Raw genomic sequence first — 57,671 nt, forward strand, 5'->3', positions numbered from 1 at the left:
CTGGGGGCCCGGGGGCTTGGGGGGGGCGGGGAACCTGGAGGGGGCGGGAGACCGGAAGGTCCCAGTGGTTGGGGAAACCCCCCCGGACCACGCGAGGGGGCGGGCGCCCGCTCGCCTCCCCCCCCCTTCGCACTCGTTCCTGCCCGGCCTACTGCCGAGGGGCCTGGAGCAGGTCCTCCAGCTGGCCCTCGCGGGCCTGGGCGGCCACGAACAGCAGCTCGTCGCCCGGCTCCAGGGTCTCCTCCGCGTGCGGGGTCAGGACCCGGTTGCCGCGGATGATCGTGACCAGCGAGGTGTCCTCGGGCCAGCTGATCTCGCTGATCTGGGTGCCGGCGACCGGGGACTCCGCGGGCAGGGTCAGCTCGACCAGGTTGGCGTCGCCGTGGCTGAAGCGGAGCAGCCGCACCAGGTCGCCGACGCTGACGGCCTCCTCGACCAGGGCCGACATCAGACGCGGCGTGGAGACGGCCACGTCGACGCCCCAGGCCTCGTTGAACAGCCACTCGTTCTTCGGGTTGTTCACGCGCGCCACGACGCGCGGCACCCCGTACTCGGTCTTGGCCAGCAGGGAGACGACCAGGTTGACCTTGTCGTCGCCGGTCGCCGCGATGACCACGTTGCAGCGCTGGAGCGCCGCCTCGTCCAGCGAGGTGATCTCGCAGGCGTCGGCCAGCAGCCACTCGGCCTGCGGCACCCGCTCCACCGAGATGGCGGTCGGGGCCTTGTCGACGAGGAGCACCTCGTGCCCGTTCTCCAGCAGCTCGCCCGCGATGGAACGGCCCACCGCGCCGGCTCCGGCGATCGCGACCCTCATGCGTGTGCCTCCTCGGGGCCCTCGGCGAAGGCCGCCTCGACCTTGTCGATCTCGTCCGTGCGCATCATCACGTGGACGAGGTCGCCCTCCTGCAGGACCGTCTGCGACGTCGGGAGCATGGCCTCGCCCAGGCGGGTGAGAAATGCCACGCGCACCCCCGTCTCCTCCTGCAGCTTGCTCACCTTGTGCCCGATCCAGGCCGAGGCGGTGTGCACCTCCGCGAGCTGCACCCCGCCGCTCGGGTCGCGCCACAGCGGCTCCGCGCCGGAAGGCAGGAGGCGGCGCAGCATCTGGTCGGCGGTCCACCGCACGGTGGCCACGGTGGGGATGCCGAGGCGCTGGTAGACCTCGGCGCGCCGGGGGTCGTAGATGCGGGCGGCGACGTTCTCGACGCCGAACATCTCGCGGGCCACGCGGGCGGCGATGATGTTGGAATTGTCACCACTGCTGACCGCGGCGAAGGCGCCCGCGTCCTCGATTCCGGCCTCGCGCAGCGTGTCCTGGTCGAAGCCGACCCCGGTGACCCGGCGGCCGCCGAACCCGGCTCCCAGCCGACGGAATGCGGTGGGGTCCTGGTCGATCACCGCGACCGTATGCCCCTGCTGTTCCAAGGTCTGCGCGAGGGCGGAGCCCACCCTTCCGCATCCCATAATGACGATGTGCACGGCCGTCCTTCCGGCTGTCAGCGCTCGCTGGTTTGCAGCCTCTTTACATGCTCTGGCTTAACAGGGTCTCAGACCACCGCCCAAGCTACACACGGGTGGTCGCCCGTCGCAGCGCATCGCAGCTGCTTCCCGGGCGCATCACCGGCGCATCCGAGGTTCATTGCACCGGAATACCGGCGGGGGGTTCGTCACCCCGATTTCGAACGCTTACGATCCTCTCCGTGTCCAAACTGACCGACCTGCCCAAACGGATCCTGATCGGCCGGGCGCTGCGAAGCGACCGCCTCGGGGAAACACTCCTCCCGAAGCGGATCGCCCTCCCCGTCTTCGCGTCCGACCCGCTCTCCTCGGTGGCATATGCCCCCGGCGAGGTCCTGCTCGTTCTGTCCATCGCGGGCGTGTCGGCGTACCAGTTCAGCCCCTGGATCGCCGCCGCGGTCGTCGTGCTGATGTTCACCGTGGTCGCCTCGTACCGGCAGAACGTCCACGCCTACCCCAGCGGCGGCGGCGACTACGAGGTCGCCAACACCAACCTCGGCCCGAAGGCCGGCCTCACCGTCGCGAGCGCCCTGCTCGTCGACTACGTGCTGACCGTGGCCGTGTCGATCTCCTCCGGTGTGGAGAATCTCGGCTCCGCCGTGGATTTCGTGATCGAGCACAAGGTGCTCTCGGCGATCGTCATGATTCTTCTGCTCACGCTGATGAATCTGCGCGGTGTGAAGGAATCCGGGAAGCTCTTCGCCATCCCGACGTATGTGTTCGTCGGCGCCGTCTTCGCAATGATCATCTGGGGTGCCTGGCGCGGTCTCGTCGTCGGCGACACCATGGAGGCCCCCACCGCCCACCTGGAGATCAAACCCGAGCACCAGGGACTGGCCGGATTCGCCCTGGTCTTCCTGCTCCTGCGGGCCTTCTCCTCCGGCTGTGCCGCCCTGACCGGTGTCGAGGCGATCAGCAACGGCGTGCCCGCCTTCCGCAAGCCCAAGAGCAAGAACGCCGCCTCCACGCTGGCCCTCATGGGCCTCCTCGCGGTCACCATGTTCTGCGGGATCATCGGGCTGGCCATGGCCACCGACGTGCGCATGGCCGAGTCGCCCGCCACCAACCTGCTCGACAACGGCGTCCCCGTCGGCCCCGGCTTCGTCCAGCACCCGGTGATCTCCCAGGTGGCCGAGGCCGTCTTCGGCAACGGCAGCCTCGCGTTCGTCATCCTGGCGACCGCCACCGCGCTCGTGCTGTTCCTGGCCGCCAACACCGCGTACAACGGCTTCCCGCTGCTCGGCTCGATCCTCGCCCAGGACCGCTACCTGCCGCGCCAGCTGCACACCCGCGGCGACCGGCTCGCGTTCTCCAACGGCATCGTGCTGCTGGCCGGTGCCGCCATGCTGCTCGTGTGGATCTACGACGCCGACTCCACCAAGCTGATCCAGCTCTACATCGTCGGCGTGTTCGTCTCCTTCACGCTCAGCCAGATCGGCATGGTCCGGCACTGGAACCGGCACCTGAGGGCCGAACGCGACAGGTCCGCGCGCAACCGCATGATCCGCTCCCGCGCGATCAACACCTTCGGCGCGATCTTCACCGGCCTGGTCCTGGTCGTCGTCCTCGCCACGAAGTTCACGCACGGCGCATGGGTCGCCCTGCTCGGCATGCTGATCTTCTACGGCACGATGACCGCGATCCGGAAGCACTACGACCGGGTCTCCGACGAGATCGCCGCGGCCGAGGGGCCGAGCGAGGACAGCGTCCGCCCCTCCCGCGTCCACTCGATCGTCCTGGTCTCCAAGGTCCACAAGCCCACGCTGCGCGCCCTGGCCTTCGCCAAGCTGACCCGCTCCGACACCCTCGAGGCGCTCAGCATCAGCGTCGACCCGGCCGAGACCAAGGCCCTGCGGGCCGAGTGGGAGCGGCGGGGGATCAACGTCCCGCTCAAGATCCTGGACTCCCCGTACCGCGAGATCACCCGCCCGGTGGTCGAGTACGTGAAGGGCCTGCGCAGCGAGAACCCGCGCGACGCCGTCAGCGTGTACATCCCGGAGTACGTCGTCGGACGCTGGTACGAGCACCTGCTGCACAACCAGAGCGCGCTCCGGCTCAAGGGCCGCCTGCTGTTCACGCCGGGCGTCATGGTCACGTCCGTCCCGTACCAGCTGCAGTCCTCCGAGGTCGCGAAGCGGCGGGCGAAGAAGCGCCAGGAGTGGAACGCCCCGGGTGCGGTGCGCCGCGGACCGGTGGACACGCCGCGCACGACGAAGACCGCGGCGAAGCAGTAGCAGTCCGTGGCGAACGGCCGGACGGGATCCACGTAGACTGGTGGGTCGGCCGTCCGGCCGTTCGCGTTGACAGCGGCACACGGGCATCCGAACCCGGTCCGAACCCGATCCGATCCGAACCCGAAACCTGGAGCACCCCCCGCCATGACCCAGCAGAACGAGAAGCAGTCACTGGTCGGGGAGGAGTACGAGGTCGAGGTCGGCCCCGTCGCGCACGGCGGACACTGCATCGCCCGGACCGACGACGGCCGCGTCCTGTTCGTCCGCCACGCCCTCCCGGGCGAGAAGGTCGTCGCCAAGGTCACCGAGGGCGAGACGGACTCCCGCTTCCTGCGCGCCGACGCGGTCACGGTCCTGTCGGCCTCCAAGGACCGCGTCGAGGCCCCCTGCCCGTACGCCGGCCCCGGCAAGTGCGGCGGCTGCGACTGGCAGCACGCCAAGCCGGGCGCCCAGCGCCGGCTCAAGGGCGAGGTCGTCGCCGAGCAGCTGCGCCGGCTCGCCGGCCTCACCCCGGAGGAGGCCGGCTGGGACGGCACGGTGGCCCCGGCCGAGGGCGACAAGCTGCCGGCCGGCCAGGTACCGCAGTGGCGCACCCGCGTCCAGTACGCCGTGGACGAGGACGGCCGCGCCGGCCTGCGCAAGCACCGCTCGCACGACATCGAGCCCGTCGACCACTGCATGATCGCGGCCCCCGGCGTCTCGGAACTCGGCATCGAGAAGCGCGAGTGGCCGCAGATGGCCTCGGTGGAGGCCATCGCCGCGACCGGCTCGAACGACCGCCAGGTCGTCCTGACCCCCCGCCCCGGCGGCCGCCTCCCCCTGGTCGAGCTCGACAAGCCGGTCTCCGTCCTCCGCGTGGAGGAGAAGGACGGCGGCGTCCACCGCGTCCACGGCCGCCCCTTCGTCCGCGAGCGCGCCGACGGCCGCACCTACCGCGTCGGCATGGGCGGCTTCTGGCAGGTCCACCCGCAGGCCGCCGACACCCTGATCCGCGCCGTCATGCAGGGCCTGATGCCGCGCAAGGGCGAGATGGCCCTGGACCTGTACTGCGGCGTCGGCATCTTCGCCGGAGCCCTCGCCGAACGCCTCGGTGAGACCGGCGCCGTCCTCGGCATCGAGTCGACGAAGCGCGCGGTGGAGGACGCCCGCCACAACCTGGCCGACTTCCCCCGGGTCCGCATCGAGCAGGGCAAGGTCGAGTCGGTCCTCCCCCGCACCGGCATCACGGAGTGCGACCTGGTCGTCCTGGACCCGCCCCGCGCCGGCGCCGGCAAGCAGACGGTCCGCCACGTGGCGTCCCTGTCGGCCCGCCGCATCGCGTACGTGGCCTGCGACCCGGCGGCCCTGGCCCGCGACCTGTCGTACTTCGCGGAGGCGGGCTACAAGCCCCGCACCCTCCGCGTCTTCGACCTCTTCCCCATGACCCACCACGTGGAGTGCGTCGCGATCCTGGAGCCGGTCGCGAAGGTCCGCTGACCTGCGGTTTCTTGTCGTTCGCCGTGTGCTCGACCTGTTTCCAGTCGAGCAACGGGTGAAGGCGTCTGGCGTCTGCCAAATGCCGTGACCTGCGGATTCGACAGGGTACGCCGTCGCCTTCGCTAGCGGCACCCGTGCACTCTTCGGGATCTTGACGCTCAAATGACGCTCGCCCTGAAGCCGCGTCACATCGGCCCGACTGCATTCCACGATGCGACCTGGCCGATGGCTTTGGGTGAGATCCGTAAGCGCGTAGCTCTTTAGTGTTCCGATTGCCAACCTGGCCCATGGCTGGCGACGCTGACTTTTGGTGTGGCGGCGCCTTTGCCGCGGTGCTGGTCGAGGTGATCCATCCGAGGATCAACGACGCGGCCTTCAAGTGGACCTGGTCCCGCCTCCACGTGGAGCCAGTCGCCCCAGCGAGCGCCAAGTCATCCTTTGGTCTGCGCGTACGACTGGCCTTTACGGTCACAAGTACGTCATCGACGCCATGCCGTGCGCGACAGCCCTGGCTCACCCGCGACGGGTGACGATCCTTACCTCAGATGTGGAGGACAACGAGCTGCTCACCGCGGATCACCCGCTGGCGGTGGCCCAGTAGGTCTGACAGATACACCAGCACGGGTAGTCCCGGCTTGGGTGACGGCGGCGCAGCCGAGGGACCAGTGGTCGCGTTGCGATCGGCGTTCGTCGAGCGCTGGAGCCTGCCTGTTCCGAGGTCGGAGCGCTCCGTGAGGCTCGCCACGGGCGCTGGGGGAGCCCTCGATACCTTGGCTGGTCATGACGACCACTGGTCTTCGCCGACGTCGATTGCCGGAATGTCGGCTCGACCCGGCGATCGATCTCCGCGTGCGTGCCGGCAGCCACGATCACACCGCCCTGGGTGAACACGGCGCCGTCGAGGATTACCTCCTACCGGGGGCGGAGACCGTTCGTCCTGCCAATATCGCGGCCTTCATCAAGTCCCTTGCACGCAGGCCCGCAGTTCGTCCGAGAGCACGACCAGCTGCCTCACGTCGTCGCGGCGGTGGATTGGGATGTCATCCCGTCAGGGAGTGGACGGCTCAACAGAGGCCGGGACGGCACTCTTACGCTGCGGCCGAGTCCGAAGGCGGTCCGTCATTCGCCAGCAGGTCGACGGCGTTCTCTGCCGCCTTGGCTGCGTGTTCCGGCAGGAACCGGCTTGCCCGGCCGTTCCAAGTAACCACCAGCTCATCTCGGGCACGTGTGGCTGCCACGAAGAGCAGCGAGCGAGCGCGCTGCTCTTCGTGCCGGTAACGGTCCGGATTGGTCAGTCGATGGGCCTCGATCCGTTGGTGTGGCACCAGGCCCTCGCTGACACCGGCCAGGAAAACGCGCTGGAATTCCAATCCTTTGAACCGGTGCATCGTGCCGATGCACACGCTGTCGGTATCGCGCGGACCGTCCTTGCCGATCTCACGCGCCGGGACGTGGAACGGAGCGCAGGTAAGGGTGTAGGCCAGCTGGGTCACCGCATCCCGGTCGGGCACGCTGACGGCCATAGCCGCGTACGGCGTCCCGTAACGGTCGTGGCGCTCCTTGAGCATGGCGGCGATGGCGCGCATCTCCGTCTGCCAGTCCGGTGCCCGCCAGTACTGGGGAGCCAAGCCGGTCAGTACGGAGCGGTAGCCGTCCAGGTTGTCCGGGCCGTCGTCGAGGTCGTCGAAGGACTCACCTCTGACCAGACCTTGTGCACTGCCCAGAATCTGACGTGTGGTCCGGTAGTTGAGGGTCAGGCGGCGCGATGCCCGGCCCGGGGTACTGATGCCGAGCCTGCCCAGGACCACCTGATGCGAGTAGATGCGCTGGTGGGCGTCGCCCACCAGGAAGATGTCGTCCGGCCCGGGGGCCGTCATCGCGCGGAGCATGCGCCAGTGCGAGGCCGACAGATCCTGCGCCTCGTCCACGACGACGTGCCGGTAGCGGGGCTTGAGCCACATGCCGCTGCCCGCCTCCCGGTGGATGAGGTCGACTCCGCCGTGCTCGGCCTTGTAGCGGGCCTGCTCGGTGACCCTGGCCATACGGCGTTCCTCGATGCGGGCCGCTTCGTCCGCGATCAGGGCGTAGGTGGTCCGATGGTGCCGCGCCAGATGCGCACGGTACGCCTGGACCAGCTCCCACACCTGGCGGCGCTCGGCGCGTTGCAGCTTGCCGCGACCCTTGCGCTCGGCGCGGAAGTACATGCGGTCGGTGCCACAACCCTGAGCGAGAATGACGTGCTTGAACTCCGAGTCCAGGAAGTCGGCGTCGAAGTCGAAGACTCCTGCCTCCGTGGACACGGTGTGCCAGAGGTTCAGGGCCTCCTCGTCTCCGATGGGAGAGCCGAGCACGGTGCCCGGATGTTCCTGGACCACTTCTCGGGCGAGCTGGTCCACCGATTTGATGTCGACCCGGCGAACCAGGTCGTCGCCTCCGAGTAGGTGCAGCCGGTTCCGGAGGTCGACGGCGAGGTTGGTGTTGTACGTCGTCAGTAGCACAGGCCGGGTGTGCCCGGGAGGCAGTTGTGCCACCAGGTGCCGGACGCGGTGTAGGGCCACCACCGTCTTGCCGGTGCCGGGACCACCCGTGACCTTGGCTGAACCCTTGAAGGAGGTGGTGGCGAGCCGCTGCTGCTCCGGGTGGAGGAACAGCCGCCAGGCGTCGAAGCTCTCGCCGAGAGCATCCAGTACCGCGGAGTCCTCCGTGCTGACCTGCGAGACCGGCCGACGGGCGGCCCGCGCCCAGTCATGGGGGTCGACGGCCTCGCCGGCCTGCCACTGACTGGTGATGTGCCGGCGTACGTCGTCCGGCTCCATGCCGTCGCGCAGGGCCAGCAGCACGTCCCGGGTCAGCGCGGGCAGATTGTGGCCGAGCAGCGCATTCAGCTGCTTGCCGTCCGTGACCCGGCGCAGGGTGGGCAGCAGGGAGGCGATGACCCCGAGGCCGACGAGCTCCTTGTCCTCGAACCTGGCGAAGAGGGGGACGGGCAACGAGAGCGCGGCGCGCACTTCAGCCGGGGCAGCATGCTCCATCGAACCGTTCGACCCGGCCCCGCAGGCGCCGGGATCCTCAGCCTCTGCGCGTGCGGGCAGGGCCACGACATTGGCGCTGACCTCGCTCTGGTCGACGAGCTCGACACCCCCGGAGACTTCGTTGATCTCCACGGTCAGCCGGGCGAGTTCGTCCCGGGCCGCCGGGCCGACCCGGATGGCCAGCAGGTTGAAGCGGTTTTCCTCGGTCTCCAGCAGCAGTCCCATCCGGCGGCCGTCGAGCGTGGCGAGGAAGAGCCTGCCGTTGTCCCCGGCCGCGCGCAGCGGCGTGAGCCGCAGGGCGCGGTTGGACCGGTCGGCCCGCAGCCGCTGGACGAAGTCGCCGACCGCGTACTTGGTGCCCGCGTCCAGGCGTCGGATGTCCTCGTTGGCCTGCGGTGAGACGGTGACCTGTGTCCTGACCCTGCTGCTCATCCCCGGTTCCCTCCCTGTGCCGCCGCACCCGGCCCGGCCTGCTGCAGCAGTGCCGCGAGTTCGGCCTCGTCCCAGGCTCCAGCCTCCCTGACCTGCCACCCTGCCGCCAAGCACTCGGACATGTAGCCGCTGTCCTCGGCGTCCTCGGTGAGGACCACGGCCACCTTCCGGGCGGGCCAGGCGAGTTCAAGGGGCCGCGAAATGCCGTCGGCGTCCCAGCCGACCTCGGCCGATTGGACATCACCCCGTGACGCCAGCGTCCGTGCGAGGTTCTCCACAGCCGGCTCGCCCATGTAGGAAAGCTCGCGCAGTACGAGGTCCCACGCGGCCCGCTCCAACGCGGTCGGGGCATCCGCTGCCGCGACCATCTCCTCCTGTGGCGCGGCAGGTCGAGGTGAGGGCGCCCCTGCCGCGGGTTCCCGTTCCGGTCCGGCGGGCGGAACGGGGGCAGGCGTGAGCAGTCCGGTCCCCGCTACGTCCTCTCGCAGTGCGGTCAGCAGGCCGTCGGCCCGGCCGGTCGTGGCGGCCAGCAGTCCCGCGTCGAAGGAGTCCAGCTCGCTGCGGGCGAGCAGCAGCCCGTCGGCCCGTCCGGTTCCCGTCGGATCCAGGAACTGCAGGATGTTGCCCCAGCACAGCCATGCTTTCCAGCGCCGCTTGTGCTCGGAACTGTCGCCCTCGACGGCCTCGGCCCTGTCGTCCAACACCGCCAGAGCGCTGAGTCCCTGCGGTTTCACCCGGGCGTCCCCGATCAGCAGCAGCGGCAGCCCGGAAGCATCGCGTACCGGGTAGAGCCGAAGCCCCGCCCCCGTGACCGAAGGCCGCTCCTCCCCGCGCAGGGTCGCCTCGATCCACGGCACGGCGGCCTCGGGACCTGCGTCGGCCACCTCCTCGCGCCGCGCCAGGCTCATCAAGCCCGCGGTGCACAGCCGGGCCATCGCTTCCCAGCGGGCGAGGTCCGGATCGGCCAGGAACCCGAGCAGTGCAGGGATGGCCCCGGCGAACAGCCGGTCGATCTCGGCAGGGTTCTGACGCTTGTTCGACCAGGAGGCACGTGCCTTGCCCCCCGGGGTGCCCTCCCCATCCACGGGATACGGCGGCCAGGCCATCCGGGCCGCAGGCCCGGCCAGGGCGCCCTTCAGGGCCTTGGCCGCCTCGTCGCCGTGCGCCGCGACACCGCGGCCGGCCTGCTCACGCAGCTCCTGCTCCCAGGCCATGACGTCGTCCCAGGTGATCTGCCAGACCAGTATCCCGTCGGCGCGCAGCCGGGCCCGCTTCGCCGCGTCTCCGGCGATCCGGTTGGTCGCGGCCGACGCGTGCCAGCGGTACCCGTCGAGATAGACCGCCACCGGCATCGGCGGGGCCCCGTCCCGGGTGGTCTCTCCCGCGACCGGCCGCAGCAGCAGATCCGGCACCGTGCCCTGCTCGTACAGCGGCTTCTGCGCCACCGTCTCCCAGCGGATCGGCGATCCGTCCCGCCGCCGCAGGGTGAACTGCTTGCCGTGGCGGCCGGTCGGCGTCTCCTCGTACCCGACGTCGGCCTGGTTGGCCGGGTCGGCGAGCCAGCGGTCGAGGCAGTCGATGAACCGCCGCTCCAGGTCGCTCTGCGCCTGCGCGGCGAACTGCTGCCGGTCTTCCTCGTCCGCCGCCTGGGTGCCGACCCGATCCTTGCGGACCGTGCGCACCGCCCACCGGCTGCGCCCGTCCTCTCCGAGGACGTCGTTGAGCATCCACAGCGCTTCCTGCCGGTCCAGCAGCGGATACTCCCGCTCCGGGGCATAGCCGAGCAGGCACAGGTGGCAGGCCCGGCGCGGACCGTGCTGGCAGGCGCAGCCCCGCAGATACGTCTGCGCCGCCGCCAGCACCGCCCGGAACTCCTCGCCCTCGCCCTCGACGAGCCGCTGGAGATAGCCGGTACCGCCGGGCAGCGAGTCGTACAGCACCAGGTAGTTGCGCGTCAGCCCGCTGCCCCGGTCCGGCTCGCTGCTCGGGGTGGAGCGGATGTGCGCCGGGTCGCCGCCGTAGCGCAGCGCCAAACCCAGGTGCAGCGCGGCCGAGAACGAGGCCAGCCGCTCGGGGACGTGCAGGGTCGCGGCCGGCAGCAGGATGCGCAGCGCCTCCGTGCGGTGCTCGGTGGCGGTGATCACCCGCTCGTCCCGGGCGTGTACGGTCCGGTCTCGGCGGCGGGTGACACACCAAGGCCGGTGGTGCGCGAGCTCGGGCCGTGAGGCCAGCGACTCGCTCAGTTCCTCCTGCACGGGCGCGTGGCCCGGCTCCCAGTCGGTGGCGCCGCCGCACAGCGGGCATACGACGAAGGGGCTGACCGTGACCTCGGTCCCGGCGAAGAACGCGTCGGGGCGCCGGTTCGGCTTCGCGGGCCCCAGGTTGAAGCGGCGGATGACCGCCTCGCGTACGTGGTCGACGCCGAAGACCGCCCCCTCGTGCCGCCAGGTCTCCTTCACGGCGGCCGGTTCGATGTCCACGGCCGTCGCCGTCGAGTAGTACCGCTTGCTCCGCGAGTCCTGGTCGTCGATGATCCGGGCGTCGTCCCGCTTGTCCCGGGAGGTCACCTTGTGGGGGACGATCACGCGGTACACCGCGGACCGCCCGCCGATGCCGCGACCGCCGCAGCGCGGGCAGGCGGAGGTGTCCGTCTCCGCGTTCGGCGTCGTGCGGACGTACCCGCACTCCTGGCACACCCGCCAGATGGCGATCGGCGACCGGCTGTAGTCCTCGGAGTCCTTCGGCGCTCCCTTCTTCGGGCGGGCGCCGAGATCGAAGCCGTCGATCTTGTGCCGGTAGCCGCGTACGTAGTACGAGTTCCCGGGCGCGAGCTCGGTCAGCGCCGCCTCCGACGGGCGGTCGTAGATACGGGACTCGGTGCGCCACTGGGACTTCGGCGCCCCGTCGGCTTCGGCGGCCCGGCTGCGGCGGGCCGGCTCCTTGCGGTTCAGCGCCGCCTCCAGCCGCACTCCGTCCTCCACCAGGGTGTAGTTCGGCAGCAGCCCCCGCTCCACCAGGAACGTCTGGGCGCCGGTCTGTCCCAGCGCGCGCACCTGGTCTCGGACGGCGGCTGCCTCGCGGACCAGGTTCCGCTTCTCCCGGGCCTCGTCCTCCACGTTCTCGTGCAGGGCCTGGGCGGCCTCGTCGATCATCGCCAGGCGGTCCACCAGCTCGGCCCGCTCCGCTTCCCAGGCTTCCTCGGCGTCCCGGGCGCGCTGGGCCAGGCCGCCCTCCGCGTACCGCCGCAGCGCCTTGCGGGCATCGCGCGAGGCCCCGGAGTCGGGCACCCCCTCGATCTCGGGGAACAGCCGCAGGAACTCCTCGACCAGGTCGGTCCGCCCGGTCACGGCCTGCGCGAACAGGCGCAGCCAGCCGACCCGTCCGAACAGCGCCGTCACCCGGTCGGGAAGCGGCAGCACCCCCTCCAGCCGGCCCCGCGCCGCCAGGTCGATCAAATGTGCCGTGTACTGGCGGCGCAGCAGTTCGGACGCGGACAGGAAGCAGCCCGGTGGCAGAATGCGCCCCGCGATCAGCTGCCGCGGCTCGGACAGGTGGTACAGGGCGCGCGGGCTGGTGTCGGCGAGCGAGACCATCAGCGCGTTTCCGGTGGCCCGGCCGGCCCGGCCGACCCGCTGCACGTACCCGGCGGTGGTCGACGGCAGCGAGGCCAGCAGCACGGCCTCCAACTGGCCGATGTCGATACCCAGTTCCAGGGTCGGAGTGCAGGAGAGCACATTCGCGTCGGTGTGCCGGACACCCTCGCGGAAGCCCTTCTCGACCTCCTCGCGCTCCTTGCGGCTCAGCACGCCCGTGTGCTCCGCAGCGACCACGCTGTAGGGGCTGGCCTCCCGGTACAGGCGCCGGTAGTAGTCCAGCCGGTAGTCGCGCGCTGCCCGCCCCGCGGCCTGTACCGAGGGCCTGGCCAGCTCACCCGCGCACCCCTTGAGCGGGCACGGCAGCCCCTGCCAGACCTCGGTCCGCTGGGGAGGCACGGTCTGGGTCCAGCCGCACTCGGGACACACCAGCGCCGCGTGCCCGGTCTGCTCGTCGCCGAGCGGCCGCACCCGGATGTGCCCCGGCGTGAGTCCGTACACCCCGTGCCCCCGGTTGTTGCCCCCCGCCTTGTTCTCCCCGGTGCGCCGGTACGCGAGCGCACCGATCTCCCGGTCGGCCAGGCGCGGCAGCAGCTCGGCCAGGTATCCGCCCGCCAGCGCCCGGTCCATGCCCAGGCAGCGCGCCGCGAAGTCCGTGTACCAACTCTCCCGGGTGTCCACCCGGTCGAAGTCCGTGCGACCCGACCGGGCGCCGACGAGGACGAAAGCGGGCGCCTCCGAACCCCGCCCGAACGCCTGCATGCCCTCGGGGCGCCCGGTCCAGATGGTGTACCGGTTGCGCCCTTCCTCCTCGATGAAGGTGTCCAGCCAGGCGTGCTGGATACCGCCGCTCACCCGGACGTGCTCCAGCAGCCCGCGCACGAACCCCTCGAACCGCCGCTGCCGCTCCGGCCCGGCCGGCGGCAGCACGGCCTTCGCCTCCGCGGCCCCCTGCTGTGCGCCGCCGTCGTCGCCCTGGCCGTCTTGACCCTCCAGGGCATCCTGCTCCGGGTCCTCCGGCAGCTGCCGCCGCAGATGTTCCTCGTACAGCCCCTCCGCGGTCTTCGCCGCCAGCTCCGGATCCGGCAGGTGGACCTCGGCGGCCACCGTCCGGGTGAGCTCCAGCGTCCGGCCCAGCCGCGAGTTCATCCCGAACTCCAGCAGCGTGTTGAACGCCAGCCGCTCGCCGACCAGGTCCCAGGTGCCCTTGGGCAGCCGCTTCTTCCCGTCCAGCAGCCGCTTCACCCGGTCCACATCGTGCAGGTCCGGCGGCACGACGGAGGCCAGCAGCTTCTCCTGGTCCACCGAGGCCCGCCGCACCAGCGCGGCGATCAGGTCGTTGAGCGGTACGCCGTCCGCGGCGAAGCCGGGCACCTGCGCCGACTGCTCGGTCAGCTGCTCGTGCACCAGTGAGCGCAGCGAGAACTTCCACGCCCGGCTGGCCACGAACCCGGCCAGATGCGCAGCGTCCTGCACCGAGTCGTTGAACACCAGCGTCTTGCGCCGGTCGTTGCCCTCGGCGTCCTTCGCGGGCAGCTCGCCGCCCGTGAACAGCTGGGTGACGGCGACCGAGGCAAGCGGTGCCACGCCCGCACCGAGGAAGCGGATGCCCTGGGCCTGCCCGCAGGCGGGGCAGCGGTCCTGCTTCGCGAACTCGTCGGCGTCCCGGTTGTCGTACCAGAGCTTGACGAACACCCCGTTCTCCGGGGCTTCGGCGATCCGGCCGTCCGGGAGCAGGACCTCGTCCGGGTCGATGCGCCGGAGTGTCTCGCCGCTGTCCTCCAGGACGAGCACGCTGGCCTCACGGGTCGCGGAGCGGCTGCTGCGCCGCAGACTGCGGGCCAGCGCCTGGCGGGCCTGCTCGGCCGCCTCGGCGGGGGTGGCCGCGATCATGGCTCGGACCCGCGCCTTACCGGCGCCGCCGCCCGCACTGAGGCGGTAGATGTCGTCCGGTGCGGTCACCAGGGCGGCCGGATTGCGCTCCGGGCATACGGCGGCCCAACCGGAGCGCCCGCAGTGGCGGCAGTACGCCGACGGCAGCCGCCCGGCCCGTGACGCTGCACGCCGACGCTCCTCCTGGGCGGCCGAGGCCACGGCGGCGGCAGCGGCCTGGTCGGCGTCCGACCAAGAGAACACCGGCCGCGGTGAGACGAACCGCAGCACGCGGGAGAGCGACCGCACCCACAGATGGGTCTCCACCAGCAGCAGCGGCCGCTCCTGACCCGCCGGAGCCTCCGGCTCACGGGCCACCGAGATCAGCGCGACGAAGCGGGCCAGCGCCTCGGCGGCGGTCTGCGGATCCTGCGCGGCCGCGACCCGCCAGGCAGAGCTGGCGGGGAAGGTCCGCAGCACCTCCTCCGCCGTGAGCGGCTGGTCCAGGTCGGTGGCCAGCAGGTCGTGGGTCAGGGGGTGTGCGAGCAGCCGCCGCCCCAGCTCACGGGGATCGGAGGTGTCACAACCGAGGGCGGCTCGCGCCAGCAGGTCCATGCCGTCGGCCGTGGCGACAGGATCCGGCAGGTCGGCGAGTTCGGCGGGGGACGGCAGCGGACGCGTCAGGTCGACGGGACGGAGGAACTCCTCCAACGGCCGCCGGTCCTCCCCGACCACGGCGTCGACGGGGAACCTGGTGCCGAACACCTGGGAGGCCACGTCCAGCATCGCCCGCGGCCCGCCGCCGCCCTGGGCCTGCGGGTCGTCGGCCGCGGGCCCGGACTCACCCAGGGTCGCGGAGGTCGCCACCGGGCAGATGGACCCGAGCGGCCGCCCCTCCTCGGCGGCTCCGACGACCGCGCCGAGGCGGCGTAGCAGCATGGCCACGTCGGTTCCCTGGGCGCCGTCGAAGGTGTGGAACTCGTCGATCACGATGTACGCGAGGTCCGCGTCGGCCCACAGCGGGGCGTCCTGCTGCCGCTGGAGCAGCAGGTCGAGCATCTTGTAGTTGGTGATCAGGATGTCCGGCGGATTGCGCCGGATCTCCGCCCGCTCGACCATGACCCGCCCGTACGGCGAGCCGTTCTTCGTGGAGCTCGCCTCACCGATGTAGAGGCCCGCGGTGACCTCCGCCAGCCGCGGGTCCTCCAGCAGCTTGCCGATACGGTCGGCCTGGTCGCCGGCGAGGGCGTTCATCGGATAGAGGAGGACCGCCTTGATCCCGGGCTTCCCGGCGGCCTTGGCCCGGCGGCAGTGGTCGATCACCGGGACGAGGAAGGACTCTGTCTTGCCTGAGCCGGTACCGGTGGTGACCAGCGTCGGCTGCGGGACGTGCCCGTCCTTGCTGGTGAGCCGCGCGAAGGACTCCGCCTGGTGGGCGTACGGCCAGAAATCGTCCTTGTACCAGTCCAGGTGCCGCTGCCAGCCGTCCCCGGCGGCCCGGAAGGGCCGCCGGATGCGCAGGTAGGGGCCGCGGAAGAGCCCGTCGGCGGGGTCGGTGAGGAAATCGGTCAGCGCGTGCTGAGTGGCCGGCTCGGCGAGGGCGAAGGTCGTGGTCAGGTATTCGACCGCCGTGTCGCGCAGCGCCTGCGCGGCGAGTGTGGGTCTCATGGCGGCGGTCGCCCCTCCCTTGGATCCTGCTTGCTCTCCGGACTCGCGTCACCGGCCGCGTGACGTGGCCCGATACACGATCTCGTCCACTTTACGTGCGCCCTCTGACACCCCGGCCGGATTCGGCCGGAACCGGCTGGTGGGGCGGGGTAGGGGGGCCGCCTCGTACTCGGCCCAGACGGTCTTCCCGGGCCCGCCCTCGGGCCGCGGCCCCCATCCGGAGCGGGCGGCGAGGGCCTGGACGATGTGCATCCCGCGCCCGGTCTCGGCGAGGCGGAGGAGAGGGAGCGGGGCGGGGTACCGCTCGGTGAGGGTGTCGGTCACCGCGACGCGGAGGGCGGTGGCCGTGGTGGACGTGGTGGCCGTCAGGTCGAGCCGGAAGTCCCGGCCGGGTACGTGCCCGTGCTGGATGGCGTTGGCGCAGAGCTCGGCGACGATCAGTGTCACGTCGCGGTGGGTGGGGGAATCGTACGGATACCCCCAGGTGTCCAGCCGTACGGCGGCGAGGCGGCGCGCGAGCCGGGCGCCGCGCGGGGTGGAGCTGAAGCGCATACCGAAGTGGCGGGTGGGGGTGCTGTCTTGGGTGTCACCGGTGGGGGTAGTGGCTTCTTCCATCATGCGGACAACGCTTCCGGCGGTGGCGTAGCGTGACCAGACGTGACGCACTGACGCGGGCTGCTTGTACGCGGCGGTGCGCGGGGTGTACGCGGGGCAGAGCGTGGCGTGCGGGACAGGCGGGTGAGGCCGGTGGAACAAGACCTGGGCATGGACGAGCCGCTGGAGGGCGAAGGTCCGCGCCCCGAGGATGAACCGGGTACGGGAGTTGTGGCGGCGTTCGGCCGCCAGCTGAAGCTGGTCCGGGTGGCGGCAGGCGTCGAACGGGCGGAGTTGGGCCGCCGGCTCGGCTACTCGGCGTCGAGCATCGCGTCGTATGAGCAGGGGCGCCGCATCCCGCCGCCGAGGTTCATCGACCGGGCGGATGATGAGCTGGGCGCGGGGGGCTTGCTTAAGACCCTGAAGGAGGAGGTGGCGCGGGCGCAGTACCCGGCGTTCTTCCGCGATGCGGCGCGGTTGGAGGCCAAGGCGGTTGCGCTCCACGTGTACGCGGCCATTGCGGTTCCCGGCCTCCTGCAGACCGAGGAATACGCGCGGACGGTGTTCCGCATGCAACGGCCGTTGCTGGATGACGACGTCATCGAACAGCGAGTGTCGGCACGACTGGCCCGGCAGGAGATCTTCGACTGCCGACCGGCCCCGCTACTCAGCTTCGTGATCGAGGAGTTCGTGCTGCGCAGGCCCCTCGGCGGTCGCGAAGTCCTCGTCGGGCAGTTGGAGCACATCCTGCTCGTCGGCCAGAAGCGCAACGTGGAGATCCAGGTCATGCCCGTGGACCGTGAGGACCATGCCGGAATGGGCGGCCCGTTCAACCTGATCGACACCGCGCAGGGGGAGCGGATCGCCTACACCGAGGTACAGGACGACAGCCGCCTGCACACCGGCCGCGCCAAGGTTCACGAACTCGAATCCCGGTATGGCATCATCCGGTCGCAGGCGCTCACCCCGCGTGAGTCGTTGATGTTCATCGAGAAGCTGCTGGGGGAGAGATGACTGTCCAGCCCAATGACCCTGTGCTGCCGGACTCCGCCTGGCGCAAGAGCAGCTATAGCGGTGGTGGGGGCGGCGAGTGTGTGGAGGTTGCGACCACCGGCGCTGCTGTCCACGTCCGCGACTCGAAGCGTCCGGCGGGCCCGGTTGTGATGGTGTCACCCGAGGCGTGGTCTGGACTGATCGCACTGACGGCCATCGATCACGGCGCGTGACGCTCGCTCCAGCCAAGGGAGCCCGGCCACCTATCCAGGTGGCCGGGCTTCGCGCATCCGGTGCCTCGGCCTACTCCTCAGCCGACCCGGGCGGCCCGGTATCGCCCGGCTCCCAGCCAGCAGCCCGCATCCGCCGCGTGAACTCCGCGTGGGCGGCCCGCATCTCTTTCACCCGATCCGCCCGATAGAGCGGCCCTTCGTACCCCTCGGGCACATTCGCTTCCAGCGGGAAGTCCTCGTGCGAGCTGAGCTGCTTCCAAGCGTTTGGTGACTGTCCGAAGCCCTTGGCATGGGGCGCGTACGCGATGCGTCGCCCGGAGCCGTCGAACCACATACGGTCTTCGTACTGCTGTAGCACTGGAAATCTTGTCTGGTAAATAGCTGTCAACTCTTCCTGAGCGATGCCAAGCCAAACCGCGGTTAGAGCGTCAATTTCGACGAGTGCGGCTCGTCGGGCGAGTTCAGCGCGCAGGGGGGTGTCGAGAGTCCAGGTAGATTCCAACCCCTTCGACAGTGGTTCCATTTCTGCAGGCCAGGCGGTTCTTGCCGCCCAGTGCTCAGCATTCCAAGATTCCTCGAACAACTTCTCCCACAGGGTGGTATAAGCGTCCGTTTGACAGTTCAGGCGCAGAACGCGAACCAGAAGTGGGGTAGCGAGCGGATGGTTCAACTGGGGTGCCGGGAAGCTCTTAGCGTCGGAGACGTCCATGTGTCCCCGGTTGGTAATCCTCAGCAGATACTCGCAGGGAATGCCTGCAAAAAACCCTGCAGTGAGGGCTGTGTCCCTCGAGGTGCTTAGGGTCATGCTTCTCAGCGCGTGAATATGAGTCGGGCCGGGCGGGATCAGGCAAGATTGGAGTACGCGTTCATTCTTTGCGCGGTTCATCTCTCGCCATGCGACTCGGTGGAAGCTCGAGTATGGTCGTGTGCTAATCGATCGGAACCTTGCTCGGATAGTCGCTTCCAGATCCTGGCCCTTTAGTTCCGGATTCGCTTTTGTGAGCGCAGCTTTTTCGGTATCCCAGGCCTCCGGGCTAGCGCTAAGGCTCGCATATTCCTCTTCGTCGAACCATTTGTCCTGCTTTTCGGTGAATCTTTGGATGTTGGTCTTGCGACGGTAGTTGGTGTTTGGTGTTGCACCCCTTGGGAGATGCTCGTGATCCCAAGGATGGTAGTCGCGCATTGACCTGGAGCCCTCAGGTGGCGGCTGCTTGCTGTAAGGGGTTGCTGTGCTGATGAACGATCCCTGGAGTACTACTTCGCTCCAGCTCTCTGTTGGGCCCGGGTTTCGCTCAAAATAACCAGCACTTCGATCGATGTTTTCATCGAATCCTCGACTGATTTGCGGGTTATGGTGCCGCAGCCTGTGGGGCCATGCGGCGATAGCTGAGATTGCCTGCTGCTCCTCGACGGTGACAGGGAATAGGAGCGGGCTGTCCTCGGGGACGGATTCATCCTCTCCGCGAAGATCGTTCCATCCCGAAAGGGTCTTAGTATTTACAAAGGTGATCCTGCTCTTGTGGGGGCGCAGATCCCAGGTGAACTTCCCGGTCTCTTCGTCCTTGCGTTTGATTGCCGGGCGTCGTCCCGATCCGTCGTGACGCAATGACTGAAGGAGTACCGTCGGATGGAAGAGCCAGGTGAGATGTTGGAAGCCGATTTTATGCTGGCGGCCCGTGTATACGTTGATGCTGAAGTGGGTGTCATTCATCACGGGCTTGGCGAACAGCTCGAGTTCATTCGCGAAGTCCGCGTGGAGCTTTAGGTGCTCATAGGCGGCCTGTCTCAGTGTCCCTTCCTTGGGGCCAGTCAGGTGAGTTGAAGGGTGGATCAATCCCGCCGAGCCCCTAGCTCCAGTTGTTCGCCAAGATAGGACCATAAAGGCGCGATACAGATCCGGCTGCGTCCGCGCCAGCTCCGGGTAGGCGTCCACTGACGCCAGGTACCCGGACAGTGCCGCCGAGTCTGCCAACTCGCCCATGAATGCTGATCGCGCATCCGCCCGGTCCAGGACGGCCGTTTTGCGCTCGCCCCATGCTTCGTTGCTCGGCTTGTCCGCGAGCTCGAACCAGGGCTCGAACTCCGCGAGGACTTCGCCTTCCTTCCACTCCTGCTTGACCCACGGCGGGTTGCCCACCATCAGGTCGAAGCCGCCCTCCGCAAACACGTGCGCGAAGTCCAGCTCCCAGTGGCAGAAGCCACGCTCCTTCGCGATGCGCTGGACCGTGCCGTGCCACGGGAACACGTCACCCAGGCTGATGAAGTCCAGCCAGCCCTCCAGCTCAGTCATCTTGTCGTCGAGAACGGTCTCGACCTGGTCCAGGTCTTCCAGACGCTTGACCTGCGGCACCACGAACAGCGAGGCCGTGCCCTTGGCCGAATCGACATCCACACGGCCCACCACGGCCTCGGCGAATTCGATCCAGTCGTCCAGGTTCCGCAACGCGACCTTGCGGTCCTTGTCGAAGCCCTTTTTGAGCTTGGTCAGGTCCTGGTCGCCGTGGAAGTAGTCCGGGTGCGTCCCGTCCAGCAGGGCAACTTCCTCCAATGGCCAGAACCACAGCGCGCACCACGCGTCCATGACCTGCTTCAGCCGCCAGTACGGGCTACCCGGCGCGTGCAGGGCCTGGCGGACCGCCTCGCGGTCCATCACCGGGCCGGAACGGTCAGCGCAATCCGTCTCTGCGCCCCACACGGGGATACCGCGGGAGATCTCCTGCTCCGACAGCTCCAGGCGGAGCCTGACCAGGCCCCACAGGTACTCCACCCGCTCGGCCAGAGCCATCAGCCGACCGGTCTGGGTGCGGCCGCCCGGGGTCTCGTCCTCCTCGTCGGCCTTCGGCTTGGGCTTCGGCGCAGACCGCGCCGGCTTCTCGGAGGCGGTCAGGTCCAGGCCGGGCTGTTCCCAGATCTCCAGGCCCAGGTCGAAGGCGCCCTGACCGGACTTCTCCTCGGCTGCAATGACCTGCTCCTGGGTCTTCGATGTCGAGGCCTTGGCGGTCGGCTTCTTCGTTCCCTTTGGCGCGCTCCGGATCCCCGAACGCCACTTCTTCATCGCCTCGATGAGATTGGGGTCCAGCCATTCCGCGACAGCCCCCGCCACCACGGGCTGTCCAGTGCCCTTCCGCACCGACAATTCGTTGTAGATCGAGCCCCAGCCCAGCGCCGGCACCAGGAACTGGTGCACCGCCCGCCCCGGCAGTTTCTCCGTCAGGGGAAGGACTCGGGGTGCCCGTTGGTTGGTGGACTTGAGCCAGCCGCCCTCGCTCAGCTTCCCCGAGTAGATCTTCCGGGCCGCGCCGATCAGCGAGTTGCCCCGGTGCAGGTGCAGCCCGTACCAGGGCGCGCGCATGCCCGGGTACATGGTGTTGAGCCAGAGCGAGATCTCCGCCAGCTCGACCGCCGTCTTGTTGAGGTCCACCCCGTACGCGTTGTGCAGGGCGATGTACGCCTTCACCTTCTGAAGCTCGCGCGGGTACTCCTCCGCGTCGATCTGCTCGCCGCGCTCGTGCTGCGCCAGCTTCAGGTACAGCTCCGCCAGCTGGTTGACGGCCTCGTTGAGGAACGCGCCCGAGCCGAGCGCGGGCTCACACACCCGCCACCGCAGTACCTCAGCCGCCCGCACCTCGGACTTCTCCGGCTCGCGCGGGTCGAAGCGGCCCTCGTCGTCCAGGCGGAAGCGCAGCGTCTGCTCGACCGTCGCCTGGGTCAGTGACTCCGGAGTGTAATACGAGGCGCTGGTCTGCCGGTCCCGGCCCGCCAGCCGGTACACGTACGAGCCAACCGGGTGAAGTACGGAGTCCGGCCTACCCGTCTCCGGGTTGATGGCGTCCTCCTTGACGAAGACGCTCTCACCCACCGCATCCGGGTAGAGACCGGATGCCGCCTGGCCGCGGGTGATCAGCCAGGAGCCGCCCTCCGGGTTGCCGCCCTTGGCGACCTCGTACATCGGCTCGGTGGCGATGAAACCGGTATACGACATCAGGCCCTCGTACACCGCCCCCAGGTGGTTGATGCTGAGGTTGGCGTAGCTGATGAACCCGCCCCGGCCCTTGCCGCGGCCCTCCACCAGGGTCAGGTTGCGCAGCACCTGGTGCAGCACCTTGTTCCGCAGCCGCAGGTCCAGCGGCTGCGACGGGGCCGGGGAGCCGTCCGGGCGCTCCGTTCCCCGGTACTCGATCCGCCGGCCGACCAGCCCTATCGACTCCGGGTCGAACAGCCGGGACCGCAGCGCCTCGATGCGTACTCCCTCGTACCCGTCGTCCTCGACCAGCGCCGGGGCCTCCTCGCGGAGCGCGTCCCGGTCGGTGATCGTGTTCGCCACCGGGTGGCCGGTGAACACCTTCTCGAAGAGCAGGGACAGCGACTCGTGGAAGTGGAAGCGGTCGCGCGAGGCGCTGCTCAGCTTCTCCTGTACGACGAGCTCGCGCAGCCGGGCCACGCTGTACCCGCTCGCGTACTCCTCGTCCTTCACCGGCAGGATGTTCAGCTCCGGCCGGGCCTCCGCGTACAGCAGGAACAGGATGCGGTACAGGTACCGCAGCGACTCCTCGGTCAGCAGGCGCGGCAGGTCGCCCCGCTCCTTCAGGACGTCGGGGAGCCATTCGGCGAGGTCCTCGGGGTGGACGCCGTGCTCCTCGCGGGCGCGCTCCAGGACCTCGTTGGCGATCAGCTGGACGGACTTCTGGAGGCCGACCCGCAGTTCGGCGGTGACGCCCACCGAGTGGTCGCGGGAGGCGGTGACCAGCTTGGCGATCTCGTCGTCCGAGCCGTCCTCGCGCGGGCGCAGCGAAGAGGCCGCGAAGATGGCGGCGATCAGGTCGATCTCGTTTGCCTGGGCGCCTTTGGCGGCCTTGCGCGGCAGCGCGGTGTCCAGGTTCACGGCCAGGTAGCGGCCCCGCGAGAACGCCTGCCGGTCGGCGAGGATCACCACGCCGCCGAACAGCAGCAGAGCGTAGCGCGGCGCGTTCTCGGCGTTCAGCAGCCAGGAGGCGAGCTCGCGGACGGTGGTCAGGGTCTTCGAGGCGGAGATGCGGACCGGGGCCGGCAGCTGGTTGGCGGCACCGTTGCCGCGCGTCGCATCCAGGTCCTCGGCGAATCCGCCGGTCAGGACCACGAGTCCGGGCTCGTGGTGGGCGACCGGGGCGGCGACCGGGCCGGTCGGGGTGTGGGCCGTGAAGTGGCCCGGGTTCGGGGTGAAGTCCAGGGCAGTCAGCAGGCGCTGGTGCCACCCGGCCAGGGCGGTGCGCCACTCGTCCTCGGCGGTGGCGGTGGTGGTGTCGGCCGTGTCGGCCTCGGGGGCCGGGGCGGGCAGGAAGGCAGGCGGCTCAGCGTCCTCGGCCACCGCCTTCAGCACGGCGGCCGCCGCCTCCTGCGCGGCCAGGGCCGGCGCGTACGGCTCCCCGTTGTACTTCTCGGCGTCCGGGCCGAGCACCGCCCGTACGTCCATGTAGGGGCGGGTCAGGTTGCGCAGTTTCTGCCGGGGCGTGTCCTGGCCCTGCCGCTCCAGCGCCGCCCATTCCTTCAGCGGGCCGCTCGCGAGCTGCTTGGGCAGGATGTCGTCCAGGTAGAACGAGGGGAAGTACTCGCTCTCGTTGATCAGGGAGTCGAACGTCACGCCTGCGGCTCCTGCTCGCGGTTCGGAAAGGGAAGATCAGTGGGGCCCGAGGCCGGGGCCCGGCGGAGATCGGTGGGGCCGGTCATGCGCCCGGCTCCAGGACAGCCAGGACCCGGACCATCGGGTCACCGGAGGTCCGCAGCCGCTCGGCGGCCCCCGCCAGGCGGTCGGCGGCCTCGTCGCGGGCGGTGCGGCCGCCGGCGAAGCCGGGCAGTGCCTGCTGCTGCCAGTCGCCGACGCTGCGCTCGTACGCCCGCAGCGGTTCGTCCACCTCCGTGTCGGCCACCTTCCGGAGGCCCGCCAGGTGGTTGCGGGTCTCGGCGACGGCCAGGGGGACCAGTGGCTGGAGCGCGTCGGTGTCGCCCGCCGCCCAGTGGTCTTCCATATCAGGGCCGACGCCCAGCTCGGCCAGCAGCTCGGGGGTGAGCTCCCGTACCCGTGGTTCCGCCTCGTCCAGGCGGTCGATGGCGAGCCAGGCGACGACGGTGGGGCGGCCCTCCGCGTTGGACCAGACGCCCTGGGTCAGGAACACCGGGGAGGGCGCGGCCTTCGGGTCGACCTGGAGGACGCGGGCCTGCTGGCGTCCGAACTGGACCAGCACCTTGTCGGTGATCCACTCCACCACCGGGTGCAGCTCGCCGACGTAGTGGGCGTCCGGCCAGAGCGAGCTGGAGCCGGAGTCCTCACGGGCCCGCTTCAGGGACTCGGTGGCGTCCTCGCGGCTGAAGGTGAGCTTCATCCGGCGGGTGATGTTCTGGTCCCGGAGGTAGCCGGGAGGCAGGACGTCGAGGCGGTCGGCCAGGTCCTCGGGGGTGTCGAAGCTGAGGTCGGTGCCCTCACTGGTGGTGTCCAGGCGGAAGGACTCCAGGTCGGCGAGCTCGGCCAGGCCGGCGAGCACGTACTCGTGGCGGTTGCGTTCCGGGGAGTCCGCGAAGAGGCGGAGCCCGTCGACCGTGGGGATGTCGGCGGCGTGGGCGGTGGGCCGGGGAGTCGGCGCCGGGTCGGGCTCCTGATCCGCCGGTGCGAAGCTGCCGAAGTCGTCCAGGTCGATGTCGAGGTCGAAGTCGAATTCGGCGTTCTCGTCGAAGGACTGGGCGTCGTACGGGCCGTCCAGCGGGTCCGGTCCGGTGCCGAACTCGCTCATCGTCTGCCGCTCGACCGGGAGTTGCCCCGCGGGCAGGCCCGGCCCGGCCGCGCCCTCCACCGGGACGGACTCCAGGTCCGCGACGGCCTCCTCGGGGGTGGCACGCCGGAGCAGGGCCTCCATCACCCGGCGTTCCTCGCGGTCCCCGTCGTTCTCCTTGGTCGCGGCCTCGACCGCGCCCAGGACCCGGTGGACCTCCGCCTCGCGGGCGAGGACCTTCTCGGCGATCGTACGGTCGTCCAGGGCGCCCTCGACCGCGCTGGTGAGCAGCAGGGCGCGGAACTCCGGCGGCCGGGTCTGCCCGTAGCGGTCGATGCGGCCGTTGCGCTGCTCGACCCGGATCAGGCTCCAGGGCAGGTCCCAGTGGATCAGATGGTTGCACTGGCGGTGCAGGTTGACGCCCTCGGAGGCACCGTCGCCGGTCAGCAGCACCCGGACGTCGCTGCCGGCCCGTGCGAACTCGTCGACGTAGTCCATCTGGACGGTGTCGGAGATCTCGCTGTGCATGACCTTGACGGCGGCCTCGCCGGCGTTCTTGTCTTTCCAGCCGAGCAGGGCGGGCAGCACCGCGCCGAGCCAGTTGAGGGTCTCGCGGCGCTCGGAGAAGACCACGGCCCGGGTGGCGCTGCCGGGCTTCACGCCGATGTTGTCGCGCAGCTCGGCGACGAGCCTGGCGAGCTTGGACGTGGCGCCGGCCGTTCCTGTCCGCGTTGCATGCTCGATACGGCGGGCCAGCTCGGTGAGCCGAATCAGGGAGGCGACCTCGGAATTCGAGGAGTCCGCGGGCAGGGCGGTGAGCGGCGGCTCGGTGACTTTCTTGTGGCCCTCTGGGAGGGCGTGGCCCAGCTTGGCGAGCTTCTCGCGGGCCGTGACGAACAGGGCCCGGTGCGAGGAGAGGAAGGACTTCAGCAGGACGTACGGGAAGAGGTGGTCGGCGCCCTTGGTGTCCGGGTTCTTCAGCCAGGTGGTGGCCAGCTCGGAGAAGACCTCTTCCTCCAGTTCGCCGGCCGTGCAATGGATCGGGCGGGACTCGCCGCGGGGCGCCCAGGATCCTTCGAGGGCCTGCGCGACCTCATCGCTGACCTTGGTCCGGCGGAGCATGAGGTGGTGCAGCTCGGCGGCCTTGGGATCTGCCGGATCCTTGACGGCCATCGGGTCGAGCAGCCGGATCAGGCCGGTGAAGGCCCGCATATCGCCGTTGTGGGGGGTGGCGCTGGCGAGGATGAGTGCGTCGGTCTGCTTGGCCAGCAGGTCGGCGAGGGCACGGCGGTCGCTGCCCTGGTTGATCAGGTTGTGCGACTCGTCGATGACGACCGCGTCCCACTTGATGTTCTGCAGCCACGGCCCGTAGCGGTTGGCGTTCTTGAGCGTGTCCATCGAGATGATGACCCGCTTGTAGTACGTGAACGGGTTGCGGCCGGTCGGGATCTTCCGCTCGATCCGCGAGATGCCCGCGCTGTCCAGGCGTACCAGCGGCAGCGAGAACCGCGTCCACATCTCGTGCTGGAACTGCTCCAGCACCGGGGCCGGAGTGACGACGAGGATGCGTTCGCCGCGGCCCCGGCGGATCAGCTCGCCCAAAAGGATGCCGATCTCCAGGGTCTTGCCGAGGCCGACCACGTCACCGATCAGCAGGCGCGGCCGCAGCGGGTTGGCCAGGGCCTTGGCGGCGGGCCGCAGCTGGTAGTCCATGCGGTCCAGCAGGAAGCCCTCGGTCAGGGCGAGGCCGCGCTCGATCTGGGGGAGCGGGGTCTTGCGCAGGACGGCTTCCAGCAGCAGGCGGCCGATCCGGTAGCCCTTCGAGCGGTCCGGCACGAGGGCGGTGTCCTCGGGGCGCAGGATGCGGGGCATGCCGTCGAGCGCGGTGAGGAAGCGCGCCTGATGGCCGCGGACCAGCTCGGAAGCGCCCGTCGCCTCGATCTTGAACTCGCCCGGCCGTACCTCGCTGCTGCTGCGGACCAGCCATTCCTCGTCGCGGACCTCGATCAGCGTGCCCGCCGGGGGCGGGCCGGAGGGGAGGCCGGACGCGGCGTCGGGCATGGCTGGAGTTCCTTTCGTCGGAGCTGGTGCGGGTACGCCGTAGTCGGGCGCAGAGGTTCATTTCTACCGGGTGACGAGGCACCCATGCCGCCGAGGGGGTGAACCCCAGGGCGGGACGACCTCTGGCAGGAGAGGTCGTTCGGCCTGTTTTCGCAGGTGGCCGGGGGCGATGGGGGTCACTCCTGGTCAGAGCCGGCTGCTGTGGGCGTATGCCCTGCGGAGCCGTTCCGCGGTCCGCAGTGCCCCAGGCGGAGGCGTTGGGGCCGCAGGCTCCGGTTCGGCCGGGGGCTGTGGGGGTGCGAGGTGGTAGCTGGTCACCCCAGGCTGGGCGGGGACATCGCTGGGAGCGGCCGGACCGGGTACGGGATGCGCCGCCGGGTCGGGCACGGTGGGTACGTATTCCGCCGGATACGGCCCGTCGTCTGCCGGGAGATCCACGGCAGGTTCCTCGTCCGCGAGGAACTCTGCGAACAGGTCGGTGCCCTCGGCGGCCCACGGGGCATCGGGGGGTGCTCCCTGGTTCACGGCCTGCTGCGCGGCCTGCTGCACCGCCGGGTCGGGCTCGTCCGTCAGAGCTTCCTCGGGCAGTTCAGGGACGAGCCCGGATCCGTCGACGACGGCCTGGAGCTGGGCGGCGGCGGCCTCGGCGGTCAGGTCGTGCGTGGCGAGCAGCTGGAGGAGATCCTTTTCGATCTCGTCGAGCGAAGGGCGCTGGCTCGGCGCATGGACCAGGATGCGCGCGAGGAGCGGCAGGTAGTCCAACGCCACTCCGGTCCAGCTGGGGTCCGAGGGCATCGGACCGTAGGGGTAGGGAGGACGCTTGGCGGCGGCGTAGAAGAGGACCGCGCCGAGCGAGTAGATGTCGGCGGGCTCCTTCACGTGCTTGGCGTCCGTCGCCTGCTCCAGCGACATGTAGGTGGCGGTGCCGAAGCCTGCACCGGTCTTGGTCAGAGCGGCGTCGCTGTCGCGTTCGGTGAGCACCGCGAGTCCGAAGTCGAGGACGACCGGCCCCTGCGGCCCGATCGCGATGTTCCCCGGCTTCAGATCCCGATGGAGCAGCTTGACCTCGTGGATGGCCCGCAGGGCATCCACGAGGGCGAGACCCAGCGCCGCGTACGGCCCCACACCGAGCGGGCCGCAGGTCTGGACGAGCTTGTGCAGTGTGGGGCCGTGTACGTAGTCCATGGCCAGCCAGGGCTGCGCCGCGTCTGGGTCGGCGCCGATGAGCGAGGGCACCCGGGCGCTCGCCACCGTCCCCATCGTCTGGATCTCCTGGGCGAACCGGGCCCGCGCTTTGTCCTCGGAGTGCTCAGTGCTGTCCCGCAAATTCTCAGGCTTGATCACCTTGACGGCTGCCAGCACCGGGCCGGCGCTCGCGTCGTCGGCGATCAAGTGGTAGGTCGTCTCCAGCTCCGGACCGAGGTGGGCCAACTGCAGCTTGCGCGCCAGGTACGTGCGGCCCATTCCCCCCTGGCCGAGCACGGCGAGCAGCTCGAACGGGCCCAGTACCGCCGGATCCGTCTCGGTGTTCAGCTCTTTCATGGCGCCTGCATCCCCCACCCGTGTCGTACCTGGGATCCAGTCGGCGATATGGAGCTGGAGCAGACCGGACTGGTCGGGTGCTGCGGGCGGCCGTGCCGGCCGACAGCGCACACAGCTTGCCGCCAGTCTACGGCGGCTCAGCACAAGATCGACCGAATCCGGTCAGGTTCCTCCCTCGGGTAGGCAGTTCCGGAGGGCCTGCCTACCCGAGGGAGGAACCAGGGTCGCGCCCCGCCGAGTTGCAGCGCTCGGCCTCAGCGCGGCGCCGCAGGCTGGATGCTCAGGCCCCCTCGCGCTCCTCCCAGCGGTCTCGGAACCACACCAAGGCTTCGGTGAGGAGCCTGAGGTTGGGCTCCTTCTCCAGCAGTGACAGTCGGATGTTGGGGCGAAGTTCCAACCTCCCCTCTGAGATGTCGATTCCCTCCATCTCGTTGAGGCGCCGGAGGAGTTCGGCGCGCAACCCGCGGTCGTTGAACGGCTCGCGGGCGGCCAGGTACTGGAACACCACCTCGGCCGTCCCGCCGCGCCCGCTGCCGGGGTAGAGCGTGAGCGGCCAGATGCCGGGGCCCGGGGGGCCCGCCTCACCGAGCATGAGGAACGCGCTCGTGGTGACGCGCCCTGCCCCATGGCCGATCCAGCCGCCGAGTGCCTCCCAGCGGGCGAAGAGGTTACGCACTGCCTCTACCGTTTCGGGGGAGTCGTCCGCGGAGAGTTGTTGGAAGAAGCGCTCGGCTCGCGTCTCACCGGCCTGATTGTCCTCACCAGTGCGCTGCACGGGGTCCTCGCCGGCTGCCTCGTCATCGGTGCCGACGACCAGAAGAGCGAGGTCGTCAGCGGTGAGGCGCTGGGCCGGGTCGGCTGCCCCGCTCACCGTGAAGTGGATCCCGTCGGCGGCCAGTCGGGTACGGACGTCGCCTCCCTCCTCCGGCGAAGCCCATCGGAAGCCGTCAGCCACTTTTCCGTCGGCCGTCAGGACCCGGTACGCGTTGGCGACGCCCGCACTGTCGGCCAGGTGGTTACCGACGGCCTGGGCTCCGGAGCCGATGAAGGCGGCAAGGTCGCCGTAGGACGTCCACGTACCGTGGGGGAGCGCCGCGAGGATCTGGTGGGCCAACTGCCAGTCGCGGCTGCGCTCTGCCCGGCCGACCCCGCGCAGCGGGGCCGGCCACAGCTCGATCGAGCGGTCGGCGAGTTCGTCGGCGCGGGCCAGGATCTCCGCCGCGCCCCAGCGCTCGGTGGCGGCGATGCGGCGGTTCATCTCCAGGTGGCTGGCCTGGAGCAGATCCTGCTTGCGCTGGAAGGGGTGGTTGGAGAGCTCCGAGTTCACCGCGGTGAGCGTCAGGTTTCCGAGCGTGTGGTGCAGCCGGGCGTGCAGGTCCTCCGCGCTCTCTCCGTCGACCGCGTCCTCGCCCAGCAGCTGCAGCCACTCGTCGCCCGGGGATTGCGGCATGACGTGCTCGATGGTGAGCTTCGCGGTGGCGAAGTCGACGGGTTCGGGGTGTTCGTGGCTCTCCTCCAGGCGCTGCAGCACCGCTTTGCGCTGGTCCCAGCGTCCGTACTGGTAGAAGGGCGCAGTCCGGATCTTGTGACGCAGTTCGTCGTCATCGGGCCAGAACCGGTTCTCCGAGGAGAGGAGCTGGTGCAGGCCATCGGCCACGGGCAGATCGCGAGGCAGCTGTCCGGGCACGGCTTGGAAGATCCTGTTGAGGTTGTTCGTCGGGACGCGGCAGATCATCCGGCGTACCAGGAAGCTCTCGATGTACGACATGGCGCGAGCCGTTTCGGCGGATTCGAGCTCCCCGCGCTCACGCCGGTCGAGCAGCAGCATCAGCGCCGGATACGTGACCTGGGCCTGCCACTCGTCCAGGCGGCGCAGATGCGCGCGGACCACCGGATCCGGCTCCTCTTCCGGGTGCAGAATCCGGCGGAACAGGGAACTGTGGCGGTGCAGCTCCCTGATGTACGCCGCGATGGCCTCCTCGCTCGAATCCCCGCGCTCGAAGCGGTGCTGCTGGGCCGCGTACAGGTCCTGGCGCCGTACCCGGTCGTCACCGTCGAGTACGAGTTGCAGCCACATGAGCTGTTCGAGCTCGTCGTTGGTCAGACTGGCCTGCAGGGGCAGCCAGTACGTCTCGTAGACGTGCTCTCCCTGGGTGGGCAGCCGCATGAAGAGGTAGTTGCGCAGCAAGTCCGCCTGGCTCAGCTTGAGACCAGTGTTGTTCAGGGACTCAAAGATCCGGTGCACGTTGTCACCGCGCTCGGCCGTCACCGCCACGAGAGTGAGCCGGGATGTTATGGCCTGCTCCAGCCGGAACACGTCCTGCGGCGCTGCCGGATCATCCGCTGCGACGAGCTTGCGGCGGAAGAAACTGTAGGCATTGGCGACGCTCCCACCGACGGAGGGTGCACCCTTGGGGCCACGGACGTGGGCGGCGAACTGGGGCCGATCGGCCTGGGTCGGCAGGAGCCGGAAATGGTCGTCTCCGGTCTTGCGCTTGTTGATCAGGTACTCCTCGTTGATGCGCTCGGCCTCATCGGGTTGCGTGGACGCGACGTGATCGCGGATCGCCGCCAGAGCGAGGGACAGCGTGGTCAGTCGCTGCTGCCCGTCCACAACGAGCCAGCGGGGAAAGGTGGCCTCGTTCTGCGGAGACGGCGCGAGTACGACGGAACCGAGGAAGTGGGTGCTCGACTGCTCCCCGGCCTCGAGCAGCTCGGCCTGCTCCTGGATGTCAGCCCACAGCTGGTTCAGCTGCTTCTCCGCCCATGAGTACGTCCGCTGGTATAGGGGCACTTGGAATTGCTGTGCTCTTCCCTGTACGAGATCAGCGAACAGAGTCTCTTTGGCCTGCATGGTTCCCCCTCGGCTTCTGATCCGGTCGTGGCTGCGTGAGCGAGCCTAGGGCTTGCCACCGACACTCACAGGCAAGGCCCTTGCCTCGGGCATTCGTGAGACGGCATAACTGACGGACGGCCACTGGCTCATACCTGCCGGAAGGCAACTCGGCGGGGCGTCAGCTACTGCCTGAACCGCGGCCGTCGGATCCCGTGCATGGCATCACTGTCAGTGCCGTCGGTGACACTGTTCGTCATGACGCGGACGGAATTCGGGAACCTCTCGTTCCTCTGGGGCTGGTGGACATTCTTCGAGGCGGTGTTGATCGCCGTACTGTGGCGGACCCGCACCCGTGTGTTGGGCGGCGGGGTGTACCGGGTACCCGGCGTGTGGCGCATCCGACGCGGCGTCTGCAAGAGGCGCGTTGATGCGCTGTTCGTGGAGTTGGAGCGCAGAGGGGTACCAGCGGAAGCGCGCCCGGGCGAGGGTGAACTCATCGAACGGTGGCACCGTATCGTCGTAGGTCGGTGCGTCTCCGTATTCCTCCAGGCGGTGCCCGTCATGGTTGTGGTGTTGCCTTCTGGTGGGCGACATTGCTCGCCCGAACGACGGTCACGCCCTTGTGGATGTTCGCTGTCACTGCCGGTTTCGGTGCTGTGTCCGTCATGCTCATGGCAGCCGACGAACGGGCTACCGCGGTCTCCGACGCCGCCGGGGTGGTCACGGTGGAGTCGATCCGGTTCCTGGAGATGCTGCTTGTACCGGGCGGCAGTCGAACACAGGATTCGGCTCTCGACGTCCACGGCAAGGTGTTCGGACGGCTCTGCGGCTCCCTGCGCACCCAGGCACGGCACACAGTCCGCACGATGCCTCCCGCCACCCGCAGGCGGGTGCGGGCGACCACGGAACGCCTGATCGCGGCACTCGCCGACGGCAACCAGCGCTACCTTTTCGGTGAGGGAGCCGACCGTGAGACCGCCGTCCGCGACCTCTCCAGGCTCGTCGCCGACGTCCTACGCCACAGCTGCCATCCGCGCGCACAGCGCAACAGCCTGGTGATCGTCGATGCCGCACTCCTCGCGGACACGCCGGAGCCGGACACCGTGGGCTCGGTGACTGAACCGCTCAGGACTCGCCTCCTCGCGGGGGCGGGCAAACTCGCGGTCGCCGCGGGTCTCCTTTCCGGGGCGGTGCTTTTCCCCGGCGGGGGAGCCGCCTCGGATCTGCTGGCGGCCGCAGGCCTGGCGAGCGTCGCCCTGGTCTGTCCCCCGCTCCGAGAGGCCCTGCACCGAGTCGGCGTCGTCGCCGGCGCCTCGTCCAGCGACAACAGGTCACCGGAAGCGGCGGACGAAGAGTCGAGTCCCCTGGCACCTTCCCTGACCGCCCCCTGCCCCCGCTGCGCCGACCGCTCAACCGTAACCAGGGGGTCCCGGCCGGTAGGGTGAGAGGCAATTCGCCCGCGGTGTACCCACGGGCAAGATGCCGCTGTCAGCCGGACCCACAGCGTGGGGCGGGCGGACAAGCGAGAAACAGCCGGGTACGCCTGATCCTGGCCATCGCCAAACTTCAGAGATTCACCATCACCGGCCTGGTCGCAGTCTCCCTTCCCGAAATGCCGTTTCCGGCCTCGGATGACGGGCTCGCGCTGGCCCTCACCATCGAATCGGCCTGTCGGCCAACTACGACTCGGACCGCGCCGGCTGGGCGAGGAGCTCACGCCCCGCAGGGCACCCTGTCCTGAGGCCAGAGTGTCTCCGCTGGCATGGTGGAGGACGTGACGTTGACTATCAGGCGCACAAGCGCGGGAGCCCATAGCCTGTCACCCGAGACAACGCGGTCGCCGGCATGGACGACGACTCGCGCGCCAAGCACCCTGGCCTGCTGTACGCCTTCGATCTAGACGTGGTGATGACCAGCCAACGCGCAGTGGGCCTGCTACCGCATATGCCTGGCATCGCGATCGCCCAGCTGTCACGAACCGACCACGTGGCGGCCGTACCGGTGACGTGCTGGGAGTGGGACGGCAAGAGCCGGCGGCGCCGCGAGGACCAGGTGGCTATTCCTCCGGCCGCGAGTGGATCGAGCGCACCGAGGCTGGGCAAGCGAGATGGCTGGCGACGCTCATTTGACGCTCGGACCTATCTCGAACGCTGATCAGCGACCTGGCAATGGCCTCTGACCTGCTGGTTTATCGGCATGCTTCATTCTCATCCCTTCCCCATGACCCACCACGTGGAGTGCGTCGCGATCCTGGAGCCCATCCGCGACGACGCCTGATCCGCGGCCCGGCCGGGTCTTGAGGCGCCCGGCCGTCTTCGACCGGTGGCGCGGGCTGGCGCGCGTGGCTCAGAACTGGAGGGAAGGCGCGGTTTCCGGGGTGTGGGGGCGGCCCGCGGCCAGGACCAGGCGGACCGAGCGGAGGGCGGCCAGATCGGTCAGCGGGTCGCCGTCCACGACGAGCAGGTCGGCGCGGTGCCCGGGGGCGAGCCGTCCGGTCTCGTGGCCGATGTGCAGAGCCTCGGCCGCGCCGGCCGTGGCGAGGTCGACGATCTCGGCCGGTGTCATCCCGATGTGCTCGAAGAACTCCAGGCTGGAGACGAGGCCGTCGAAGACGGCGTGCGGCACACCGGCATCCGTTCCGGGCAGCAGTCGTACTCCGCTCTCGGCCATCCACCGGATCCGCCGGAACATCACCTCGGCCCGCTCCGGGCCGAAGCGCTCCGCAAAGCCCTTCCAGTCGGGACTCGCCGCAGGGCAGACCGCGATGCCCTGGTCCGCCATGGCCGCCACCAGGTCTTCGCGTACGTCGAACCCGTCCTTTGCCATCCATGTGCAGTGCTCGATGCTGTCGACGCCGGCCGCCACGGCGGCGGCGATGCCCTCGGTGCCGTGTGCGTGGGCGGCCACCGGCAGCCCGGCCCCGTGGGCCTCCTCCACGATGGCGCGCATCTCCCGCACGGTGAACTGGGACTGCCAGACGGGCGGGCCGCCCTTTGTGATCCCGCCTCCGGTGGCCATCACCTTGATCAGGTCGGTGCCGCTTTCCACGTTGCGGCGCACCGCAGCGCGCAGCGCGGCTACGCCCTCGACCTCTCCGCCGAGGAACCAGCAGTGCCCGCCGGGCGCGGTCAGCGGCGTCCCGGCGGCGAGGACGCGCGGTCCGGGCAGCCGCCCGGCCGCGATCTCGTCCCGCAGGCGGACGGCCAGTCCTCCCCGGTCACCGAGATCGCGTACGGTCGTCACCCCCGTGGCGAGGAGCTGCTCCGCGCGCTTCGCCATCCCGGCGTACACCTCGGCGTCGGAGGAGGTCCGCAGGGTCTCCACGGGGTCGGGACCGGCGTCGAGCGCGAGGTGGACGTGGGCGTCGATGAGCCCGGGCAGCATCGTGCCGTGGGGGAAGTGGAGACGGGGGATCGCGGGTTCGGCGTGTGCCTCGATCTCCGTACGCGGTCCGGTGGCCACGATCACGCCGCCCCGGACGAGCACGGCGGCGTCGCAGACCACCCTCCCCCCGGGGCCGGAGACCATTCGTTCCGCCGAGACCACTATGTGCATCATGCGCCTTCCTACCGGGCCCGCAGCGCGTCCGAGAGCGCCACGAGCTGCTTCACGTCCTCGTCGAGATCATTTCCTCCGGGCAGGGCCACGGCAATGGCGCGTCCGGGCACCGGGGCCCCGGCCGTGTACGCGGCCAGCGCCTCGTGAAGATGCATCGCCGCCCGTACGGGTGGGAGCGGGGCCGGGGGGTCCTGTGGATCTTCCAGCTCTGCGAGGTAGGGGCTGATGCGTACGAGCCCGTCCCGGCACTCGATCGCGCGCCGGTAGTACCGTCGGTGGACCCCGCGGACGCGCAGCCTGTCGCGCCAGCCCTCTGCCGGGGTGCGGTGGAGCGAGTCCTCCGGGAAGGCCTCGTGCAGAGCCGTCCACAGGGGGCTCAGGCGCTGGTACATCCGACGACGGTGCGCCCACAGTCGGACGGTCGACCACCGGGTGGCGGCCGCGGGATAGAGGATTCCCGCGACGAAGAGCGGGATCGAGACGTCCAGGAGCAGCTTCGCCCCCACGATGAGGGCCGCCGGTACGGGGTCGCCGGCCCAGCGGATGACGGTGAGCGCCTCGCGAAGCGTTCCCATCAGCACCATGACGGTCAACGCGGCCACCAGCATCCACAGTCCGGTGCGCAGCGGCTTGTGCGACACCCGTAGGTAGCGCAGTGTCCACCACAGGGCCGAGCCCAGTCCGTAGACGAGGTACAGACCCGCCGCGAGGTAGAAGAGGGCGACTCCCGGCTCGCGCATGTTCGCCGTCGCGTAGGTGTGGGCGCGTTCCGCCGCCGGCGTGATCGTCATCGCCCAGGTGGCGACACCGATGGCGCCGACCAGGGGTACCAGTTCCCACCGGGCGCGTGCGTTGCCCGCCGTACGATCCGATGCCGAGTAGAGGAAGACGCACTGCAGGAGGTAGACGAGGACCAGGAGCAGTGCGTTCTGCAGCAGCTTCGCGAGTCCGTCGCCGGTCAGTGAGTCGACGTACCGTGCGCCTGCCTTGAGACCCAGAAGGAAGGACAGTGCCGCGCAGACGATGCACAGCGTCACCGACCGCAGGACTCTGTCGGAGGGTGCCGTGACCAGCTGACGGATCTTCCAGGCGAGCGCCAGGAGGAGGATTGCTCCCAGGAGTGAGGACAGTGCCACGGCTACAGCCACCCCATCCTGTCACCCAGTGCGGAATTGATGCGCAAGGTCGATTGGTCGTCCGTCGTTCTCGGGCTCACGCGGTTCAGTACGGACGCCCACTCCAGGATGATGGTGGCGACCAGTTCGGCTTCCCGTTCCCGCTCGTCGTCGTAGGAGGTTCGTCGGAGCGCTCGCTTGATGACGTCGACGGACAGGTCCGGAGCCATCGACTGCCAGAAAGCGTCGTCCATTTCGTCACTCTGATGGCCCGCCAGAATATGGCCGATCTCGTGCAGGATGATGTGGTCCTGGTGGGCTTTGCTGGTTTCCCTCTGGTAGAAGACGTAGTCCACCGATGGACTGGCGATCCACACGCCGTACGGTCCGGGGACGGGCAGGGGATAGTCGATCAGCCGGATGGGTCGGCGCCTGTGTTCGCCCAAGGCCTGGCAGAACGACGGCACGTGGAGCGGCGGCTGTATGCCGAGGGACCGGAGGGTCTGCCTGCATCGGCGTCTCAGCTCTCGCTCTTTCAAGGTGTTTCTCCGCTCGTGGTGCCATGGTGCCGTTCCATCCAACGCTGCGGTCCTGCCGGCAGCCAGACGTGAATCGGTCAATCACCGGGCTGGATTGCCCGTTCTGCCTGTTCCAGGCGGTAGACGACGTCGAGCAGGTCCATCACCTGCTTCCGGTGGCCTGGGGACAGCTGACCTGCTCGCATGGCCATCAGTTTCACGTCGTTGCCCTGAGACGCCTCGTGCAGGCGGGCTTGCTCGGAGGCGAGGAGTTCCAGCTGTTTCGTGATCCGGTCCGCCGCCTCGTCCTCGACGAAGTATGCGGTGGGCACGCCGAAGAACCCGGCCAGTGCCTGGAGGTGCATGAGCGTGGGGTTGCTCTTGCGGCCGTTGCGGAGTTGCCAGATGTAGCTCTGGGAGATGGAGACGCCGGCATCCGACTGTCGGATCGCCGCGGCGACGTGCTCGTTGCTGTACTCGTGATGGGGATCGGGCCTGACCCTTGCGAAGAGTTGGTTCAACCTGTCAGCCAGGCTCTGTCCTGCCGTGTCGACCACGATCCCTCCGACTCTCCCCCGTCTCCACTTGTGTCAACGACGATCGTGCCAGTTCTGTGACACGAGTTGAAGGGGGGGTGCCCCTCAAGTTATCGTCCCCACAGGCAAGTCTTCCACTGACGTGTAGATCAACTGCTCACGGGATCTTCACTTGAGTCGACGCGGTCGAATGCTCTTCGGCTCGCTCGCCAGTGGTTCCTTCCGTCCTCAGCGCAGGGGGAGGCGCGTCGTCATCCGATCGAGATCAAGGGTGCCCGAGTGGGTGCTGGCTCTGCGCCGCGTCGGCCGACTCGGCGGCAGAGAACTCCAGGTGTTCCGACCGCTCGCCCGCGGCGGCAATGACGGGATCGCCCGCCGACCGGTGGCGCCGGAGCGGCCACCACGCGATCGCGGCTACCCGCATGCTCTCCTCCGTTTCCGCGTCGGGAGACGAGTGTTCTTTCTCGCGCAGGTGTTCGGCGGCTGCCACGGCCTCCCCGAAGTGCTCCGCCCGCGCCCCCAGGTGCCGCCGGGTGCGGGTTGTTGCGCCGGCCGCCGTGCAGCTCTAGCGGGGAGACACGGCAGGGCGCCGGGCCGCCGCGCTCGGCCGGTGATTCGGCGACCAAGACGTTTTCGTACGGGCCGCGGCCCGGTGAACGCGTGCTCTCGAAGAGGGACTTAGCCCTTTCACTGAATGCGGCTCCGGCTTAACGACCCCATGTATCCGCCGGGATTGATAACAGTTGACACCCGATCATGCTCGTGTAAGTCTCGCCGAGGTTTGCTCGGATTAGTCGAGTATGCCGGTCGCGGGCCGATGGGGGCCGGGTGCCCGCCACGGGCGATGTTCCCCTGCGGGCCGCCGGCCGACGACGCGGGCCGGGACGAGCTGTCCACCATGTGCCACACCGGCTTCAGAGGCGACGTGAGGGTGACGGTCCGCTCGGTGCGCCCCAGTGGTGCCGTCCGATGAAATCTGCTGGTCAGACGGTAGAAGTGTCGCGCCGAGCCGGTCCGGAGCGTGCTCCATGCCCCGTGCCACTCCGGCGCGATCCCGCGGAGCGGGCCGGTGTGACGTTTCCGCACGATTGCATGGAGAGTCGTTGCAATGCCGATTTTGTGCGGATGGCATGACGGGGTGTCATGAGATCGTGAGCCGCAATCCGGGACCACTGCGTCGATGGCCGTGAACACATTTCTTGAATTCAAGAGCTGACAAAAAATCAACGGGGATGAGAATGTTGCAAGCGATGACCGCTTTAGTGCCGGTTTCGGGCCACGGGGATGCCGGGGGCTCGTTCTACCCGCGACCGAAGGGCGACGACGTACGGGACGACGGCCACTTCGATTTCCGCGTCCTCGGCCCGCTCGAGGTCTGGGCCGGATCGCGGAGGGTGGAGATCGGCGGACCGAGACAACGGATCGTGCTGGCGATGCTCCTGCTCGCGCCGGACCGGGTCGTGTCGATCGACCAGTTGGTCGAGGCGGTGTGGAACGGGCATCCGCCGGCTACGAGTCGCACCCAGATCGCCATATGCGTCGCCAGCCTGCGCAAGGCGTTCCAGGCCGCGGGGTGCACCGACAAGGTGATCGTCACGGCGGCTCCCGGATACCTGTTGCGCAGGGGCGGACACCGGATCGACGCGGCGCAGTTCGCCTCCGGCGTCGAAGCGGCGCAGACGCTCGCCCAGCGCGGGAACGCCGGTGCATCGGCCGACCTGCTCGGCCAGGCCCTCGCGCTGTGGCGGGGCCCCGTGCTGACGGACATATCGAGCCCCGTCATCGAGACGGAGGCGGTGCTGCTCGAACACCGGCGGCTCACCGCCTACGAGCAGTACGCGACCCTGCAGCTGCAGCTCGGCCGGCACCGCGAGATCATTGCCGAACTGACCACTCTGGTGTCCGACCAGCCGCTGTGGGAGCAGGCGCGCGCGGCGCTCATGCTCGCCCACTACCGGTCGGGGCACCGGTCCGAGGCCCTCGGCCTCTTCCGCCAGGCGCAACAGGTCTTCCGCGAGGAGATCGGACTGGAACCCGGCCGCGTCCTCCAGGACCTGCACACGGCCATCCTCCAGGAGACCTCCACACTGATGCCGGCCGCTGACCTCCCCGGGCCGCTGAGCGCCGGCACGGCACTCCCCGAACTACCGCCGGGGGCTGTTTCGTTCATCGGCCGCGACCGGGAGCTCAACGCTCTCGACGCCCTGCTCCGCCGGGCCCGCGGAGGAGCCTCGGCCGTCGGCCTGCTCGTCGGCCGCCCCGGCATCGGCAAGACCGCGCTGGCGCTCCACTGGGCGCGAGGAGCCACCGAGGCGTTCCCGGACGGGCAGCTCTACGTCGATCTCAAACGGACCGACACCGTCGATGCCCCCGTCGTGCTCCTGCGGGCCCTCGGCCTGTCGGACGCCCAGATCCCCAAGGGCCACCAGGAGCGGCTCGAGGAGTTCCACCGGCGGGTCGAGGACCGACGGATGCTGGTGATCCTCGACAGCGTTCCCGACGACACCGCCGCGCACGAGCTGGTGTCCAAGGCGGGGAGCTGCTGCTTCCTCCTGACGAGCTGCCGGGTGCTCGCGATCGCGGCGCAGGTCCGGTTGAGGCTGCCGGAGCTGAGGCCCGCGGAGGCCGTGGCGCTGCTCGCCTCCCTGGTGTGCGACGGAAGCGTCGAGGAGGGCGGCGCCGCCGCGGCGAAGGAGCTTGCCGCGCTGTGCGACCACTTGCCGCTCGCCCTGTCCGCGGCCGCCGCCCGACTCGTCGCCAAACCCCATTGGCGTCTGCCCCATCTGCTGGCCCGTCTCAGCGATCCCCGGCACCGGCTGGAGGAGCTCTACACCGGCGCTCCCGCATTGCGGACGGCCCTGCTCAACGGCTACGGCGGGCTCCCGCCCGCGGCCGCGGAGCTGTACGTCCGGCTCGGGCTCATCGACGGGGACCGGATACCGGTCTGGGCGGCGCAGGCGCTCCTCGACACCGATCCGATGAACGCCCAGGGGCTCCTCGAGGAGCTCGTGGACGCCACGTTGCTGGAGGTGACGGACGCGGGAGTGGACGGTTGGTTCCGCTACCGCCTGCCCAGTCTGCTGTCCCTGCACGCCGAGGAGACCGTTCACGCCGTGGAGGACGCCGCCGAGCGGGCGGCGGCGCTGGAACGGGTGATGGCCGCCTCTGCGGACGCGGGCGATAGCGCACCGATACCGGCCCTCCGTAGCGTCTCCTGACGACACCCTGCCGGGATCCGGGGCGTGTTCGGAGACTTGTCGCGGCCCGGGCACACACCACGTGAACAGTGCGCGTGTGCCCGGGCCGTGCTCGTCGTCTTCCCGGGACGGCGACGGTTCACCTGACTGCCGCACGCACCGCGCAGACGGGTCGGCCGATGCCGCCGGCCAAAACGAGAACGAGAACGTGACCGTTCCTACGGAGGAACACCATGACTGCCATTCAGCAGGCCGACCAGTGGTTGAGGCGGTACCGACCGGTGGAACGGCCCCGGGTCCGCCTGGTGTGCTTCGCGCATGCCGGCGGTGGCCCGAGCGCGTTCCGCACCTGGCCCGCCGGGCTGGCGCCCGATGTGGAGGTGCTCGCGGCACGCTACCCGGGACGCCAGGACCGGGTGGCCGAGCCCTGCATCGACCGGATGGAGCCGATGGTCGAAGCGGTCGTCGAGGCGCTCATCCCGCTGCTCGACCGGCCGCTCGTGCTGTTCGGCCACAGCATGGGCGCGTGGATCGCGTACGAGGTGGCACAGCGGGTGCCGGTGCGCGCACTGCTGGTGTCCGGTCAAGTGCCGCCCGCACGCCGCAAGTCGGCCCCACCCGGCTCTGCCCGCCGCGGCGACGGGAACGGGGTGTACGGCGACGATGAGCTGATCGCCGAGGTCAAGCGGCTCGGTGGGTACGACGCCCAGCTCTTCGAGGACCCCGAGCTGCTCGACCTCGTCCTGCCGCCGATCCGCTCCGACTTCTCGCTGGTGGCGAGGTACCGGCCCGGCGCGCCGAGGATGCTCGACTGCCCGGTGCACGCGTTCCACGGCGCGGACGACGCCGACGCCCGCCCGCAGGACGTCGATGCCTGGGCCGAGGTCACCACGGGTCCCTTCACCCGCAGCCTCTTCCCCGGTGGCCACTTCTACCTGACCGACCACGAGCCGGCACTGCTGCGCGAGCTCTCCTCCCTGCCGGCGGTGTCACGTGTTTGATCCGACCGAAGCGACCCTCGCGCAGTTGCGGCAGGCGCTCGCCGACGGGCGGATCACCGCCCTCGGGCTGACCCGCTGGTACCTGGACCGGATCGAGCGGTACAACGGGGAACTGCGCGCGGTCATCGAAGTGAACCCGGACGCGGAGGCGGAGGCCGCGCGGCTGGACGCGGGTCCGGTACGGGGGCCGCTGCACGGCATCCCCGTGCTCCTCAAGGACAACCTGGACACCGCCGACCGGATGCACACGACGAGCGGCTCCACGGTGATGCTCGGCTCCCGGCCGGAGCGCGACGCCACGGTCGCCGCCCGGCTGCGGGCCGCCGGAGCCGTGCTGCTCGGCAAGGCGAACAAGACCTCGTGGATCCTCGGGCCGGCGGGGTGGAGCGCCCGGGGCGGCCAGACGCGCAATCCCTACGACACGGACCGGTCACCGCACGGATCGAGCTCGGGCTCGGCGGTCGGCGTCTCGGCGAACCTGTGCGCGGTGGCGCTCGGCACCGAGACCATCGGGTCGATCCTGGGCCCGGCCGCCGCGAACTGCCTGGTCGGGGTGAAGCCGACGACCGGACTCACCAGCCGTGCGGGAATGATCCCGGCCATCCCCAGCTTCGACTCGATCGGCCCCCTGGCCCGGACCGTCGCCGACGCCGCGGAGGTCCTCTCCGTGATCGCCGGTCCCGACCCGTTGGACGCGGCGACGGAGGGCGTGCCCACCCTCGACTACCGGCACTTCCTCGACGCGGAGGGTCTGCGCGGAGCGCGCATCGGCGTACCCCGCACGATGTTCTTCGGCTACAGCGAAGCGGCGGACGAGGTCGCAGAGGCCGCCCTGGAGACCATGGCGCGGGCCGGCGCGGTGATCGTCGAAGGCGCGGACATACCGTCGGCGGAGCAGCTCACCACCCATCCGGCCTTCGGCGACGTCGTGAGGCAGGAGACCGCGCACGCTCTGGGCCAGTACCTCGCCCGGACGCCCGGCGACCACCCGCGCTCCATCGCCGCCCTGGTCGAGGCGAACCGGGAGAACGCGGCGGTCGAACTGGAGTACTTCGAACAGGACATCCTGGAGATGCTGGCCGCTCTCACGCCCGACGTGGAGGACCCGGCGTACCGGGAGGCGCTGGCCACCGTACGGCGGATGGCGGGCGCGGAGGGCATCGACGCCGTCATGGACGAGCACCGGCTCGACGCGCTGGTCATGCCGACCTGCCCGCCCCCGTGGCTGATCGACATGGTCGAGGGCGACCCCGATCCGCACGGTGCCGCACTCGCGCCCGGCCTGGCAGGCTACCCCGCGATCAGCGTGCCGGCCGGCTGGTCGGACGGGCTGCCCGTCGGCATCACCTTCACCGGCAGGGCGTTCAGCGAGCCGACGCTGCTGCGGCTCGCCCACGCGTTCGAGCGGGCGTGGCCGACCCGCCGCCCGCCCGCCCGGTGAACCGGCCTGCCCGGTGACCTACAGGGCCCCGAGGCTCCACTCCAGAACGGCCGCGGCGCTGTGCATCTTCGCCTCGGCCTGGGTGAACGCGATCGAACGGGGCCCGTCCAGCACCGCGGCGGTGACTTCCTCGCCGCGGTGCGCGGGCAGGTCGTGCATGAAGACCGCGTCCGGGCTGGTCCGCATGACGGCCTCGTCGACCCGGAACGGGACGAAGCCCTTGCGCCAGTCCGGGTCGGGCTTCGAGGTGCCGGTGGTCTGCCAGCGGGTGGTGTAGACGACGTCGACGCCCGTGGGGAGGTCGGAGGTGTCGTGCCCCTCGGTGACGGTCGAACCGTGCAGGGCCGCGTACTCCTTGGCCCGCGCCAGGATCTCCGGGTCGACGCCGTAGCCCTCCGGGGTCCGCAGGTGCAGCTCCGTGCCCGGGTAGCGCGGCAGGGCGAGGGCCAGTGCGGCAGCCGTGTTGTTGCCCTCGCCCATGTAGAGCACGCGCCGCCCGGCCAGATCACCGAAGTGTGCGGCCATCGCGGTCAGGTCGGTCAGCGCCTGGGTGGGGTGCTCCTGCGCCCCCATCGCGTTCACCACTGCCATCCGGTCCTGGCCGGCCAGGGCGCGCAGCTCCTCGACGCTGCCCGCCGTGCGGGCGACCAGGCCGTCCAGCATGCCGCTCAGGACCCGGCCGGTGTCCTCCGTCGTCTCACCCGTGTTGAGCTGGAGGTCGTGCGGGCCGTACGTGATGATGCGCGCGCCCAGGCGCAGGGCCGCCGCGGAGAACGCCGTACGGGTACGCGTCGACGTCGCCCGGAAGTACACGCCGACGACGGCACCGCCCAGCGTCTCGCCCGGCCGCTCCCCGGAGGCGAACCGTCCTCCTCTGTCCACGATCCGGTAGAGGTCGGCATCGGTGATGTCGGCCAACGAGATGAGGTGGTTGCGGACCATTCGCGACTCCTGTGCTCAGCGGGCTTCGCAATGTAGACACGCCGTTTATCAGGGCGGTATCGGCTCCGGCCCCGGCGGGATGGGCTCGCGATAACACGCTGAAAATGCCCCTCCGTACGGTCTGGCAGCGTGTCGGAAGTGCGTGTGCGCCCCGGCCGTTACGAGTTGTCGACGAAGTACAGGAGCCAGCAGCGTGGACCGTCGTGCGACGCGCAATCCGATCGGGGCGAGCCTGGACGGTGATGCGGCGACGATGCCGCTGCCCGCACTGGTCGCGGCACAGGTTCGTCGAGCCCCCGACCACCCCGCCGTGGTCTTCGGCTCGACGACGCTCAGCTACGCCGAGCTCGACAGCCGGGCCAACAGGCTCGCGCGGCGGCTCATCGGCCTCGGGGCCGGCCCGGAGCAGGTCGTGGCACTGGCGCTGCCGAGGTCGGCGGACGCGGTGGTCGCGATGCTGGCCGTGCTGAAGACCGGTGCGGCCTACCTGCCGGTCGACCCGCGCTACCCCGCCCGGCGGATCGCGTTCATGCTGTCCGACGGCCGGCCGTCGGTCGTGGTCACCACCAGCGCCACGCGCGCCGGCCTGCCCGACACCGCGGCCCCCGTCGTACTCCTCGACGACATCGACCTGGTGTCGGGGGAGGACACCGCGCCCGACGTCACCGTCAGCACCGCGAACGCCGCCTACGTCATCTACACGTCCGGCTCGACGGGTCTGCCCAAGGGAGTGGTCGTACCGCACCTGGGCGTCGCGAACCACATGCTGTGGCAGGCCGGCGAGTGGGACATCGACGCGTCCGACGTGGTGCTCGCCCGGACCGCGTTCAGCTTCGACGCCTCCGGCTCGGAGATCTGGCTGCCGCTGATCGCCGGCGCGACGATCTGCATGGCACCCGACGACGTGCTGGGCCTGCCGCACCTGCTCCTCGAATACGCCGCCGAACACCGCGTCACCGTGGCCCAGTTCGTCCCGTCCCTGCTGGCCGTCGCGGTGCCCGCGATCCGGGACACCCCCGGTCTCGCGCTGCGGCTGCTCTTCGTCGCGGGCGAGGTGCTGCCGCCCTCCCTGGCGGACGAGGTCGTCACCAAGCTGGGCGTGCGGCTCGGCCACCACTACGGCCCGACCGAGGCCTCGATCGACGTCACGGCGCACGAGGTACGGCCCGGCGAGAGCCACCGGAACGTCCCCATCGGATCCCCGGTCGCGAACACACAGGTCCACATCCTCGACAGCGCCCTGCGCCCGGTGCAGCCGGGCGAGGAGGGCGAGCTCTACGTGGCGGGCGTCCAGCTCGCCCGCGGCTACCTGGGCCGGGCGGGCCTGACCGCACAGCGGTTCGTCGCGTCTCCCTTCGCCGAGGGCGAGCGGATGTACCGGACCGGTGACCTGGCCAGGTGGAACGCCGACGGCCTCATCGAGTTCGCGGGCCGTGCCGACGACCAGGTGAAGGTCCGCGGTTTCCGGATCGAGCTGGGCGAGATCGAAGCGGCGATCACCGAACTGGCCGAGGTGTCCCAGGCCGCCGTGACCGTGCGCGAGGACCGGCCCGGACAGCAGCGCCTCGTCGCGTACGTCGTCGGCGCGGCGGAGACCGCCACGGTGCACGACCGGCTGGCCGCCCGGCTGCCCGAGCACATGGTGCCGTCGGCATACGTGGTGCTCGACGAGCTTCCGCTCGCCCCGAACGGCAAGCTGGACCGCGCCGCGCTGCCCGCGCCGGAACTCACCGCCGGTGCCGGCCGTGCGCCCCGCACCCCTGCCGAGGAGATCCTCGCAGGGCTCTTCGCCGACGTCCTGGGCACCGACCGGGTCGGCGTGGACGACGGCTTCTTCGACCTCGGCGGCGACTCGCTCCTCGCCGCCCGCCTGATCAGCCGCATCCGCACCGCACTCGACCGCGAGGTGTCGGTCCGCGCCCTCTTCGAGGCGCCGACCGTCGCCGGACTGGCCGCCCGCCTCGACGAGGCGGGCACCGCCCGGCTGCCGCTGGTCCGCACCGAGCACCCGGACCCCATGCCGCTGTCGCACGCCCAGCGCGGGCTGTGGTTCCTGCACCGGCTGGAGGGCGCGAGCGCGACCTACAACATCCCCCTCGTCCTGCGTCTGGCCGGAAAGCTGGACACCGAGGCGCTGCGCGCCGCCGTCCGCGACGTCGCCCAGCGGCACGAGACCCTGCGGACGGTCTTCCCGGAGACGGACGGCGTCGCCCGCCAGGTCGTCCTCGACACCCCCGCCACGCTCACCGTCGTCACCACCCCGGACGTCGAGGACGCCGTGGCCGAAGCGGCCCGGTACCCGTTCGACCTGCACACGGAGGCGCCGCTGCGGGCCACCCTGTTCTCCCGGCCCGGCACGGACGAGCACACCCTCCTGCTGCTGATGCACCACATCGCGAGCGACGGCTGGTCCGAGCGGCCGCTGATCGAGGACCTGTCCCTGGCCTACTCGGCCCGCCGCGTCGGACGGGAGCCGGCATGGGACGAACTGCCGGTGACGTACGCCGACTACACCCTCTGGCAGGGCGAGGCCGACGGCATCGACTTCTGGCGGACCGCGCTCGACGGGCTGCCGCAGCTCGTCGAACTCCCCACCGACCGTCCCCGGCCCCCGGCCGCGAGCTTCCGCGGCGGCGAACTGCGCACCCGCTTCGACGCCGACCTGCACCGGGACGTGACCGCGCTCGCCCGGTCCACCGGCCGCACCGTCTTCATGGTGGTCCAGGCCGCGCTCGCCGCGCTCATGACCCGGCTCGGCGCCGGCACCGACATCCCCCTCGGCACGCCGTCAGCGGGGCGCTCCGACGAACAGCTCGACGGACTCGTCGGCTACTTCGTCAACACGCTCGTGCTGCGCACGGACACCTCGGGCGACCCGACCTTCCTGGAGCTCCTGGACCGGGTGCGCGACACGGCCGTGGCCGCCTACCCGCACCAGGACGTTCCGTTCGACCGGCTGGTCGAGGCGCTCAACCCGGCGCGGTCCCTCTCGCACCACCCGCTGTTCCAGGTGATGCTGACCTTCGAGAACCTCGGCCTGGCCGGGGTCGACATGCCCGGTCTCACCGTCGAGGTGGACGAGGCCGCCACCGGAGTCGCCAAGTTCGACCTCGACCTGCGCCTGCAGGAACGATTCGCGGCCGACGGGGCCCCCGCCGGCGTGGACGTGGTCGCCGAATACTCCACCGACCTGTTCGACGGTTCCACCGTCGATGCACTGGTCTCCCGCCTGGGGCGGCTGCTGCGCGCCGCGATGGCCGACCCCGGACGCCGGATCTCCACGATCGACCTGCTCACCGACGGCGAGCGCAGCGTGCTCTGCGGCCGCAGCGACCGCGTCGTCGACGAGAACGGCGAGCCGGTGCCCGACGGCGTGGTCGGAACCCTCGACGGCGCCCCGGCCCGGTACACGACCGACGGCCGGCTCGAACGCCTCGGCACGCCGGTCGTCGTGGGCGGCGCCCCGGTCGACGTCTCCCGTACCGTCGCCGCCCTGCTCGCCCACCCCGCACTCGCCGAGGCGGCGGTGGCGGACGGTCTCGTCGCCTACGTCGTGACCACCCCCGGTCTCTCCATACGCTCCGTCGACCTCCGTGACCACCTCGCCCGCGTGCTGCCCGACTACCTCGTCCCGGACGCGTACGTCACCGTCGCCGAGCTGCCGCGCACCGAGGACGGCCGCCTCGACACCGCCGCGCTGCCCGCTCCCGGCACCGAGGGCCCCGCAGCGGCGGGCACCCCCGAGGAAGAGCTGCTGGCCTCGCTCTTCGCCGAGGTGCTCGGCCTGTCCGAAGTGGGCCTGAACCAGGGGTTCTTCGACCTCGGCGGCGACAGCATCGTCTCCATCAAGCTGGTCAGCCGCGCCCGCAAGGCAGGCCTGCGCATCACCCCGCGGGACGTCTTCGAGCACAAGACCGTCGCCCGCATCGCGGCGGCCGCCCGCACGGCGGCACCCGCCGCCCCGGCCGTCCAGGACGTCCCGACCGGCACGCTGCTCCCCACGCCGGTCATGGCGGACCTGCGCGACCTCGGCGGTCCCGTCGCCGGCTACCACCAGTCGATGCTGCTCGTCGTGCCCGCCGGCCTCGGCACCGAGCGCCTGACCGCCGCCCTGCAGTCGGTCCTCGACCGGCACGACGCGCTCCGGCTGACCCTGGACGAGGAGTGGGGGCTCACCGTCCCCGCGCCGGGCTCCGTCACCGCCGCCGTCCGCCGCGTGGACGCCGCCGGCGCCGACGCCGACGCGCTGCGCGGGGCGATCGAGGAGCACAGCAGGGCCGCGCAGGCCGAACTGGACCCGCACAAGGGCGACCTGGTGCGCGCGGTGTGGTTCGACGCCGGAGCGGACTCCGGGCGGCTGCTGCTGCTCGTGCACCACCTGGCCGTGGACGGCGTCTCCTGGCAGCCCCTCCTCGGCGACCTGCAGGCCGCCTGGGAGGGCGAGGCCCTCGAACCCGTCGGCACCTCCTTCCGGCGGTGGAGCGCACTCCTCGACGAGGAGGCGGAGCGCCGCACCGGTGAACTGCCGCTGTGGCGGTCGGTGCTCGACACCCCCGACCCGCTGCTCGGCAGCCGGCCCCTGGACCCCGCCACCGACGTCCGCGCCGGGGCCGGGACGCTGACGCTCACCCTGCCGGCCGAGACCACCGAACCGCTGCTCACCGCCGTCCCCGCCGCCGTGCGCGCGGGCGTGCGGGACGTGCTGGTCACCGGTCTCGCGCAGGCGGTCGCCGACTGGCGGAGCCGCCGCGGGGTCGACGCCTCCGCGCTCCTCCTCGAACTGGAGGGGCACGGCCGCGAGGACATCGTGCCCGGACTCGACCTCACCCGCACCGTCGGCTGGTTCACCAGCGCGTACCCGGTCCGGGTCGACCCGGGGAGCGTGGACGGTGTCCGCGCCCTGAAGCTCGTCAAGGAGCAGCTGCTCGCGGTGCCGGACAACGGCATCGGGTACGGCCTGCTGCGGCACCGCAACCCGCGGACGGCCGCGGAACTGGCCGACTACGCCCGCCCCCAGCTGGGCTTCAACTACCTGGGCCGGTTCGCGGCCCCCGAACTGGCCGACTGGGCTCCCGCACCGGAGGCCCCGGCGCTCGGTGCGGGCTTCGACGACGCCGCACCGCTCGGCCTCGGCATCGAGCTCGACGCCGTGACCGTCGACCACGCCGACGGGGCGCGGCTCGTCGCGACCTGGACCTGGGCGGAAGGGCTGCTGACCGGCGACGAGGTACGCGACCTGGCCGATGCCTGGTTCGCCTCGCTCACCGCTCTGGCGGCCGTCGGCACCGGCGGTCTGACCCCGTCCGACCTGCCGCTCGTGGAGCTCTCGCAGGGCGACATCGAAGAGCTGGAAGGGGCCCTGCCCGGCCTCGCCGACGTACTGCCGCTCGCCCCGCTCCAGGAGGGCCTGCTCTTCCACGCCCTCTACGACTCCGGCGGCGCCGACGTCTACGCCGTCCAGGAGGTCTTCGCGCTGAGCGGCCCGCTGGACCGGGACGCCCTGCGCGCTGCGGCGGCCACCGTCCTCGACCGCTACCCGAACCTGCGGGCGGGCTTCCACCACGAGGGCCTGTCCCAGCCCGTGCAGGTGGTCGTCGACGGCCTCGAACTGCCGTGGCGGGAAGTCGACCTCTCCGGGCTCGCCGAGGCCGAGCGCGAGCCCGCACTCGCCCGGGTCGTGGCCGAGGCGCGCGCCGAGCGCTTCGACCTGGGCCGGCCGCCGCTGCTGCGGTTCACCCTGGTCCGGCTCGCCGAGGACGAGCACCGGCTCGTCCTCGTCAACCACCACATCCTCTTCGACGGCTGGTCCATGCAGCTGGTGCTGGACGAGCTGTTCGCGCTCTACCGCGGCGAGTCCCTGCCCGAGCCCGCCGCGTTCCGCGACCACTTGGCCTGGTTGGCGCAGCAGGACCGTGCGGCCGCGCACGACGCCTGGCGCAGCGCGCTCGCCGGGCTCGACGCGCCGACCCTGCTCGCCGAGCCGGGCACGGAGGCGCCCGCACGCCCCCTCCAGGTCTACTGCGACCTGCCCGACACGGTGTCCGGGCGGCTCCAGGACCGGCTGCGCGAGTACGGGATCACCCTCAACACCGCAGTCCAGGGCCTGTGGAGCCTGCTGCTCGGCGCCCGCACCGGGCGGGAGGACGTGGTGTTCGGCTCCACGTACTCCGGACGCTCCGCGGAGCTGGCCGGCAGCGAGGTGATGGTCGGCATGTTCATCAACACGCTGCCCGTCCGCGTCCGGCTCGATGCGGCGGAGCCCCTGCGGCGGCTGATGGAGCGCATCCAGGACGAGCAGTCACGGCTGATCGCGCACCAGTACCTCGGACTGAACGACGTACAGCGGATCGGGGGCCTGGGCGACCTCTTCGACACGCTGACCATCGTCGAGAACTACCCGCACGATGACGACGACGTGTGGGAGCCCGCGCCCGGCCTGCGCGCGAGCGTGCTGGAGGACCACGACGCCACCCACTACCCGCTGACCCTCTCCGTGCTCCCCGGCCGGCAGCTGAAGCTGCGCCTGGAGTACCGGCCGGACCTGCTGGACGGCTCGCAGGTCGACGTGTTCGCCGCCGACCTCGTCCGCCTGCTCACCGCTTTCGTGGACGACGCATCCGTGTCCGTCGGCGAGCTCGTTGGCAGGGAAGCGGCAGCCGCCACGACCGCGCCGGAAACCGCGCCGGCCGGCGGGCCGGCCGCCGCGCCGGCGGCCGACCTGGCCGCCGGGGGCAGCGCCGCCGTGCCGCTCTCCTTCCGTGCGCCGCGCACCCCGGAGCAGGAGATCCTCTGCGGTCTCTTCTCCGCCGTGCTCGGAGTGCCGACCGTCGGCATCGACGACAGCTTCTTCGACCTCGGCGGGCACTCGCTCACCGCGATCCGGCTGCTCAGCCGCATCCGCTCGATGTTCAGCGTGGAGCTGGCCATCCGGCACCTGTTCGAGGCGCCCACCGTCGCCGAACTCGCCGAGCGGATGAAGGGCGCCGAGCAGTCCAGGCTGTCCCTCGCCCCGATGCCGCGGCCGGAGTACGTCCCCGTCTCGGCGGCGCAGTGGCGCCTGTGGTTCCTGTACCGGCTCGAGGGCCGCAGCGCCACCTACACCGTGCCGCTGCTGCTGCGCATGTCCGGCCCCCTCGACCGGGAGGCCCTCGAAGCCGCCTTCGGCGACATCGTGGCGCGGCACGAGAGCCTGCGCACCCGCTTCCCCGAGGTGGACGGGCAGCCCTACCAGCTGATCACCGACCCCGAACAGCCGGACGTCACCCTGGTCGAGACCGATGAGGCCGGGCTCGCCGAGCAGCTCGCCGTCGCCACCCGGTACGGCTTCGACCTCGCCACCGAGCTGCCGCTGCGGATCACCCTGTTCCGGCTGTCGGAGACCGAGCACGTCCTGCTCTTCCTGCTGCACCACATCGCCAGCGACGGCTGGTCGGACGCGCCGTTCGCGCGGGACCTCTCCGTCGCGTACGGCGCCCGGATCGAGGGGCACGCGCCGGACTGGCCCGCACTGCCCGTCCAGTACGCCGACTACACGCTCTGGCAGCGGGAACTGCTCGGCTCGGAGAACGACCCGAAGAGCCTGCTGTCCCAGCAGCTCGCCTACTGGCAGGAGAACCTCGCCGGGCTCCCGGAGCAGCTGGAGCTGCCGACCGACCGGCCCCGGCCGGCCGCGGCGAGCTTCCGCGGCGACGAGGTCCGCTTCGAGCTCGACGCCGACCTGCACGCCCAGCTGCTCGAACTCGCCCGCCACACCAACACCACCCTCTTCATGGTGTTCCAGGCGGCGGTGGCGGGACTGCTCACCCGGCTCGGCGCCGGCGACGACATCCCGCTCGGCGGCGTCATCGCCGGACGGACCGACGAGGCGCTCGACGAACTGATCGGCTTCTTCGTCAACACCCTGGTGCTGCGCACCGACACCTCGGGGAACCCGACCTTCCGGGAACTGCTCGCCCGGGTCCGGGAGACCGACCTGGCCGCGTACGCGCACCAGGAGGTGCCGTTCGAGCGACTGGTCGAGGTGCTCAACCCGACCCGCTCCCTCGCGCACCATCCGCTGTTCCAGGTCATGATCCTCTTCCAGAACAACGCCGAGGCGGACCTGGGCCTGCCCGGTCTGCGGGCCGGCCTGGAGGACGTCGGCTCCGGCGTCGCCAAGTTCGACCTCGACTTCGACATGGAGGAGAAGCACGGCCCCGACGGCGAGCCCGCCGGCCTGTCGGGCCTGGTCGAGTACGCCACCGACCTGTTCGACCGGTCCACCGTGCAGGGGATCGTCGACCGGCTGGCCCGGCTGCTCCGGGCGGTCGTGGCCGACCCGGACCAGAGGCTGTGGCAGACGGACATCCTGGCCCCGTCGGAGCGCCGGGCGCTGCTGGAGCAGTGGACCGCGCCGGCCCCGTCGTCGGAGCAGACGACCGTGCCCGCGCTGTTCGAGGCCGCTGCCGCCGCGCACCCCGGGGCCACCGCGCTCGTCGACGGCGCGGAGCGTCTGACCTACGCGCAGCTGAACGCCCGGGCGAACCGGCTCGCCCACACCCTCATCGCGCAGGGTGTGGGCCCGGAGTCCGTGGTCGCGCTGGCCCTGCCGCGCAGCGCGGACCTCGTGGTGGGCGTCCTCGGCGTGCTCAAGGCCGGCGGCGTCTACCTGCCGCTCGACCCGAACTACCCGGCCGAGCGGATCGCGTACGTCGTGCAGGACGCCCGTCCGGCCGCCGTCGTGACCAGTGTCCGCGCGGACGTGGCACTGCCCGACGGCATCACCCGCGTCGTCATGGAGGAGCTGGCCGACGGCCCCGCCGGCGACCCGGTACGCCCGACGCTGCGCCCGGACAACGGCGCGTACATCATCTACACGTCCGGCTCCACCGGGCAGCCCAAGGGCGTGATGGTCCCCCACCAGAACGTCGTGCGGCTCTTCACCCAGACGGAGCAGTGGTTCGGCTTCGACGAGTCCGACGTGTGGACGCTGTTCCACTCCTACGCGTTCGACTTCTCCGTCTGGGAGCTGTGGGGCCCGCTGCTGCGCGGCGGCACGCTCGTCGTCGTGCCGCAGGACGTCAGCCGGTCGCCGCTCGACTTCCTGCGGCTGCTGCGGGACGAGCGCGTCACCGTGCTCAACCAGACCCCGTCCGCCTTCTACCAGCTCATGCAGGCCGACGAGGAGAACCCCGGCACGGACCTGGCCCTCAGGTACGTGATCTTCGGCGGTGAGGCCCTCGACCTGGGACGGCTCTCGTCCTGGTACGAGCGGCACGCCGACGACGCCCCCGTCCTGGTCAACATGTACGGCATCACCGAGACCACGGTGCACGTCACCCACCATGCGCTCGACCGCGTCTCGGCGGCCGCCACCGCCAACAGCGTCGTCGGCGTCGGCATCCCCGACCTGCACGTGTACGTCCTCGACCAGGGTCTGCAGCCCGTCCCGGCAGGCACCACCGGAGAGCTGTACGTCGCCGGTGCCGGCCTGGCCCGCGGCTACCTCGGCCGCCCCGGCCTCAGCGCGCAGCGCTTCGTCGCCGACCCGTACGGCGCGCCCGGCACCCGGATGTACCGCACCGGCGACCTGGCCCGCCGGGCCGCCGACGGCACGCTGTCCTACTTCGGCCGGGCCGACGACCAGGTGAAGATCCGCGGCTTCCGGATCGAGCTGGGCGAGATCGAGTCCGCCGTCCTCGGCGCGCCGGACGTCACCCAGGCCGCCGTGGTCGTGCGCGAGGACCAGCCGGGTGACCCGCGGCTCACCGCGTACCTGGTCGGCGGTGACACCGCCCGCGTCCGCGACCACGTCGCGGACACGCTGCCGGCCCACATGGTCCCCGCCGCCTTCGTCACGCTGGACCGGCTGCCGCTCACACCGAACGGCAAGCTCGACCGCAAGGCCCTGCCCGCGCCCGCGCTGTCCGGTGCCGCCGAGGGCCGGCGACCGCGCAACCCGCGCGAGGAACTCCTCGCGGTCCTCTTCGCCGACGTGCTGAGCGTGGACCGGGTCGGGATCGACGACAACTTCTTCGAACTGGGCGGGCACTCGCTCCTCGCCACCCGTCTGATCAGCCGCATCCGGTCCGCGATGGGTGTGGAGGTGCCCGTCCGGGCCCTGTTCGAGACGCCGACCGTCGCCGGGCTCGCCGGCTGGACGGACCAGGCGGGCGAGGCCAGGCGCGCCCTGGAGCCCATGGAGCGCCCGGAGCGCGTGCCGCTCTCCTTCGGCCAGCGCGGCCTGTGGTTCCTCAACCGGCTCGAAGGCCCCAGCTCGACGTACAACGTGCCGCTCGTCATGCGCTTCTCGGGACCGCTCGACGTTCCGGCACTGCGGACCGCCCTGCACGACGTGGTCGCCCGGCACGAGGGGCTGCGCACCCTGTTCCGCGAGGCCGACGGCACGCCGTACCAGCACATCGTGCCCGCGGACGAAGCGGTGGTGGACCTGATCCTCGCCGACGCCGACGACGAGCAGCACCTGGAGGCGGCTCTCGCCGAGGCCGCCCAGTACCACTTCGACCTCGTCGACGAACTCCCCATCCGCTGCACCCTGTTCCGGCTCTCCGACGACGAGCACGCCCTGCTGCCGCTCATGCACCACATCGCCAGCGACGGCTGGTCGGAGACGCTGCTCGGCGACGACCTCTCCGTCGCCTACGCGGCACGGGCCGAGGGGCGCGCCCCCGACTGGGCGCCGCTGGCCGTGCAGTACGCCGACTACACCCTCTGGCAGCGCGACCTGCTCGGCCGTGAGGACGACCCCGAGAGCGCCATCTCCCGGCAGCTCGCCTACTGGACCGAGACCCTGCGCGGCCTGCCCGAGCTCGTGGAGCTGCCCACCGACCGGCCCCGGCCGCCGGTGGCCACCTACGGCGGCGCCGAGGCGCCGCTGCGTCTGGACGCCGCGCTGCACGACGCCCTGCTGCGGCTGGCCCGCCAGGGCAACACCACGCTCTTCATGACGATCCAGGCCGGCCTGGTCGCCCTGATGAGCAGGCTCAGCGGCGACACCGACATCGCCATCGGCACGCCCGTCGCCGGGCGGACCGACGAGGCGCTGGAGGACCTCTTCGGCTACTTCGTCAACACGCTCGTGCTGCGCACCGACGTCTCGGGCGACCCCACGTTCGCCGAGCTGCTGGACCGCGTCCGCGAGACCGACCTGGCCGCGTTCGCGCACCAGGACGTGCCGTTCGAGCGCCTCGTCGAGGTGGTCAACCCCGTCAGGTCGCTTTCCAGGCACCCGCTGTACCAGGTCATGCTGACCTTCGAGAACTTCGACGAGGTCTCGCTGACCATGCCCGGCCTGGAGACCAGGCTGGAGGACGTGGTCGGCGACGCCTCCAAGTTCGACATGGACGTCCGTCTGCAGGAGAGGTACGGCCCGGACGGCGAACCGGCCGGAATCGTCGGCGAGATCGAATACGCCACCGACCTGTTCGACCGGGCGACGATGAACGCGTTCGGCGACCGCCTGATCCGGCTGCTGACCGTGGCCGCCGCCGACCCCGCCACGCCCGTCTCCGGGCTCGACCTGCTCGCCGAGGACGAGCGGGACACCGCGCTCGTCGACGCCGGAGGACGGCTCGTGCCTCCGGGCGTGGTGGCCACCCTCGCCTCCGGCGAGCTCGCCCGCCGCACCTCGGACGGCACCACCGAGCTGCTCGGACGCCCTGAGGACGTACGCGTGGTGCGCGGATTCCGCGTCAACCCCGCGGAGGTCGCGGCCCGGCTGCGCGAGGTCTTCGCGGACGCCGCGGTCGTCGCCGGTTCTGCCCGGGTCGTCGCGTACGTCGTCCACGACGGCGACGCGACCGCCGCACGGCGCCTCGCCGAGTCCGTGCTGCCCGACTACCTGGTGCCCGCCACGTTCGTCGTCGTGACCGAGATCCCCGCCGAACTCCCCTCCGAGGACCACGCCGTCGCCGCCGTGCGGCGCAGCCCGCGCACCCTTGCCGAGGAGATCATCGCCGGTCTCTTCGCCGAGACCCTGGGCGTCGCCGACGTCGGCATCGACGACAACTTCTTCGACCTGGGCGGCCACTCGCTGTCCGCGATCCGGCTGCTCAGCCGGATCAGGTCCCAGCTCGGCACGGAGCTGACGGTCCGGACGCTGTTCGCCGAGCCGACGGTGGCGGGGCTCGCCACCCGGATGGACGGCGCGGCTGCCGACCGGCCCGCCCTGGCACGCAGGGAGCGCCCGGCCCGCGTGCCCCTGTCCTTCGCCCAGCAGCGGCTGTGGTTCCTGCACCGGCTCGAAGGCCCGAGCACGACGTACAACGTGCCGCTGCTCATCCGCCTCACCGGAGAGCTCGACGTCGTGGCCCTCGAAGCGTCGCTGGGAGACGTCGTGGCCCGGCACGAGACGCTTCGGACGGTGTTCCCGTCCGACGCCGACGGAACCCCGTACCAGCGGGTGCTCGGCGTCGACGAGGCCAGGCCCGTCCTGGCCACCAACGTCGCGGAGCCCGCCGACGCGGCCCGCCACACCTTCGACCTCGAAACCGAACCCCCGCTGCGCGCGACCCTGTTCAGCGACGGACCGCACGAACACCGGCTGCTCCTGCTGGTCCACCACATCGCCAGCGACGGCTGGTCGACCGGGGCACTCGCACGCGACCTGTCGACCGCGTACGCGGCCCGGCGGGCCGGCCGGGCACCGCGCTGGCCCGGACTGCCGGTGCAGTACGCCGACTACACCCTGTGGCAGGCCGAACTGCTCGGTGCCGAGAACGACCCGGAGAGCCTCGTCAGCCGGCAGCTGGCGTGGTGGAAGGAGACCCTGGACGGCATACCCGAGCTGCTGCCCCTGCCGACGGACCGGCTGCGGCCCGCCGAGGCCACCCACCGCGGCGGCGAGGTCGCCATCCGCATCCCGGTCGAGCTGCACGGCCGTCTCCAGGGCGTGGCGCGCGAGACCAACACGACCCTGTTCATGGTGTTGCAGTCGGCCCTCGCCCTCATGCTGTCCAAACTGGGAGCCGGAACCGACATCCCGATCGGCACGCCGATCGCCGGCCGGACGGACGACAGCCTCCAGGACCTCGTCGGGTTCTTCGTCAACACCCTCGTGCTGCGCACCGACGTGTCCGGATCCCCGTCCTTCCGCGAGCTGCTGGGCAGGGTCCGCGACGCGGACCTGGCCGCCTTCGCGCACCAGGACGTGCCGTTCGAGCGACTGGTCGACGTGGTCCGGCCCGGGCGCTCGCTGGGCCACCACCCGCTGTTCCAGGTGATGCTCGTCTTCGAGAACGACGACGAGGACGACTTCGCGCTGGCCGGCCTGAACGCCTCGTTCGACGAGGACGTCGAGATGGGAGCGGCCCGCTTCGACCTGACCCTGCACGTGCAGGAGGCGGTCGGCGCAGACGGAACGGCCGAGGGCATCGGCATCGACCTGGAGTACGCCGAGGACCTCTTCGACGCGGGCACGGCGCAGCGGATGGCCGCGCAGTTCGTCCACCTGCTGGAGACGGTGAGCGCCGACGCGGACGTCGTCGTGGACCGGATGGCACTGCCGCAGGCCGTGCCCGGCCGTGACGCGGGGGCTCCGGTGCCCACGTCCACCCTGCTCGAACTGATCGCCGCGCAGCCGGCCGACGCCGTCGCGATCGTCGACGGCGACGTCGAAACGACGTACGGGCAGCTGCTGGCCCGGCCGCCGGCCGGCATCCTGACCGCGCTCGTCAGCGGAGAACCGTTCGTCCTGCGCACCCGCACCGGTACGCCCGTCGTCGTCCCGCAGGACGTCGTCGCGGCCCGGATCGCGGCCCGTCAGGACGTACACGGCCTGGACTCCACCGACCGCGTCCGGTCGGCGGCCGCCCCCGGAACGGTCGGCGAGATAGACGAGCTGCTCTGGCCGCTGACCGCCGGCGCGACCGTCGTACGCGCCGGCCGTACGGCCGCCCCGCACGGCACCGCCGTCCTGCACGGTGCCACCACGCTGCACGTCACGCCCTCCGAGCTGGCCGTGCTCATCGGCGACCCGGCGCTACCGGAGGCCGGCCTGCGGCGGGTGTTCTGCTCCGGCGAGGCTCTGGCCGAGCCGCTGCAGCGGGCCTGGTTCGACGCCGTGGACGTGCCGCTGTGGCACGGCTACTCGCTGACCGAGGCCGCAGGCCCCGTCACCGAGCGCGCCTGCGACCCGGACGACTGGGACACCGTCGTGCCCCTCGGCGCCCCGCTGCCCGGCACCGTCCTGTACGTGCTCGACGCCGGCCTGTGCCCGGTTCCGCCCGGCGTCGTCGGCCGGCTCTACGTCGGCGGGCCGCTGCTCGGCTCCGCACCGACGGTGGTCGCCGACCCGTTCGGCGCCCCGGGCGCGCGGATGGTCGGTACCGGAGACCTGGTCCGCTGGACCGCCGACGGCGAGCTGGAGTTCGTGGGTCCGCCGCTGCCGATCCCGGGCTTCACCGCCTACCCGACGCAGGTCGAGGCGGTCCTGACCGAACACGACGACATCGCCCGGGCCGCCGTGGCGGTACGGGACGGATCCCTCGTCGGGTACCTGGTGCCGGCCCCCGGTTCCACCGTCACGCCCGGTGCCGTCGCG

At 70.7% G+C, this 57,671-nt stretch carries 25 protein-coding genes and 1 pseudogene (1 of these 26 running past the window's edge); 11 read left to right on the plus strand and 15 right to left on the minus strand.

Features of this window, described 5'->3' with window-relative positions:
• Positions 1 to 148 precede the first annotated feature (148 nt).
• Together ACZ4VL_RS27965 and ACZ4VL_RS27970 are read right to left on the minus strand one after the other, a co-directional pair.
• Positions 149 to 814: a potassium channel family protein gene (locus tag ACZ4VL_RS27965; protein ID WP_385428557.1), complete on the minus strand. Its 666-nt coding sequence runs from the start codon at positions 812 to 814 to the stop codon at positions 149 to 151.
• Positions 811 to 1,479: a potassium channel family protein gene (locus tag ACZ4VL_RS27970; RefSeq protein ID WP_468205099.1), complete on the minus strand. Its 669-nt coding sequence runs from the start codon at positions 1,477 to 1,479 to the stop codon at positions 811 to 813. Before ACZ4VL_RS27970 ends, ACZ4VL_RS27965 begins: the two co-directional genes overlap by 4 nt.
• Before the next feature lie 221 nt (positions 1,480 to 1,700).
• Between ACZ4VL_RS27970 and ACZ4VL_RS27975 the strand changes: the two genes are divergently transcribed.
• From ACZ4VL_RS27975 to ACZ4VL_RS27985, 3 genes and pseudogenes are all read left to right on the plus strand, one after another.
• Complete coding sequence (locus ACZ4VL_RS27975; RefSeq protein WP_468205101.1) at positions 1,701 to 3,752, plus strand: APC family permease; 2,052 nt, start codon at positions 1,701 to 1,703, stop codon at positions 3,750 to 3,752.
• A gap of 144 nt (positions 3,753 to 3,896) precedes the next feature.
• Complete coding sequence (locus ACZ4VL_RS27980; RefSeq protein ID WP_468205103.1) at positions 3,897 to 5,228, plus strand: class I SAM-dependent RNA methyltransferase; 1,332 nt, start codon at positions 3,897 to 3,899, stop codon at positions 5,226 to 5,228.
• Positions 5,229 to 5,554: 326 nt separating this feature from the next.
• Positions 5,555 to 5,829: pseudogene (locus ACZ4VL_RS27985) on the plus strand (DNA-binding protein); the annotation flags it as partial.
• Between the two features lie 487 nt (positions 5,830 to 6,316).
• Here ACZ4VL_RS27985 and ACZ4VL_RS27990 read toward each other — a convergent pair.
• Genes ACZ4VL_RS27990 through ACZ4VL_RS28000 form a run of 3 tightly spaced genes read right to left on the minus strand, consistent with a single transcriptional unit; the run spans position 6,317 to position 16,443 of the window.
• Complete coding sequence (locus ACZ4VL_RS27990) at positions 6,317 to 8,692, minus strand: UvrD-helicase domain-containing protein (RefSeq protein ID WP_468205105.1); 2,376 nt, start codon at positions 8,690 to 8,692, stop codon at positions 6,317 to 6,319.
• Positions 8,689 to 15,825: a DEAD/DEAH box helicase gene (locus tag ACZ4VL_RS27995; protein ID WP_468205108.1), complete on the minus strand. Its 7,137-nt coding sequence runs from the start codon at positions 15,823 to 15,825 to the stop codon at positions 8,689 to 8,691. The genes ACZ4VL_RS27990 and ACZ4VL_RS27995 overlap by 4 nt, the downstream gene beginning before the upstream one ends.
• A 48-nt stretch (positions 15,826 to 15,873) precedes the next feature.
• The gene (locus tag ACZ4VL_RS28000; RefSeq protein WP_468205110.1) at positions 15,874 to 16,443 is read right to left on the minus strand and encodes an ATP-binding protein; all 570 of its coding nucleotides are present in this window, start codon (positions 16,441 to 16,443) and stop codon (positions 15,874 to 15,876) included.
• 147 nt (positions 16,444 to 16,590) lie between these two features.
• On the opposite strand from ACZ4VL_RS28000, the gene ACZ4VL_RS28005 reads away from it, so the two are divergent.
• Both ACZ4VL_RS28005 and ACZ4VL_RS28010 read left to right on the plus strand, forming a co-directional pair.
• Positions 16,591 to 17,433 (plus strand): helix-turn-helix domain-containing protein, encoded by an 843-nt coding sequence (locus tag ACZ4VL_RS28005; RefSeq protein WP_468205153.1) that lies wholly within the window; start codon positions 16,591 to 16,593, stop codon positions 17,431 to 17,433.
• The gene (locus ACZ4VL_RS28010) at positions 17,430 to 17,645 is read left to right on the plus strand and encodes a DUF397 domain-containing protein (RefSeq protein ID WP_468205113.1); all 216 of its coding nucleotides are present in this window, start codon (positions 17,430 to 17,432) and stop codon (positions 17,643 to 17,645) included. The genes ACZ4VL_RS28005 and ACZ4VL_RS28010 overlap by 4 nt, the downstream gene beginning before the upstream one ends.
• 70 nt (positions 17,646 to 17,715) lie before the next feature.
• Here the strand turns inward: ACZ4VL_RS28010 and ACZ4VL_RS28015 are convergent, their stop codons facing one another.
• The 4 genes from ACZ4VL_RS28015 to ACZ4VL_RS28030 all read right to left on the minus strand — a co-directional run bounded on the left by ACZ4VL_RS28015 (position 17,716) and on the right by ACZ4VL_RS28030 (position 30,842).
• Positions 17,716 to 23,262 (minus strand): Eco57I restriction-modification methylase domain-containing protein, encoded by a 5,547-nt coding sequence (locus ACZ4VL_RS28015; RefSeq protein ID WP_468205116.1) that lies wholly within the window; start codon positions 23,260 to 23,262, stop codon positions 17,716 to 17,718.
• 82 nt (positions 23,263 to 23,344) lie between these two features.
• Positions 23,345 to 26,446, minus strand: coding sequence for an SNF2-related protein (locus tag ACZ4VL_RS28020; RefSeq protein ID WP_468205119.1), 3,102 nt, complete (start codon positions 26,444 to 26,446; stop codon positions 23,345 to 23,347).
• 186 nt (positions 26,447 to 26,632) lie between these two features.
• Entirely contained in the window at positions 26,633 to 27,988 is a 1,356-nt protein-coding gene (locus tag ACZ4VL_RS28025) for a serine/threonine-protein kinase (RefSeq protein WP_468205121.1), read from the minus strand.
• Positions 27,989 to 28,268: 280 nt separating this feature from the next.
• Positions 28,269 to 30,842 (minus strand): GmrSD restriction endonuclease domain-containing protein, encoded by a 2,574-nt coding sequence (locus ACZ4VL_RS28030; RefSeq protein WP_468205123.1) that lies wholly within the window; start codon positions 30,840 to 30,842, stop codon positions 28,269 to 28,271.
• 575 nt (positions 30,843 to 31,417) lie between these two features.
• Here ACZ4VL_RS28030 and ACZ4VL_RS28035 point away from each other — a divergent pair.
• Both ACZ4VL_RS28035 and ACZ4VL_RS28040 read left to right on the plus strand, forming a co-directional pair.
• Complete coding sequence (locus ACZ4VL_RS28035) at positions 31,418 to 32,269, plus strand: hypothetical protein (RefSeq protein ID WP_468205125.1); 852 nt, start codon at positions 31,418 to 31,420, stop codon at positions 32,267 to 32,269.
• 400 nt (positions 32,270 to 32,669) lie between these two features.
• Entirely contained in the window at positions 32,670 to 32,978 is a 309-nt protein-coding gene (locus ACZ4VL_RS28040; RefSeq protein WP_468205127.1) for a hypothetical protein, read from the plus strand.
• A 192-nt stretch (positions 32,979 to 33,170) separates the two neighbouring features.
• Here ACZ4VL_RS28040 and ACZ4VL_RS28045 read toward each other — a convergent pair whose 3' ends face one another.
• From ACZ4VL_RS28045 to ACZ4VL_RS28065, 5 genes are all read right to left on the minus strand, one after another.
• Positions 33,171 to 34,382, minus strand: a complete 1,212-nt coding sequence (locus ACZ4VL_RS28045) for a metal-dependent hydrolase family protein (RefSeq protein ID WP_468205129.1) — start codon at positions 34,380 to 34,382, stop codon at positions 33,171 to 33,173.
• An 8-nt stretch (positions 34,383 to 34,390) separates the two neighbouring features.
• A complete protein-coding gene (locus ACZ4VL_RS28050; protein WP_468205131.1) occupies positions 34,391 to 35,518 on the minus strand; it encodes an MAB_1171c family putative transporter in 1,128 nt (375 codons plus the stop codon).
• Positions 35,519 to 35,520: 2 nt separating this feature from the next.
• Positions 35,521 to 35,853: a hypothetical protein gene (locus tag ACZ4VL_RS28055; protein ID WP_468205134.1), complete on the minus strand. Its 333-nt coding sequence runs from the start codon at positions 35,851 to 35,853 to the stop codon at positions 35,521 to 35,523.
• 260 nt (positions 35,854 to 36,113) lie between these two features.
• Entirely contained in the window at positions 36,114 to 36,572 is a 459-nt protein-coding gene (locus ACZ4VL_RS28060; protein ID WP_468205136.1) for a helix-turn-helix domain-containing protein, read from the minus strand.
• A gap of 244 nt (positions 36,573 to 36,816) precedes the next feature.
• Positions 36,817 to 37,041 carry a hypothetical protein gene (locus tag ACZ4VL_RS28065; protein WP_468205138.1) on the minus strand — a complete coding sequence of 75 codons (225 nt, stop codon included), beginning with the start codon at positions 37,039 to 37,041 and terminating at the stop codon, positions 36,817 to 36,819.
• Between the two features lie 742 nt (positions 37,042 to 37,783).
• Here ACZ4VL_RS28065 and ACZ4VL_RS28070 point away from each other — a divergent pair.
• From ACZ4VL_RS28070 to ACZ4VL_RS28080, 3 genes are all read left to right on the plus strand, one after another.
• Entirely contained in the window at positions 37,784 to 39,769 is a 1,986-nt protein-coding gene (locus tag ACZ4VL_RS28070) for an AfsR/SARP family transcriptional regulator (protein WP_468205141.1), read from the plus strand.
• 212 nt (positions 39,770 to 39,981) lie between these two features.
• The gene (locus ACZ4VL_RS28075; protein ID WP_468205144.1) at positions 39,982 to 40,749 is read left to right on the plus strand and encodes a thioesterase II family protein; all 768 of its coding nucleotides are present in this window, start codon (positions 39,982 to 39,984) and stop codon (positions 40,747 to 40,749) included.
• Entirely contained in the window at positions 40,742 to 42,190 is a 1,449-nt protein-coding gene (locus ACZ4VL_RS28080; RefSeq protein WP_468205146.1) for an amidase family protein, read from the plus strand. Before ACZ4VL_RS28075 ends, ACZ4VL_RS28080 begins: the two co-directional genes overlap by 8 nt.
• An 18-nt stretch (positions 42,191 to 42,208) precedes the next feature.
• Here the strand turns inward: ACZ4VL_RS28080 and ACZ4VL_RS28085 are convergent, their stop codons facing one another.
• On the minus strand, positions 42,209 to 43,132 hold the full coding sequence (locus tag ACZ4VL_RS28085; protein WP_468205148.1) for an ornithine carbamoyltransferase: 924 nt from the start codon (positions 43,130 to 43,132) through the stop codon (positions 42,209 to 42,211).
• A gap of 193 nt (positions 43,133 to 43,325) precedes the next feature.
• Here ACZ4VL_RS28085 and ACZ4VL_RS28090 point away from each other — a divergent pair.
• Positions 43,326 to 57,671, plus strand: part of the annotated coding region (locus tag ACZ4VL_RS28090; protein ID WP_468205150.1) for an amino acid adenylation domain-containing protein (this coding region is incomplete at its 3' end). 466 nt of the annotated region lie beyond the right edge of the window; 14,346 of its 14,812 annotated nt are in view.

It is taken from the genome of Streptomyces sp. NPDC029014, assembly GCF_055564695.1.

Excerpts from the sequence above, each read along its gene's own strand:
- ACZ4VL_RS27965 (WP_385428557.1), bottom strand. The coding sequence starts at position 814 with ATGAGGGTCGCGATCGCCGGAGCCGGCGCGGTGGGCCGTTCCATCGCG.
- ACZ4VL_RS27980 (WP_468205103.1), top strand. The coding sequence starts at position 3,897 with ATGACCCAGCAGAACGAGAAGCAGTCACTGGTCGGGGAGGAGTACGAG.
- ACZ4VL_RS27990 (WP_468205105.1), bottom strand. The coding sequence starts at position 8,692 with ATGAGCAGCAGGGTCAGGACACAGGTCACCGTCTCACCGCAGGCCAAC.
- ACZ4VL_RS27995 (WP_468205108.1), bottom strand. The coding sequence starts at position 15,825 with ATGAGACCCACACTCGCCGCGCAGGCGCTGCGCGACACGGCGGTCGAA.
- ACZ4VL_RS28000 (WP_468205110.1), bottom strand. The coding sequence starts at position 16,443 with ATGATGGAAGAAGCCACTACCCCCACCGGTGACACCCAAGACAGCACC.
- ACZ4VL_RS28005 (WP_468205153.1), top strand. The coding sequence starts at position 16,591 with ATGGACGAGCCGCTGGAGGGCGAAGGTCCGCGCCCCGAGGATGAACCG.
- ACZ4VL_RS28010 (WP_468205113.1), top strand. The coding sequence starts at position 17,430 with ATGACTGTCCAGCCCAATGACCCTGTGCTGCCGGACTCCGCCTGGCGC.
- ACZ4VL_RS28020 (WP_468205119.1), bottom strand. The coding sequence starts at position 26,446 with ATGCCCGACGCCGCGTCCGGCCTCCCCTCCGGCCCGCCCCCGGCGGGC.
- ACZ4VL_RS28025 (WP_468205121.1), bottom strand. The coding sequence starts at position 27,988 with ATGAAAGAGCTGAACACCGAGACGGATCCGGCGGTACTGGGCCCGTTC.
- ACZ4VL_RS28030 (WP_468205123.1), bottom strand. The coding sequence starts at position 30,842 with ATGCAGGCCAAAGAGACTCTGTTCGCTGATCTCGTACAGGGAAGAGCA.
- ACZ4VL_RS28040 (WP_468205127.1), top strand. The coding sequence starts at position 32,670 with ATGGACGACGACTCGCGCGCCAAGCACCCTGGCCTGCTGTACGCCTTC.
- ACZ4VL_RS28045 (WP_468205129.1), bottom strand. The coding sequence starts at position 34,382 with ATGATGCACATAGTGGTCTCGGCGGAACGAATGGTCTCCGGCCCCGGG.
- ACZ4VL_RS28070 (WP_468205141.1), top strand. The coding sequence starts at position 37,784 with ATGAGAATGTTGCAAGCGATGACCGCTTTAGTGCCGGTTTCGGGCCAC.
- ACZ4VL_RS28075 (WP_468205144.1), top strand. The coding sequence starts at position 39,982 with ATGACTGCCATTCAGCAGGCCGACCAGTGGTTGAGGCGGTACCGACCG.
- ACZ4VL_RS28085 (WP_468205148.1), bottom strand. The coding sequence starts at position 43,132 with ATGGTCCGCAACCACCTCATCTCGTTGGCCGACATCACCGATGCCGAC.